Annotated in this window: 54 protein-coding genes and 1 tRNA gene (1 of these 55 cut by a window edge); 42 read left to right on the forward strand and 13 right to left on the reverse strand. The window is 65.5% G+C overall.

Annotation, left to right across the window (positions count from 1 at the left end; genetic code table 11):
* The 8 genes from ASD67_RS23670 to ASD67_RS10330 all read left to right on the forward strand — a co-directional run.
* Window positions 1-796 (forward strand): multicopper oxidase domain-containing protein (locus ASD67_RS23670; RefSeq protein ID WP_235535627.1); only part of this gene is annotated, 796 nt, incomplete at its 5' end.
* Window positions 793-1896: a copper resistance protein B gene (locus ASD67_RS10300; protein ID WP_056346540.1), complete on the forward strand. Its 1104-nt coding sequence runs from the start codon at window positions 793-795 to the stop codon at window positions 1894-1896. The genes ASD67_RS23670 and ASD67_RS10300, both read left to right, overlap by 4 nt.
* A gap of 289 nt (window positions 1897-2185) precedes the next feature.
* Window positions 2186-2551 (forward strand): DUF3703 domain-containing protein, encoded by a 366-nt coding sequence (locus ASD67_RS10305; RefSeq protein ID WP_235535628.1) that lies wholly within the window; start codon window positions 2186-2188, stop codon window positions 2549-2551.
* A 44-nt stretch (window positions 2552-2595) separates the two neighbouring features.
* A complete protein-coding gene (locus ASD67_RS10310) occupies window positions 2596-2934 on the forward strand; it encodes a hypothetical protein (protein WP_056346542.1) in 339 nt (112 codons plus the stop codon).
* Window positions 2935-3034: 100 nt separating this feature from the next.
* Window positions 3035-4198 (forward strand): TolC family protein, encoded by a 1164-nt coding sequence (locus ASD67_RS10315; protein WP_162248564.1) that lies wholly within the window; start codon window positions 3035-3037, stop codon window positions 4196-4198.
* Between the two features lie 12 nt (window positions 4199-4210).
* Window positions 4211-5383 carry an efflux RND transporter periplasmic adaptor subunit gene (locus tag ASD67_RS10320; RefSeq protein ID WP_056346546.1) on the forward strand — a complete coding sequence of 391 codons (1173 nt, stop codon included), beginning with the start codon at window positions 4211-4213 and terminating at the stop codon, window positions 5381-5383.
* Between the two features lies 1 nt (window position 5384).
* The gene (locus tag ASD67_RS10325) at window positions 5385-8648 is read left to right on the forward strand and encodes an efflux RND transporter permease subunit (RefSeq protein ID WP_056346548.1); all 3264 of its coding nucleotides are present in this window, start codon (window positions 5385-5387) and stop codon (window positions 8646-8648) included.
* Window positions 8649-8757: 109 nt separating this feature from the next.
* Complete coding sequence (locus ASD67_RS10330; protein WP_056346551.1) at window positions 8758-9348, forward strand: methylated-DNA--[protein]-cysteine S-methyltransferase; 591 nt, start codon at window positions 8758-8760, stop codon at window positions 9346-9348.
* Window positions 9349-9354: 6 nt separating this feature from the next.
* On the opposite strand, the gene ASD67_RS10335 is transcribed toward ASD67_RS10330, so the two are convergent.
* Window positions 9355-10938, reverse strand: coding sequence for a Na+/H+ antiporter (locus tag ASD67_RS10335; RefSeq protein WP_056346553.1), 1584 nt, complete (start codon window positions 10936-10938; stop codon window positions 9355-9357).
* A gap of 327 nt (window positions 10939-11265) precedes the next feature.
* On the opposite strand from ASD67_RS10335, the gene ASD67_RS10340 reads away from it, so the two are divergent.
* Genes ASD67_RS10340 through ASD67_RS10350 form a run of 3 tightly spaced genes read left to right on the forward strand, consistent with a single transcriptional unit; the run spans window position 11266 to window position 13585 of the window.
* Window positions 11266-12042 carry an SDR family NAD(P)-dependent oxidoreductase gene (locus ASD67_RS10340; RefSeq protein ID WP_056346555.1) on the forward strand — a complete coding sequence of 259 codons (777 nt, stop codon included), beginning with the start codon at window positions 11266-11268 and terminating at the stop codon, window positions 12040-12042.
* A complete protein-coding gene (locus ASD67_RS10345; RefSeq protein WP_056346556.1) occupies window positions 12039-12830 on the forward strand; it encodes an enoyl-CoA hydratase/isomerase family protein in 792 nt (263 codons plus the stop codon). The genes ASD67_RS10340 and ASD67_RS10345 overlap by 4 nt, the downstream gene beginning before the upstream one ends.
* A complete protein-coding gene (locus ASD67_RS10350; protein WP_056346558.1) occupies window positions 12827-13585 on the forward strand; it encodes an N-acyl homoserine lactonase family protein in 759 nt (252 codons plus the stop codon). The genes ASD67_RS10345 and ASD67_RS10350 overlap by 4 nt, the downstream gene beginning before the upstream one ends.
* Window positions 13586-13759: 174 nt before the next feature.
* Here ASD67_RS10350 and ASD67_RS10355 read toward each other — a convergent pair whose 3' ends face one another.
* Together ASD67_RS10355 and ASD67_RS10360 are read right to left on the reverse strand one after the other, a co-directional pair.
* Window positions 13760-14488 carry an enoyl-CoA hydratase/isomerase family protein gene (locus ASD67_RS10355; RefSeq protein WP_056346560.1) on the reverse strand — a complete coding sequence of 243 codons (729 nt, stop codon included), beginning with the start codon at window positions 14486-14488 and terminating at the stop codon, window positions 13760-13762.
* Complete coding sequence (locus ASD67_RS10360; protein ID WP_056346562.1) at window positions 14485-15330, reverse strand: FAS1-like dehydratase domain-containing protein; 846 nt, start codon at window positions 15328-15330, stop codon at window positions 14485-14487. The genes ASD67_RS10355 and ASD67_RS10360 overlap by 4 nt, the downstream gene beginning before the upstream one ends.
* Before the next feature lie 447 nt (window positions 15331-15777).
* Here ASD67_RS10360 and ASD67_RS10365 point away from each other — a divergent pair, with 447 nt between their 5' ends.
* From ASD67_RS10365 to ASD67_RS10400, 8 genes are all read left to right on the forward strand, one after another.
* A complete protein-coding gene (locus tag ASD67_RS10365; RefSeq protein WP_056347272.1) occupies window positions 15778-15867 on the forward strand; it encodes a potassium-transporting ATPase subunit F in 90 nt (29 codons plus the stop codon).
* 13 nt (window positions 15868-15880) lie between these two features.
* Window positions 15881-17584, forward strand: coding sequence for a potassium-transporting ATPase subunit KdpA (gene kdpA / locus ASD67_RS10370; RefSeq protein ID WP_056346564.1), 1704 nt, complete (start codon window positions 15881-15883; stop codon window positions 17582-17584).
* 12 nt (window positions 17585-17596) lie between these two features.
* A complete protein-coding gene (gene kdpB / locus ASD67_RS10375) occupies window positions 17597-19633 on the forward strand; it encodes a potassium-transporting ATPase subunit KdpB (protein WP_056346566.1) in 2037 nt (678 codons plus the stop codon).
* Between the two features lie 10 nt (window positions 19634-19643).
* Window positions 19644-20234 carry a potassium-transporting ATPase subunit KdpC gene (gene kdpC, locus ASD67_RS10380; RefSeq protein ID WP_056346568.1) on the forward strand — a complete coding sequence of 197 codons (591 nt, stop codon included), beginning with the start codon at window positions 19644-19646 and terminating at the stop codon, window positions 20232-20234.
* On the forward strand, window positions 20231-22903 hold the full coding sequence (locus ASD67_RS10385) for a sensor histidine kinase (RefSeq protein WP_056346570.1): 2673 nt from the start codon (window positions 20231-20233) through the stop codon (window positions 22901-22903). Before kdpC ends, ASD67_RS10385 begins: the two co-directional genes overlap by 4 nt.
* The gene (locus ASD67_RS10390; protein WP_056346572.1) at window positions 22900-23622 is read left to right on the forward strand and encodes a response regulator; all 723 of its coding nucleotides are present in this window, start codon (window positions 22900-22902) and stop codon (window positions 23620-23622) included. Before ASD67_RS10385 ends, ASD67_RS10390 begins: the two co-directional genes overlap by 4 nt.
* 122 nt (window positions 23623-23744) lie before the next feature.
* Window positions 23745-24077 carry a hypothetical protein gene (locus ASD67_RS10395; protein ID WP_056346574.1) on the forward strand — a complete coding sequence of 111 codons (333 nt, stop codon included), beginning with the start codon at window positions 23745-23747 and terminating at the stop codon, window positions 24075-24077.
* A 117-nt stretch (window positions 24078-24194) separates the two neighbouring features.
* A complete protein-coding gene (locus ASD67_RS10400) occupies window positions 24195-25013 on the forward strand; it encodes a TorF family putative porin (protein WP_056346576.1) in 819 nt (272 codons plus the stop codon).
* Between the two features lie 159 nt (window positions 25014-25172).
* Here ASD67_RS10400 and ASD67_RS10405 read toward each other — a convergent pair.
* Window positions 25173-25248 (reverse strand) — tRNA-Thr (locus ASD67_RS10405).
* A gap of 79 nt (window positions 25249-25327) precedes the next feature.
* A complete protein-coding gene (locus tag ASD67_RS10410) occupies window positions 25328-26200 on the reverse strand; it encodes a hypothetical protein (RefSeq protein ID WP_056346577.1) in 873 nt (290 codons plus the stop codon).
* 63 nt (window positions 26201-26263) lie between these two features.
* Here ASD67_RS10410 and ASD67_RS10415 point away from each other — a divergent pair, with 63 nt between their 5' ends.
* The 11 genes from ASD67_RS10415 to ASD67_RS10465 all read left to right on the forward strand — a co-directional run bounded on the left by ASD67_RS10415 (window position 26264) and on the right by ASD67_RS10465 (window position 36386).
* Window positions 26264-26842 (forward strand): NifU family protein, encoded by a 579-nt coding sequence (locus ASD67_RS10415; protein WP_056346579.1) that lies wholly within the window; start codon window positions 26264-26266, stop codon window positions 26840-26842.
* A 28-nt stretch (window positions 26843-26870) separates the two neighbouring features.
* Window positions 26871-27464 carry a malonic semialdehyde reductase gene (locus tag ASD67_RS10420; RefSeq protein ID WP_056346581.1) on the forward strand — a complete coding sequence of 198 codons (594 nt, stop codon included), beginning with the start codon at window positions 26871-26873 and terminating at the stop codon, window positions 27462-27464.
* Window positions 27439-28089, forward strand: a complete 651-nt coding sequence (tsaB, locus tag ASD67_RS10425) for a tRNA (adenosine(37)-N6)-threonylcarbamoyltransferase complex dimerization subunit type 1 TsaB (protein ID WP_082544949.1) — start codon at window positions 27439-27441, stop codon at window positions 28087-28089. The genes ASD67_RS10420 and tsaB overlap by 26 nt, the downstream gene beginning before the upstream one ends.
* Window positions 28086-28565, forward strand: a complete 480-nt coding sequence (locus tag ASD67_RS10430; RefSeq protein ID WP_056346583.1) for a GNAT family N-acetyltransferase — start codon at window positions 28086-28088, stop codon at window positions 28563-28565. Before tsaB ends, ASD67_RS10430 begins: the two co-directional genes overlap by 4 nt.
* Window positions 28566-28670: 105 nt before the next feature.
* Window positions 28671-29111 carry a MucR family transcriptional regulator gene (locus tag ASD67_RS10435; protein WP_056346584.1) on the forward strand — a complete coding sequence of 147 codons (441 nt, stop codon included), beginning with the start codon at window positions 28671-28673 and terminating at the stop codon, window positions 29109-29111.
* A 132-nt stretch (window positions 29112-29243) separates the two neighbouring features.
* The gene (locus tag ASD67_RS10440; RefSeq protein ID WP_056346586.1) at window positions 29244-29669 is read left to right on the forward strand and encodes a Fur family transcriptional regulator; all 426 of its coding nucleotides are present in this window, start codon (window positions 29244-29246) and stop codon (window positions 29667-29669) included.
* On the forward strand, window positions 29638-30435 hold the full coding sequence (locus ASD67_RS10445; RefSeq protein ID WP_235535629.1) for a lysophospholipid acyltransferase family protein: 798 nt from the start codon (window positions 29638-29640) through the stop codon (window positions 30433-30435). Before ASD67_RS10440 ends, ASD67_RS10445 begins: the two co-directional genes overlap by 32 nt.
* A 7-nt stretch (window positions 30436-30442) precedes the next feature.
* Window positions 30443-31780 carry a tRNA (N6-isopentenyl adenosine(37)-C2)-methylthiotransferase MiaB gene (gene miaB / locus ASD67_RS10450; protein WP_082545010.1) on the forward strand — a complete coding sequence of 446 codons (1338 nt, stop codon included), beginning with the start codon at window positions 30443-30445 and terminating at the stop codon, window positions 31778-31780.
* 131 nt (window positions 31781-31911) lie between these two features.
* Window positions 31912-32919, forward strand: a complete 1008-nt coding sequence (locus ASD67_RS10455) for a PhoH family protein (protein WP_056346590.1) — start codon at window positions 31912-31914, stop codon at window positions 32917-32919.
* A gap of 213 nt (window positions 32920-33132) precedes the next feature.
* Window positions 33133-35385, forward strand: coding sequence for a TonB-dependent hemoglobin/transferrin/lactoferrin family receptor (locus ASD67_RS10460; RefSeq protein ID WP_443028023.1), 2253 nt, complete (start codon window positions 33133-33135; stop codon window positions 35383-35385).
* Window positions 35386-35405: 20 nt separating this feature from the next.
* Window positions 35406-36386, forward strand: a complete 981-nt coding sequence (locus tag ASD67_RS10465; RefSeq protein ID WP_056346592.1) for a DUF6607 family protein — start codon at window positions 35406-35408, stop codon at window positions 36384-36386.
* A gap of 65 nt (window positions 36387-36451) precedes the next feature.
* Here the strand turns inward: ASD67_RS10465 and ASD67_RS10470 are convergent, their stop codons facing one another.
* Window positions 36452-36940, reverse strand: coding sequence for a hypothetical protein (locus ASD67_RS10470; protein ID WP_156377644.1), 489 nt, complete (start codon window positions 36938-36940; stop codon window positions 36452-36454).
* A gap of 2 nt (window positions 36941-36942) precedes the next feature.
* The gene (locus ASD67_RS10475; RefSeq protein ID WP_056346596.1) at window positions 36943-37323 is read right to left on the reverse strand and encodes a DoxX family protein; all 381 of its coding nucleotides are present in this window, start codon (window positions 37321-37323) and stop codon (window positions 36943-36945) included.
* Window positions 37324-37635: 312 nt separating this feature from the next.
* Between ASD67_RS10475 and ASD67_RS10480 the strand changes: the two genes are divergently transcribed.
* Together ASD67_RS10480 and ASD67_RS10485 are read left to right on the forward strand one after the other, a co-directional pair.
* Window positions 37636-38091 carry a carboxymuconolactone decarboxylase family protein gene (locus tag ASD67_RS10480; RefSeq protein WP_056347286.1) on the forward strand — a complete coding sequence of 152 codons (456 nt, stop codon included), beginning with the start codon at window positions 37636-37638 and terminating at the stop codon, window positions 38089-38091.
* Window positions 38091-38966: a sigma-70 family RNA polymerase sigma factor gene (locus ASD67_RS10485; protein WP_056346598.1), complete on the forward strand. Its 876-nt coding sequence runs from the start codon at window positions 38091-38093 to the stop codon at window positions 38964-38966. The genes ASD67_RS10480 and ASD67_RS10485 overlap by 1 nt, the downstream gene beginning before the upstream one ends.
* 36 nt (window positions 38967-39002) lie before the next feature.
* Here the strand turns inward: ASD67_RS10485 and ASD67_RS10490 are convergent, their stop codons facing one another.
* Window positions 39003-40169, reverse strand: a complete 1167-nt coding sequence (locus ASD67_RS10490; protein ID WP_056346600.1) for a serine hydrolase domain-containing protein — start codon at window positions 40167-40169, stop codon at window positions 39003-39005.
* A gap of 246 nt (window positions 40170-40415) precedes the next feature.
* On the opposite strand from ASD67_RS10490, the gene ybeY reads away from it, so the two are divergent.
* From ybeY to ASD67_RS10525, 7 genes are all read left to right on the forward strand, one after another.
* Entirely contained in the window at window positions 40416-40922 is a 507-nt protein-coding gene (gene ybeY, locus ASD67_RS10495) for an rRNA maturation RNase YbeY (protein ID WP_056346601.1), read from the forward strand.
* Between the two features lie 19 nt (window positions 40923-40941).
* Window positions 40942-41880: a hemolysin family protein gene (locus ASD67_RS10500; protein WP_056346603.1), complete on the forward strand. Its 939-nt coding sequence runs from the start codon at window positions 40942-40944 to the stop codon at window positions 41878-41880.
* A 38-nt stretch (window positions 41881-41918) separates the two neighbouring features.
* A complete protein-coding gene (locus tag ASD67_RS10505; protein ID WP_056346605.1) occupies window positions 41919-43073 on the forward strand; it encodes a glycosyltransferase family 4 protein in 1155 nt (384 codons plus the stop codon).
* A gap of 6 nt (window positions 43074-43079) precedes the next feature.
* A complete protein-coding gene (locus ASD67_RS10510) occupies window positions 43080-44399 on the forward strand; it encodes a replication-associated recombination protein A (RefSeq protein ID WP_200938005.1) in 1320 nt (439 codons plus the stop codon).
* 372 nt (window positions 44400-44771) lie between these two features.
* Complete coding sequence (locus ASD67_RS10515; RefSeq protein WP_056346608.1) at window positions 44772-45527, forward strand: hypothetical protein; 756 nt, start codon at window positions 44772-44774, stop codon at window positions 45525-45527.
* Between the two features lie 14 nt (window positions 45528-45541).
* The gene (locus ASD67_RS10520; protein WP_056346614.1) at window positions 45542-45895 is read left to right on the forward strand and encodes a hypothetical protein; all 354 of its coding nucleotides are present in this window, start codon (window positions 45542-45544) and stop codon (window positions 45893-45895) included.
* A 1-nt stretch (window position 45896) separates the two neighbouring features.
* A complete protein-coding gene (locus ASD67_RS10525) occupies window positions 45897-47294 on the forward strand; it encodes a serine hydrolase domain-containing protein (RefSeq protein ID WP_056346615.1) in 1398 nt (465 codons plus the stop codon).
* Here ASD67_RS10525 and ASD67_RS10530 read toward each other — a convergent pair.
* Complete coding sequence (locus ASD67_RS10530) at window positions 47291-47701, reverse strand: GFA family protein (protein WP_056346616.1); 411 nt, start codon at window positions 47699-47701, stop codon at window positions 47291-47293. The genes ASD67_RS10525 and ASD67_RS10530 overlap by 4 nt on opposite strands.
* 200 nt (window positions 47702-47901) lie before the next feature.
* Between ASD67_RS10530 and ASD67_RS10535 the strand changes: the two genes are divergently transcribed.
* The 3 genes from ASD67_RS10535 to ASD67_RS10545 all read left to right on the forward strand — a co-directional run bounded on the left by ASD67_RS10535 (window position 47902) and on the right by ASD67_RS10545 (window position 51727).
* Window positions 47902-49557 carry a hypothetical protein gene (locus ASD67_RS10535; protein WP_056346617.1) on the forward strand — a complete coding sequence of 552 codons (1656 nt, stop codon included), beginning with the start codon at window positions 47902-47904 and terminating at the stop codon, window positions 49555-49557.
* A 128-nt stretch (window positions 49558-49685) separates the two neighbouring features.
* Complete coding sequence (locus ASD67_RS23335) at window positions 49686-50780, forward strand: glycosyltransferase family 4 protein (RefSeq protein WP_056346621.1); 1095 nt, start codon at window positions 49686-49688, stop codon at window positions 50778-50780.
* On the forward strand, window positions 50777-51727 hold the full coding sequence (locus ASD67_RS10545) for a lysylphosphatidylglycerol synthase domain-containing protein (protein ID WP_056346623.1): 951 nt from the start codon (window positions 50777-50779) through the stop codon (window positions 51725-51727). Before ASD67_RS23335 ends, ASD67_RS10545 begins: the two co-directional genes overlap by 4 nt.
* Before the next feature lie 9 nt (window positions 51728-51736).
* Here ASD67_RS10545 and ASD67_RS10550 read toward each other — a convergent pair whose 3' ends face one another.
* The 4 genes from ASD67_RS10550 to ASD67_RS10565 form a co-directional block, all read right to left on the reverse strand.
* Window positions 51737-52732 (reverse strand): glycosyltransferase family 2 protein, encoded by a 996-nt coding sequence (locus ASD67_RS10550; protein ID WP_327197011.1) that lies wholly within the window; start codon window positions 52730-52732, stop codon window positions 51737-51739.
* A 139-nt stretch (window positions 52733-52871) separates the two neighbouring features.
* Window positions 52872-55166, reverse strand: coding sequence for a phosphoenolpyruvate--protein phosphotransferase (gene ptsP / locus ASD67_RS10555; RefSeq protein WP_056346625.1), 2295 nt, complete (start codon window positions 55164-55166; stop codon window positions 52872-52874).
* 69 nt (window positions 55167-55235) lie between these two features.
* Window positions 55236-56021, reverse strand: coding sequence for a hypothetical protein (locus ASD67_RS10560; protein ID WP_156377645.1), 786 nt, complete (start codon window positions 56019-56021; stop codon window positions 55236-55238).
* A 32-nt stretch (window positions 56022-56053) separates the two neighbouring features.
* Window positions 56054-56665, reverse strand: the 3' portion of a protein-coding gene (locus ASD67_RS10565; RefSeq protein ID WP_056346627.1) for an NAD(P)H-dependent flavin oxidoreductase. It continues 393 nt past the right edge of the window; 612 of the gene's 1005 nt are visible here — the last part of the coding sequence; the start codon falls outside the window, past its right edge; its stop codon occupies window positions 56054-56056.

Below are 56665 nucleotides of genomic sequence, written 5' to 3' on the forward strand. Positions count from 1 at the left end.
AGGCCTGGGCCGGGCCACCCTGGCGCCGCGTGCGGGCATGGTCGCCGCGGTGCCGCCGCTCCGCGCCCGTCCGCTCGCCACGATGAAGGACATGGGCATGGACATGGGCGGGGGCGGCGCCACCGGCAGCGATGCGGCGTGCGCACCCGAACATGCCGCGATGGGCCATTGTACTCCCGCGCCCGCCGACGGCGCGGCGCCGGACCACGCCGCCATGGGACATGGCGCCGGCGGCATGAAGCACAGCATGCGCGACTTCGACGTCGCGCCGCAGGTCAAGCGCGACCCGAGCGTCCAGTCGATCTCGCCGATGCCCGTCGATCGCATGGGCGAGCCGGGGCAGGGGCTGGAGGATGTCGGGCATCAGGTTTTGACCTATCACGACCTGATCGCGCTGGAGCGGAACCCCGACATTCGCGCGGCCTCGCGCTCGCTCGACATCCACCTGACCGGCAACATGGAACGCTTCATGTGGTCGTTCGACGGGGTGAAGATGTCCGACCATCACGAACCCATCCCCTTCATCGAGGGCGAGCGGGTGCGGATCAACCTGATCAACGATTCGATGATGAGCCACCCGATCCACCTGCACGGCCATTTCTTCGAGCTGGTGACGGGGAAGGGCGATCGCTCGCCGCGCAAGCATACGGTGCTGGTTCAGCCGGGCGGGACGGCGAGTTTCGATTTCACCGCCGACGCGCTCGGCGACTGGGCGTTCCACTGCCACCTCCTCTACCATATGCACGCCGGCATGATGCGCGTCGTCAGCGTCCGCCCGAAGGGAGAGGCCGCATGACCCGGCTCGCCCTGCTGCTTTCGGGCATCGCGCCGCTGGTTTTTGCCGTTCCGGCGGCGGCGCAGTCGATGGATCATTCGATGCATGGGTCGGCGGCGCCCGCACCGGCGACCAAACCCGCCGCCAAGGCGCCAGCCTGCCCGCCCGACCATGCCGCGATGGGTCATTGCACGCCCGATGCGGAAACGCCGCAGCCAAGCGAACCCGATGCGGAAATGCCCGACATGGGAACGATGGATCATGGCACGCCGGCGCCCTCCGATCCCGACTGTCCGCCCGAGCATGCGAGCATGGGGCACTGCACGCCGAAGGCGCCGGCGCCCGATGCGATGGGCGGTGCCAGCGGCACCGACCTGCCGCCCGGCGACGCGCCTGCGCCTTCGCCGCCGACCGACTGGTACGCCGATCGCATCTTTCCGGGCGGCGCGATGGAGCATTCGCGCCACGAGATGATGAAGGAGGGCGGCGACCAGAAGATCGCCTTCGTCAGCCTGAACCTTGCCGAATATCAGGCGCGCAAGGGGCGCGACGGCTTTCGCTGGGAGGGCGAGGGCTGGTACGGCGGCGACATCAACCGCCTGACGGTGAAGAGCGAAGGCGAGGCGGTGTTCGGCGAAGGCATCGAAAGCGGCGAGGTCCAGGCGCTCTACAGCCGCGCGATCGGTCCCTATTTCAACGCGCAGGCGGGTGTTCGCCAGGACTTTGGCCACGGCCCCGACCGGACCTATGCGACGATCGGTGTCGAGGGGCTTGCGCCCTATTGGTTCGAGGTCGAGGGGGCGCTGTTTCTGTCGAACAAGGGCGACCTGCTCGCCCGCCTCGAAGCCAGTTACGACCAGCGCCTGACCCAGAAGCTGATCCTCCAGCCCGCCGCCGAGGTCAATTTCGCGGCGCAGGATGTCCCCGAAAGCGGGATCGGTTCGGGGCTCTCCGACGTCGAACTCGGCCTGCGGCTCCGCTATGAGGTGGTCAAGGAATTCGCACCCTATGTCGGCGTCGAATGGGCGCGCAAGGTCGGCGACAGCGCCCGCTTCGCCCGCGCCGCAGGCGAGGATGCGAGCGGCGTCAGTTTCGTGATGGGGATCAAGGCCTGGTTCTGATGCGCGCGCCGCTGTTCCACGGATCGTCGCTTACCCCCAAATCTGTCCAACCGAGCAGCACGACGTCGAAGCGCCAGTGCGTTGCGCCGGGTTCGAACTGCGATCCGGTCGCGACCGTTTCGAGGAAAATATAGGCCGGGACGGCATCCGTTGCGGCACGCCGCTGCCAAGCTGGTCGTTCGATCCGGCTTGACCCTGTAGCAGCTACAGGGTGTAGGGAAGGCGCCGACTCGAACAACATCGGTGCAATATGATGCCAGACCATCGCTCCATCGGAGACTCAGGGGCCTTGCGTGCGACCAGCACCGCGGAGGGGCGGCACGGCGCATATCGCCAAGAGATCGATCATTTTCGGCGCGCACGCCGGGATCGCGATTGGGCCGCCTGCTGGCGGTATCTCGAGCGTGCGCATATCATCGCCCAGCCCCTGTTTCGGTTGCATCTGTCCTCGCATGCCGAGATGCTGAAGTTCGCCGTCGCGCGGGGCGATGCCCGCGAGATATTCGGGCAGTTGCTGCGCATCATGCTGGTCCCGCTCGGCGCTCTCACGGGCCAGTTGCCCGCCGGCAACACCGGCCGCGCCCGCGTCAGCGCGTTCGTGCCGATGACGGTGCCTGACGATTTGCAGCCCTATGTGCGACCGGGTGCGCGATGATCGTCAGCTTGCCTGTCTCTCACTCGACTGTTAGTTGGCGGGCGATGCAGAAGGCCCTGGTCCAGTTCCTGTTGCTCATCGCGGCGCTGATGGCGGGCATGGACACGCGTGCCATGGCGGATGACAATGTGGCGGCGTCGGGCATTGTCGGCCATCATCATGACTTTGTGGAACCGTCGGATGACGCGGTTCACGGCGACAATTCGCCGACCGAAAGCGGCGGCGAAGTGGTGCATCATCATCATTGTCCGACGGGCCTTGTCGCGGACGAAGGCCTGGCGTCCGCGTCGGGGCCGCACGCACGCGACGTGCATCTGCCGCGCCTCGCCGTGGCGCTCGCATCGCGCAGCATCGCGCCACCAACCCAACCTCCCGCCGCCTGATCACTGCTTCGCGCGGGCATTTCGCCCGCGCTCCACGCATTGATCGGGAGTATTTATGTCGAAATCATCGGGCATCCTGCTGTTTGCAGGGATGCTGGCTATGTCGGTTCAACCGGCATTGGCCGAACCTGTCTCGCTGTCCGACGCCTTGGTGCGCGGACAAGAGGCCTCACCGCGGATTGCCAGAGCCAAGGCCGAGCTGAAGGCGGCCGAAGGCCGCGCGACGCAGGCTGGCGTGCGTCCAAATCCCACCATATCCGCCGAAGTCGAGAATTTCAGCGGCACCGGACCCTATCGGACCTTTGGCCAGACCGAGACGACCGTCGCGGTTTCGCAGCCCTTCGAGCTTGGCGGCAAAAGGCGTGCCCGCAAGGCGGTCGCCGCCGCCGAGCGCGAATTGGCCCGAATCTCACTGCGCAGCGCCGAGGCCGACCTGTCCTACGACATCATCGTGGCGCATGCCGAACTCCGCGCGGCGGAAGACCGGGCGGTGCTGTCGCAAAGCGTTCTCGCGCGGGCGGTCGAACTGGCTCGGATCGCGGAAACCCTCGTCGATGTCGGGCGCGATCCGCCGCTGACCAAGCTGCGCGCCGATGCGCTGCTCGCCGAGGCGAAGGCCGAAAGCCTGAAGACGATGGCGCAGTTGATGTCGGCTCGCCAAAAACTGGCTTTGTTCATCGGCAGCGATGATCCCGAGCTGTCGGCCGTTCGGCAGGACATCCTTTCGCTTCCCGCTCTCGCAGCCGATGCGCAGAGCCTCGACGAGCGGCTTGCCGCCGCCGAGCGCGATGCCGCCTCCGCACGGGTCCGGCAGGCGCAGGCCGAGGGCGTTCCCGACATCACGGCGTCGGGCGGGGTGCGGAACTTTCGCGAAAGCAAGGACACGGCGTTTATCGTTGGTGTTTCGATCCCGCTGCCGGTGTTCAATCGCAATCGTGGCAATATCGATGCGGCGCGCGCCGAAGGCGAGGCCGCGGAGGCCCAGCTCGCACAGGCCCGCCTCGATACCCGCTTCTCGCGGCGCGATGCCGAGCTGATGCTCTCGGCCGCCAACGAACGGGTGTCGGCGCTGTCGGGGGTCGGCCTGTTTCAGGCGAGCGAAGCCGCGCGGGTCGCCGAGATCGGATACCAGCAGGGCAAGTTCACGCTCATCGAACTGATCGATGCCCAGGAGGCGCTGACCAGCGCCAATCTCAAACTCATCGAAGCCGAACTCGATCGCGCCCGCGCGCTTGCCGCGCTGGGCCGTGCGAACGCGCAATAGGGGATAAATACCATGCAAATCTTCGAAAACAAAAACCGCCTGATGGCCGCCGTCGCCGCCGGGGCGCTCGTTCTGGGTGGTGGCGGCATCCTGATCGGGCGTTCGATGACCAGGTCTCCGGCTGCAGCGCCGGCGACAGAGGCTGCCGAGGATGAAGGGGAAGACCATGCCGAAGGGCTGGTCCTGATGGACGAGGCGCGCGCCAAGGGGGCCGGCATCGTCACCGAGACGATCCAGGCCGGCGGTCTGGCCTCCGAGATATTGGCGCAGGGCGTCGTCGCATCGACCCCCGATGGCGAGGCGGTGCTGACGGCACGCGCCGACGGGGCGATCACTCGCATCCATCGCCGCCTTGGCGACGTCGTTCGCGCCGGTGAATCGGTGGCGGTGATGGAAAGCCGCGACGCGGCGGCCATCGCGTCCGAGCGGAGTTCCGCAACGGCGCGCCTGGCGCTCGCGCGATCGACCTATGCGCGCGAAAAGAAGCTGTTCGACGCCCGCATCACCGCAAAGCAGGACCTCGAGGCCGCCGCGGCAGCGCTGGCCGAAGCCGAAGCCGAGGCGCGGCGGTCGCAATCGGCTGCCGCCGCCGCCAAGGTGTCGGGCGATGGCCGCACCCTCGCGGTGACGAGCCTGATTTCGGGGCGGATCACCAAAGCGGACGCCAAGCTCGGCGCCTATGTGCTCGCCGGAACCGAATTGTTCCGGGTCTCCGATCCCAATCATATCCAGATCAACGCCTCGGTGCTCGCGGCCGACGCCCGCCGGATCAGGCCTGGCGATACGGCCGCCATCGAACTGCTCGGCGGTGAGATCGTCAAGGCTGTGGTGCGCTCGGCTACCCCGAGCCTCGACGCCGAGAGCAAGACGGCGACGATCGTCCTCATTCCCGAGGGCATCGGCGGACTGACCCCCGGGCAAGGCCTTCGCGCCCGGATCAAGCCGCAAGGCACAGCGGATGCCACGCTGATCGCGCTGCCCGAAGAAGCCGTGCAGACGGTCGAGGGACGCGAGGTCGTGTTCGTCAAAACCGCCAAGGGCTTCCAGGCGACGACGGTGGTCACCGGCAAGCGCGGCGGCGGACGCATCGAAATCGTCGACGGGGTGAAGCCGGGCGCGGTCATCGCGACCAGGGGCGCCTTCCTGCTCAAAGCCGAAATCGGCAAGGGCGAGGCGGAGCATTGAGATGATCGAAAAACTGCTCGATGCGTCGATACGCTTTCGCTGGGCTGTGGTTCTCCTCACCCTCATCATCTCGGCCTACGGTCTGACGCAGCTGCTCAAGCTGCCGATCGATGCCGTCCCCGACATCACCAACAAGCAGGTTCAGATCAACACCGTCGAACCCAATCTGGGGCCGCTCGACATCGAACGCCTCGTCACCTTCCCCGTTGAAACTGCGATGGCGGGAATCCCGGGACTGCAGAGCTCGCGCTCGATTTCGCGCAACGGGTTCAGCCAGGTCACGGTGATCTTCGAGGATAATACCGATCTCTATTTCGCCCGGCAGCAGGTGGCGGAACGGCTGGGCCAGGCCAAGGGCACCTTGCCCGACGGCGCCGAGCCGCAAATGGGTCCGGTCTCCACGGGTCTCGGCGAAGTGCTGATGTACACCGTCGACTTTGCGCCGACGGCCAATGCGAAAAATCCCAAGATCGCCGGAAAGCCGGGCTTCCAGCCCGACGGCTCCTATCGGACCCCGACGGGCGAAATTCTCGTCGATGACGTCGCCAAGCTTGGGTATCTGCGGACCGTCCAGGACTGGGTGATCCGCCCGCAGCTGCGCTCGGTATCGGGGGTCGCCGGTATCGATTCGATCGGCGGTTATGAAAAGCAGTTCGTCGTCCAGCCCGACGCGACCAAATTGGCGAGCTATGGCATTTCCTTCTCGGAACTCGCCGAAGCGCTCGAACGCGCCAATATCTCGGTCGGCGCGAACTTCGTCGAACGTGGCGGCGAGGCCTTCCTCGTGCGCGCCGATGGCCGCATTCGAACCCTCGACGAAATCTCCCGGGCGACCGTCGCGAGCCGCGGCGGGGTGCCCGTCATGGTTCGTGATGTCGCGACCGTGCAGATCGGCGGCGAACTGCGCACCGGATCGGCATCCGAAAACGGCAAGGAACTGGTCGTCGGCACCGTCCTGATGCTCGCGGGCGGCAACAGCCGGATCGTGGCCTCGGCGGCGGCCGAACGCCTCGAGGATGTTGCCAGGTCGATGCCCCCGGGGATCGTCGTCAAGCCGGTGCTCGACCGCTCGCAACTCGTCGACGCGACGATCGGCACGGTCGAAAAGAACCTTGCCGAAGGCGCGTTGCTCGTCGCGGCGGTGTTGTTCTGGCTGCTCGGAAACTTCCGCGCCGCGGTCATCGCCACCTTGGTCATCCCGATTTCGTTCCTGATCATGGGAACGGGAATGAACATCACCGGGACGTCCGGCAATCTCATGAGCCTCGGCGCGCTCGATTTCGGGCTGATCGTCGACGGCTCGATCATCATCATCGAAAATTGTCTCAGGCGATTGGCCGAGCGACAGCATCATGAAGGACGATTGCTCTCGTTGAGCGAGCGGTTGCATGAGGTGTTCGAAGCCTCGCGCGAAATGGTGAAGCCGACGATCTACGGCCAGGCGATCATTTTCCTCGTGTTCGTGCCGCTGCTCACCTTTACCGGGATCGAGGGCAAGACCTTCTCGCCGATGGCGATCACGGTGTTGCTGGCTTTGGGCGGCGCGTTCATCGCATCGCTGACCTTCGTCCCCGCGATGGTCGCGCTGCTTCTTCGCGGCAAGGTCGCCGAGAAGGAAGTCCGTGCGATCGCTTGGGTCAAGGAGCGTTACGAACCTGTGCTGGGGCGCGTCATCGCGCGCCCCTGGCCGTGGATCGGTGCGGGCGGCGGGACGTTCGCGGCGGCTATCCTTATGTTCGGGATGCTCGGAAGCGAGTTCATTCCGGTGCTCGGCGAGGGGAATCTTGCGATGCAGGCGCTCCGCATTCCCTCGACATCCTTGAACAAGTCGCAGGACATGCAGCTTCAGGTCGAAAAAGCAGTGTCGGCATTGCCCGAGGTTGCCTTCATCTATTCGAAAACGGGCACGGCAGAGGTTGCCAGCGATCCGATGCCGCCGAACGCGTCGGATACCTTCATCATCCTGAAGCCGCGGGGCGACTGGCCCGACGGCGTCCGTACGAAGGATGATGTGATCGAGCGGGTCGAGAAGAAGCTCGAACCTTTGGTCGGCAACGCCTTCGAAATCAGCCAGCCGATCCAGCTGCGTTTCAACGAGCTGATCGCCGGGGTGCGCGGCGATATCGCGATCAAGCTCTATGGCGACGATCTCGACGAGATGGGCCGCGCGGCGCAGCAGGTGGCGGCGATCCTGAACACCGTGCCGGGCGCCGCCGACGTCAAAGTCGAACAGACCGCAGGCTTCCCGGTGCTCGATGTTCAGTTCGATCGCGATGCCATCGCCCGATACGGCCTGACGCTTCGGGATGTCAGCGATACGGTCGCGGCGGCGCTCGGCGGGCGCGAAGCCGGGATCGTGTTCGAAGGTGACCGGCGTTTCGATATCGTCGTCCGGCTCGACCGGGCGACGCGCGACGATCTCGATGCGGTGGGGGCGCTCCCCGTGCTGCTGCCGGGCGAGGGTGGCGCGCGGGCATCGGTGCCGCTCAGCGAACTCGCCAAGTTCAGCTTCTCCGAGGGGCTCAACCAGGTCAGCCGCGAAAACGGCAAACGGCGCGTCGTCGTACAGGCCAACGTCCGCGGCAACGACCTCGGATCTTTCGTGGCCGAAGCGCAGGACAAGGTGAACGCGCAGGTGAAACTTCCCACCGGCAGCTTCATCGAATGGGGCGGGCAGTTCGAGAATCTGCAAGCCGCATCGGCGCGCCTGTCGATCGTCATTCCGATCATCTTTGCCGCGATCTTCGGCATATTGTTCATGGCCTTGGGCGGCGTGCGGCAGGCGGTCGCGGTCTATTCGGCGATTCCGCTCGCCTTGGCAGGCGGGGTGTTTGCGCTCCTGCTCACGGGGTTACCCTTCTCGGTATCGGCCGCGGTGGGCTTCATCGTGCTTTCGGGCGTGACGGTGCTGAACGGCCTCGTTGTGATGACGAGCATCAACCAGCGCATCGACGAAGGAAAACCGGTCGACGTCGCGATTGGCGAAGGCGTCATGGAGCGGGTTCGCGCCGTACTGATGACCGGGATCGTTCCGGCCATCGGCTTCGTTCCGATGGCGCTGGCCACCGGCACCGGGGCCGAGGTCCAGAAGCCGCTCGCGATCGTCGTGATCGGCGGTTTGATCACCTCGACACTGTTGACCTTGTTCGTCTTGCCCGCAATCAGCCATTTGCTGCTTCGCGGGCGAACGCGGGGGCATGTGGCGGGCGACTATGCCGACGTCACGGCGCTCGGCGAGCGGGCCATCGCCGCTGACCAGAAGTAGGGCGGAATCCTGCCGCACAGCCGGCCGGTACACACCGGCGGGCTGTGCGGCTCCGATGGGGAAGCCGCCATTGCATTCGCGAAACGGTCCGGTGATATACGGCCGGACCATGACGAAGCGGGTTCACTATCATCTGTTCGAGACCGCCGCGGGCTTCGCCGCGATCGGCTGGAACGACAAAGGGATTTCCAGCGTGCGGTTGCCTGCGGCGAGTGCGCACGAGGCGGAGCGTTCGCTGGTGCGCCGGTTTTCGATGGCGCTGCCGACCGAACCGCCGCCGGCGGTGCGGTCGGTGGTCGATGCCGTGGTGCGCTATTTTGCGGGCGAAAGGGTCGACTTCGCGGCGGTCCCGGTCGACATGGGCGAACAGTCGCTCTTTTTCGAGCAGGTCTACGCCTTCGTCCGCAACCTTGGATGGGGGGAGGCGACGACCTATGGCGCGGTCGCGAAGGCTCTCGGTGCAGGTCCCGAATTTGCGCGAGACGTCGGCCAGGCGATGGCGAACAACCCGGTTCCGCTGATCGTGCCGTGCCACCGTGTGACCGGCGCCGGTGGCAAGATCGGGGGTTTTTCAGCCCCTGGAGGATCGACGTCGAAAGCGCATATGCTCGCACTCGAAGGGGTCTCGATCGAAGCGGGCCCAACGCCCCGAAAGGCCGCGCCGGGCAAGACCGACACCCAGGCCGGTTTCGACTTCTAACCCACTCTAGTCGCCGCGCTGGAGCGTCATCGCCAGTTCCTCGACGTCGAGGTCGCGCTCCAGTTCGTGGAGGACCTCGTCCTCGATCAATCCGGCGCGGTGGATGCGGATCAGCTCGGCGCGGCCCGCCGCGATGGCCTGAAGCAGCACGTCGAAATGCGCCCGCAGGCCGTCCATCGTCGTGCTGGCATCGGCTTCGTAGCGCTCCATGAAATTCATCCGCTTGCGATGTTCCTCGAGCATCATCGGATGGATGAGGGTGCCGTCCCCGTCATAGGCGAGTTTCTCGATCACCGCGAAGCGCGCGCGTGCCATCGCGGCTTCGGCGGCGGGCAAGGCCATCTTGGCGGGCGGATCGACATCGACCGGTTTGACGCGGCGAATCAGCATGCCGAGGCTCGATCCCTGGACGACCACCGTCACGAAGATCACCGCGAAGGCGCAGATCAGCATCAGGTCGCGGCCCGGCATCGCCATCGGCAGCGTCAGCGGCACCGCCAGCGTCACGACGCCGCGCATCCCGGCCCAGCTCAGCACCGTCGCCTGCCGCCAGCCGAGCGGTCGCGCGCGTTCGAGGCCCACCCGGCGCGCGGCTTCCAGCACTGCCTCCGACGCGAAGATCCAGACGAAGCGCGCGACGGTGACGGTCAGGACGACGCCGACCATCATGGTCACCCAGCTGCCCGGGATCGCGCCGATCCCGCCGATCCGCTCGATCGCGTCGCGCAGCGAAAAGCCGATCAGGATGAACACCAGCGCTTCGAGGACGAAGACCATGATCTGCCATCCCGAATTGGCGCGCAGGCGGACCGCGGCGGGCAGGATCTCATGCTGGTACCAGCCCATGGCGAGCCCCGCGGTGACCGTCGCGATCACGCCCGAGACATGGACGGTCTCGCCCGCGATATAGGCCGCCCAGCAGAGCAGGATCGTGATCAGCATGATCAGCATCGGATCGCTGAAGCGCTTCGCAAGGATGATCCAGCCCTTGGCGACCACGGCACCGACGACCACGCCGCCGAGTGCGACGAAGGCGAAGCTCTGCACGGCGTCGCCGGCGTCGAAAACCCCGCTGAGCGTCGCCGCGACCGCGAAGCGGAAGAGGATCAGGCCGGTCGCATCGTTGAGCAGGCTTTCGCCTTCGAGCAGCGCTTCGAGCCGGCGGGGAAGGTGGACGCCCTTCAGCACCGCCCGCGCCGACACGGCATCGGGCGGCGAGACGATGGCGCCAAGCGCGAAACAGGCGGCCCAAGGCAGTTCGGGTAGAATCCAGTGCGCGACCACGCCGACGACGAGGGTGGTGAAGACGACCGCACCCACCGCGAGCGACAGGATGCCGGGCAGATGGCGCCGGAAGCGCCCGAGCGCGGTGTAATAGGCGCCGTCCATCAGCAGCGGCGGCAGGAACAGCACGAGCGCGAGTTCGGGGTCGAGCGAAATATGCGGCAAGCCCGGAATGAAGGCCAGCGCACCGCCGCCCACAAGCAATGCCGTTGCCGGCGGCCAGCGGAGCTTGAGCGCCAGCCAGTGCAGCACGATGACGAGGGCCAGGAGAGCGAGGACAAGTTCGAAGGCTTCGACGGCATGCATCGTTTCAGCTCCGATGCCCGGCGATGCCGAAAGAAGATGTCATGCCGAGCCCCCACATTTTTTGGCCAGATACGGCACCACTTCTGACGCCGTTTGTCGCCGCGATCAATGCTCTGGCGTGAAAGGGGGCAAAGAGGAATCTTTATCCCCCGTCCGCCGCGCTTGGCAGCCGCGACGGGGGAAAGGTTGTGTGTGCACAAGGGGAACATTAGGGGAACAAATAAACTCTGTCAACTCCCCATGTCGTTACGGCGGCCATTGGTTCGACTGGTTGACGTAAACGTCAATTGGCGCCAAGGCCGGATCGTTCAACGAAAGGGAGAGACGATGGCGGAGCAACCCAAGTTCGACCTGACGGGCCGCGTCGCGCTCGTCACCGGGGCCTCGTCGGGGCTGGGTGCGGGTTTCGCGAGGGTGCTCGCCGCGTCGGGCGCGAAGGTCGTGCTCGCCGCGCGCCGCGCCGACAAGCTCGCCGAGCAAGTCGCGGCGATCGAGGCTGCGGGCGGGCAGGCGATAGCGGTGTCGATGGACGTCACGGACGAAGCGTCGACTATTGCCGCCTATGATGCCGCAGAGGCGGCGTTCGGCACGGTCGACACGATCGTGGCCAATGCCGGGGTCGCCACCGAGAAGATGGCCTTCGGGCTGTCGGTCGACGACGTCGATTTCCTGCTCGCGGCCAATGTCCGCGGCGTCTTCCTGACCGCGACCGAGGGCGCCAAGCGGCTCGACAAGGCGGGGGCCCGCGAGAAGCAGCATGGTCGCATCGTCCTGATCGGATCGATCACCGCCGAGAAGGTGTTCCCCGCGACCTCGGTCTATGGCGCGACCAAGGCGGCGGTGCGCCACCTCGGCAAGGCGCTGGCGCGCGAATGGGCGCGGCGCGGAATCAGCGTCAATGTCATCCAACCGGGCTATTTCGAATCCGAAATGACCGCTGAACTGTTCGACAGCGATGTCGGCGCGCAGATGGTGAAGAGCTTTCCGCGCCAGCGCATGCGTCCCGCTACCGACCTTCATACGCCGTTGCTCATGCTCTGCTCCGACGCGGCACTCGGCATTACCGGCAGCGTGATCACCGTCGACGACGGGCAGACGCTGTGAGCGGCGAACTGCTGATCGAGACGCGCGGGGCCGTCGAGATTGCGACGCTCAACCGGCCCGATCGGCTGAACGCGCTCAGCGAAGGGCTGGTCGACGAACTCAACTCCTATTTCGGCGGCCTCGCCGATCGCAAGGAGGTGCGCGTCGTCATCCTGCGTGGGGCTGGGCGTGGTTTCTGTGCTGGGCTCGACATCCAGGAGGATCGGACGACCGACGAGACGCCGGTGCTGCGCACGCTGCGCACCCAGACGAGCATCGGCAATATCTATCGCAAGATGCGCGCCTGTCCGCAGCCGATCATCGCACTCGGCCATGGCGCAGCAGCGGGCGGCGGGCTGTCGCTGCTGCTCGCCTCGGACGTGCGCTATGGGACGCCCAGCTTCCGTTGCAACGCCGCCTATATCCGTATCGGGCTTGGCGGCTGCGACATGGCGTCGAGCTATTTTCTGCCGCGCCTCGTCGGGGCGAGTCTGGCGTCGGAGATGATCCTGACCGGGCGCTTTATCGACGCCGAGCGGGCTTTGCGCGCCGGGCTGATCAGCGAGATCGTCGAGGAAGAGGCGCTGCTCGACCGCGGGCTCGCGCTCGCCGACGAGATGCTCGCGACCGCGCCCTGGGGGCTGCGGCTGTCGAAACAGGCGCTCAACCTCAACATCGACGCGCAGAGCCTCGACGCGGCGATGGCGATCGAGGATCGGCAGCAGGTGATCCTCTCGGCGACCGAGGATCATAAGGAAGCGCTCGCCGCTTTCCTTGGCAAGCGGCCCCCGGAATATAGCGAACGGTGACCGGCACGCTCACCCTTTATGCCTTCAACACCGGCTGGTTCCAGTGCCGCCCGGGCTATTTCATCGAGGGCGAGGAGGGCGACTATCTGAAAGGGCCGGTGCCCTCCTACCTGATCGACCATCCGAAGGGGCGCGCGCTGTTCGATACGGGCATGGGGGTACGCTATCGCCGCACGCTCGAGACCGCGCTGCCGCCGAACAAATTCGGGCTGCAGTTTTTCGAGGGGCAGGAGATCGCGGCGCGGCTGAAAAGTATCGACGTCGATCCTGCGAGCATCGACTGGGTGATCAACTCGCATCTCCACATCGACCATTGCGGCGGCAATGCCAGCCTGCCCAATGCGACGATGATCGTGCAGTCGCACGAACTGGCGGCGGCGCAGGCAACCGAGGAGGCGGGGCTGTACGAGGCGCTCGATTATGCCACCGGCCAGCCGGTGAAGGCGATCGACGGCGAGTTCGACCTGTTCGGCGACGGCAGCGTGCGGATCGTGCCGACCTATGGCCATACGCCGGGGCATCAGAGCGTGATCGTCAAACTGCCGAGCGGACGCGAGGTGCTGCTCGCGGCGGACTGTTGCTACACAGAACGCAACCTCGACCTGATGGTGCTGCAAAAGGCCGTGGTCGACCGCGAGGCGGGGCTGCGAACGATGGCGTTTTTGCAGCAGCAGCGGGCGGCGGGGACGCAGATCCTGTTCGGCCACGACGGGCGCCAATGGGCGAGCGTCGAGGAGGGCAAGGCGATCGGGTAGGGCCGGCGGGTTTCGACCCAAGGCTGGTAAGCCTTCTGCGAATCCCGTTCATGTCGAGCGAAGTCGAGATACCCATCAGCAGCGCGCCTTTAGGGTGTCTCGACTTCGCTCGACACGAACGGACATAGGGGACGGCTTGGAAACCACCTCGGAGCGGTTTCGGCGCCAAACCTCCTAAAACTGCTTCGCCACCCGTTCGGCGAAATCGGGCGCCACTCCGGCGCTGTTGAACACCTCATGCGCCAGTCCGGCAGCCAGCGGCAAATCCGCCTGTTCGCGATAGAGCTTCTTGTACGCAAAGACGCTGTGCCGCGATTGGCCGGCAATCGCCTCGGCCAGCGTCCGCGTCGTCGCCTCCAGATCGGCATCGGCGACGCAATGATTGGCGAGGCCGATGCGCGCGGCCTCGGCGCCGCTCACCGGCAGGCCGGTGAAGCTCATCTCGCGCGCCTTCCAGGCGCCGACCCGGCGGGGGAGGCGCTGGCTCATGCCCCAGATCGGTACCAGCCCGAATTTGCCGTGCGTATCGGCGAAATGCGCGCTTTCGCCCGCGACGATGATGTCGCCGGCGAGCGCGAGTTCGAGGCCGCCGGTGAAGCAGCCACCCTGCACCGCGACGATCAGGGGTTGCGGCAGATCGGCGAGCTTGGTGACGATCGATGCCTGATAATGCGGACGGGGCGCTTGCAGCCCGCGTTCTTTGAGGTCGTTGCCCGCGCAGAACACCGGGCCGTCGGCGCGCAATACCACCGCGCCGACCGCATCGCCCGCGGCGGCAATCGCGTCGGCATGGGCGTCGAGTTCGCCCCACAGCGCAAGGTTGAGCGCGTTGCGCTTTGTCGCGCGGTTGAGCGTCAGGGTCGCGACGCCGTCCCTGTCCTCGCGCAAGACCAGTTCGTTCATGCCTTCGCCTCCGCCGCCATGATGGTTCGTCCATCGGACCCGATCGCCGCCATTTCCCAGCCGCCATCCTTCGCGCGCCCGACGAGGTGCATCGGCTCACCGACAAAGGCCGGTGCCTGCGCGCGCATCGTGAACGCCGCCAGTGCGTTGGCACCCAGTTCGCGCTGGGCGAGGTCGAGCAGCAAGGTCGCGGTCAGCGGTCCGTGGACGACGAGGCCGCGATAGCCTTCCTCATCGCGGGCATAGGGCAGGTCGTAATGGATGCGGTGGCTGTTGAAGGTCAGCGCCGAATAGCGGAACAGCATCGCCTCGCTGGGCACCAGGTCGCGCCGCCATGTCCAGGCTGACAGATCGGGCGCGTCCGTCGATACTGGGGCTGGCGCGGGGGCCGCGACCGGTGCGGGCGCGCGGAAGACGATCGTCTGGCGCTCGCTTACCGCGAGCACGCCATCGGCGCGCGTTTCATGCTCGACCTCGGCAAAAACGAGCTGGCCGGTCGCGCCGTTCTTCTCCTTGATCGCCGCGAGCGTCGAGGTCCGCGCGATCGCCGCACCGGCGGCGATCGGGGCATGGAAGCGCACGTCGCTCGCGGCCCACATGCGGCGTGGCAGCGGGATCGGCGGCATGAAACTGTCGGGACTGTCCGCGCGCAGCGGGTGGCCGTCGGGGCCGAGCGTCGCGGTCGGCGCGTCGGGCAGGCACAGGCACCAATGGATCGCCTGCGCAGCGACGTCGCCGATCTCGTCGCTGTCGATCGTCGCGCGGAACCGCGCGAGCGCCGAGGGCGTCAGCACATCCTGCTGCGCGATCCGGCGCCCGATCCATGCCGTCCAGTCCGCCATTCAAACCTCCCTGCCGCCCCGCGGTGCGGTTGCGGTAGGGCGTAATGCGGGGATCGAGAAGTCAAAAAGAGGTCGCCCGCGCGGTGCGCAATCGTTCATCGTGGCATCGACGACAAAGAAGCGATGGTTTTCAACCGGTGCTCTTGCCACCCGCGTGGTCCGAAGATGGGGGATGACGCGGCGAACCGAGTCCCGCGTGCGCCGCAGCCCGAAAAACGGAGAAATCATACGAGAATACTATGCGAGCCGGCCTTTCGGTCTCTCGCATTAAAACGTGCGACTCTCCTATTTGACGGTCCGCAGACGACTCGTGCCACGCCCCGTGGCCAGCGCCATGCTGGAGCAAACCCATGCAGGACCTTCTCTGGATCGGCCTCATCCTCTGTCTGGTCGCGGCAAGCCTTGGCTATGCCCGCCTGTGCGACGACGCGTGAAGGACGGATGGCGATGACACTCGACCTCTGGCTCGCGGGCGCCACCGCGCTCGGTCTTCTTTTTTATCTCGTGGCCGTGCTCGCACGGCCCGAACGCTTCTAAGGGAGGCGCACCCATGACCTTTCAGGGATGGTTTCTCATCGTCGCGTTCGTCGCGATCCTGCTCCTGCTCTGCAAGCCCGTGGGCCAATGGCTCTTCGCGCTCTACGAGGGGCGACGGACGCCCCTGCACCGCATATTCGGGCCGGTCGAAACCGGCTTTTACCGCCTGTCGGGTATCGACCCGAACGAAGAGCAGGGGTGGCGGCGCTACGCGATCCATATGCTGATCTTCAATGCGACGCTGCTGCTCTTCACCTATGCGATCCTGCGCCTGCAGGGCGTGCTGCCGCTCAATCCGCTCGGACATGACGGCACGAGCGCGGATCTCGCGTTCAACACGGCGATCAGTTTCACCGCCAACACCAACTGGCAGAGCTATGGCGGCGAGTCGACGATGTCGAACCTCAGCCAGATGCTTGGCCTTACCATTCACAATTTCCTCTCGGCTGCGACGGGGATTGCGCTCGCTTTCGCGTTGTTTCGCGGCTTCGCGAGGCGCGAGATGAAAACGATCGGCAATTTCTGGGCCGATATGACGCGCGTGACGCTCTACCTGCTGCTGCCGCTCTGCGTTGCCATCGCGATCTTCTACATCGCGAGCGGCGTGCCACAGACACTGGCGGGTTCGGTCGACGTGACGACGCTCGAGGGCGCGAAGCAGACGCTCGCGCTGGGGCCGGTCGCCAGCCAGGAAGCGATCAAGATGCTCGGCACCAACGGCGGCGGCTTCTTCAACGCCAACAGCGCGCATCCGTTCGAGAACCCGACCGCACTAACCAACCTCGTCCAGATGCTCTCGATCTTCGCGATCGGGGTCGGGCTGACCTGGACCTTCGGCCGCGCCGTGGGCAACCAGCGTCAGGGCTGGGCGATCCTCGCCGCGATGATGACGCTGTTCGTTGCTGGCACCGCCATCACCTATTGGCAGGAAGCCGCCGGCAACCCGATCCTTCACCAGCTTGGCGCCGCCGGCGGCAATATGGAAGGCAAGGAGATTCGCTTCGGCATCGCGGCCTCGTCGCTCTTCTCGGTCGTCACCACCGCGGCGTCGTGCGGCGCGGTCAATGCGATGCACGACAGCTTCACCGCGCTCGGCGGGATGATCCCGCTGTTCAACATGCAGCTTGGCGAAGTCGTCATCGGCGGCGTTGGCGCGGGCATCTATGGCTTCCTGCTCTTTGCGATCCTCGCGATCTTCGTCGCGGGTCTGATGGTCGGGCGTACCCCCGAATATGTCGGCAAGAAGATCGAGGCGCGCGAGGTCAAGCTCGCGGTGCTCGCGATCGCGGTGCTGCCGCTGATCATACTCGGCTTCACCGCGATCGCGTCGGTCACCGAGGCGGGGCTGGCCGGGCCGCTCAACAAGGGACCGCATGGTTTCTCGGAGATCCTCTACGCCTTCACCAGCGCGGTCGCGAATAACGGGTCGGCCTTTGCGGGCCTCACCGCCAACACGCCTTTCTATAATGGCATGCTGGGCGTCGCGATGTGGATCGGCCGTTTCTTCATCATCATCCCCATGCTGGCCATCGCGGGCGGCCTGGCGGCGAAGAAATATACGCCCGAATCGGCGGGCAGCTTCCCCACCACGGGGCCGCTGTGGACGGGCTTGCTGATCGGCATCGTGCTGATCGTCGGCGGCCTGACCTTCCTGCCCAGCCTCGCGCTCGGTCCCATCGCCGATCATCTCGCGATGATCAACGGCCAGCTCTTTTAAGGATCCATGCAAATGGCTCGGTCCGTACAAAAATCATTGTTCACGGCAGACCTGATCGTTCCCGCGATCGGCGACGCCTTCCGCAAACTCAATCCCCGGGAACTCATCGGCAACCCGGTGATGTTCACGACCGCCGTCGTGGCGACCTTGCTGACGCTGTTGCTGGTCGTCGGCCAGGACGGCCTTGCCACCGGCTTCAAGCTGCAGCTCGTCATCTGGCTCTGGCTGACAGTGTTGTTCGGCACCTTTGCCGAAGCGCTCGCCGAAGGGCGCGGCAAGGCGCAGGCGGCTTCGCTGCGCGCCACGAAGGCCGAACTGACCGCCAAGAAGCTGAAGGGCACCGGAAAGGCGTTTGAAAATGTTCCCGCCAGCGCACTCCGGGTCGGCGACATCGTACTCGTCGAGACCGGCGACCTGATCCCGTCGGACGGCGAAGTCGTCGGCGGTGTCGCGTCGGTCAATGAAGCGGCGATCACCGGCGAAAGTGCGCCGGTGATCCGCGAGGCGGGCGGCGACCGCTCGGCGGTCACCGCCGGCACGCGCGTGATCTCCGACGAGATCCGCGTTCAGGTGACGGTCAATCCGGGGCAGGGCTTCCTCGACCGGATGATCGCGCTCGTCGAGGGCGCCGAGCGGCAGAAGACCCCGAACGAAATTGCGCTGACCCTGCTGCTCGTCGGCCTCACGATCATCTTCCTGATCGCGGTCGGCACGATCCCGGCTTTTGCGAACTATGCGGGCGGCAGCATTCCGGTCGCAATCCTCGCGGCGCTGTTGATAACCCTCATCCCGACGACGATCGCGGCGCTTCTCTCGGCGATCGGCATCGCGGGCATGGATCGCCTCGTGCGGTTCAACGTGCTCGCCAAGTCGGGCCGCGCGGTCGAAGCCGCCGGCGACATCGATGTGCTGCTGCTCGACAAGACCGGCACGATCACCGTCGGCGACCGGCAGGCGACCGAGTTCCGTCCGGTGGGTGGCAAGTCGATGGCCTTCCTCGCCGAGGCGGCGTTGCTCGCCAGCCTCGCCGACGAAACCCCCGAAGGTCGCTCGATCGCCGCACTGGCGCGCGAGAAATTCGGCCAGGCGGTGACCGAACTGCCCGAAGGCGCGGAGATCATCCCGTTCACTGCGCAGACGCGCATCTCGGGGATCAAGCTTGGCGATAGCGTGATCGAGAAAGGCGCCGTGGATTCGGTCCTCAAGGCAAATCCCGGTGCAGGGGCAACCGCCGCTGCGACCGAATTGCGCCGTATCACCGACGAAATCGCGCGCGCCGGCGGCACCCCGCTTGCGGTCGCGAAGGACGGCCAGTTGCTCGGCGCGATCTTCCTCAAGGATATCGTCAAGGCGGGTATCCGCGAACGCTTCGGCGAGCTGCGCGCGATGGGCATCCGCACCGTGATGATCACCGGCGACAATCCGCTCACCGCCGCGGCGATCGCCGCCGAGGCCGGGGTCGACGATTTTCTCGCGCAGGCGACGCCCGAGGACAAGCTCGAGCTGATCCGCAAGGAACAGCAGGGCGGGCGTCTCGTCGCGATGTGCGGCGACGGCACCAACGACGCCCCGGCGCTCGCGCAGGCCGACGTCGGGGTCGCGATGAACACCGGCACGCAGGCGGCGCGCGAGGCGGGCAATATGGTCGATCTCGACAGCGATCCGACCAAGCTGATCGAGGTTGTCGGGCTCGGCAAGCAATTGCTGATGACGCGCGGCGCGCTGACGACCTTCTCGGTCGCGAACGATGTCGCCAAATATTTCGCGATCATCCCGGCGATGTTCATCGTGCTCTATCCGGGCCTCGGCGTGCTCAACGTCATGGGGCTGACCAGTCCCGAGAGCGCGATCCTGTCGGCGATCATCTTCAACGCGCTGATCATCCCGCTGCTCGTGCCGCTCGCGCTGAAAGGCGTCACCTACCGCCCGATGGGCGCCGGGCCGCTGCTAGCCCGCAATCTCGCCGTCTACGGCCTCGGCGGCCTCGCGGCACCTTTTGTCGGCATCAAGCTGATCGACCTCGCGGTCGGCGGCCTGGGTCTCGTCTGAGGATATGACAATGAACAAGGATTTCATCACCTCGCTGCGTCCGGCGCTCGTTATGACGCTGCTCTTCGCGCTGCTCCTCGGGCTCGCTTATCCGCTGGCGCTCACCGGCATCGGGCAGGCGCTCTTCCCCCATCAGGCGAACGGCAGCCTCGTGGAAGAAAAGGGCCGCGTGGTTGGCTCGACCGTTGTCGGCCAGGCCTTCACGTCGGAGCGCTATTTCAACACGCGGCCTTCGGCGGCGGGTGACGGCTATGACGGTCTGGCATCGTCGGGGTCGAACCTCGGGCCGACGTCGCAGGCGCTCGTCGAACGGGTCAAGGGCGATGTCGAGAAACTGAAGGCCGCCGAACCCGGCAAGGCCGTTCCGTCCGACATGGTGACCGCATCGGGATCGGGCCTCGATCCCGACATCACTCCCGAGGCTGCTCTCTATCAGGTCGATCGGGTGGCGCGGGCCCGCGGACTCACACCGGATGCCGTCCGCGGGCTGGTCGAACAGAGCGTCGACAAGCCGCTCCTCGGCATTCTCGGCGAGCCGCGCGTGAACGTGTTCAAGCTCAATCGACGACTCGATGCATTTGGCGCTAAACCCGCCGCGTGACAGAGAAGGATCGACCATCACCAGAGGCCTTCCTGCGCCAGGCGGCGCAGGAAGGCCGTGGCCGTCTGAAGGTGTTTCTCGGCGCCGCGCCCGGCGTCGGCAAGACGTGGGAGATGCTCACCGACGGGCGGCAACGGCGCGAGGCCGGGGTCGATGTCGTGATCGGCGTGGTCGAGACCCACGGCCGCCGCGAGACCGAGGCGCTGGTCCACGGCCATGAGATCATCCCGCGCCGCGACGTCGATCATCAGGGACATAGCCTTGGTGAAATGGACATCGACGCGATCCTCGAACGCCGTCCGGGACTGGTGCTGGTCGATGAACTTGCCCATTCGAACGCGCCGGGCAGCCGGCATCCGAAGCGTTACCAGGATGTCGAGGAACTGCTTGATGCCGGCATCGACGTCTATTCGACGATCAACATCCAGCACGTCGAGAGCCTGAACGACGTCGTCGCGTCCTTCACCCGCGTTCGTGTCCGCGAGACGGTGCCCGACTCGATCCTCGAAAATGCCGAGATCGAGGTGGTCGATATTCCACCCGACGAGCTGATCGAGCGGCTGCGCGACGGCAAGGTCTATATTCCGCAGGAGGCGAGCCGCGCGCTCACCCATTTCTTCTCCAAGTCCAACCTGACTGCGCTGCGCGAATTGGCGCTCCGCCGCGCGGCGCAGGCGGTCGACGCGCAGATGCTCGAACATGTCCGCGCCAATGCGCTGGCGGGCAGCTTCGCGGTCGGCGAACGGATCGTCGTTGCGGTCAGTGAACTGCCCGTCGCCGCCGAACTCGTCCGCGCGGGCAAGCGGCTCGCCGACGCGCTGCGGGCGCCGTGGACTGCGGTCTATATCGAGACGCGGCGAAGCCAGGCGATGTCGGATGACGATCGGCGGCAGCTTGCCGACACGCTCGCGCTCGCCTCGCGGCTCGGTGCCTCAACCGCCACCGTGCCGGCGGCGAGCGTCGTGGAAGGGCTGCGCGCCTTTGCCGGCGAGGCACGGGCGACCCAGATCGTCATCGGCAAGTCGAGCCGCCCCTGGTGGTTCGAAATGCGCCATGGCTCGGTCGTCGACCAGCTCGTCCGGACGATCGACGATGTCGCCATCCATGTGCTGCCCGGCGAGCCTGCCGCGCGATCCGGACAACAGCGTGGTCGCATCACCGTTCCCGGGCGCTGGGGGCGACCGGCGGACTATATCTGGTCGCTGATCATGGTCGCCGCGATGACGGCGCTGGGCCGGCTGCTCCTCGCGGCGATCGACCTCGGCAACGTCGCCTTGCTCTATCTGGTGCCGGTCATGTTCGCCGCCGCGACGTTCGGCGTGCGCGCCGGCCTGTTCGCGGGCCTTGCATCGAGCCTTGCCTATAATTTCTTTTTCCTGCCGCCGACCGGCACGCTCACCGTCAACAATCCGGAAAATGTCGTCAGCATTCTCGTGCTGCTCGGCGTCGCGGTGGTCACCAGCCAGTTCGCGGCGCGGGTGCGCGCGCAGGCCGATCTGGCGCAGTGGAGCGCGCGCCAGAATGCGGCGCTCGCCAGTTTCTCGCGGCAGCTGACCGCCGCGCCCGACCAGGACACGCTGATGCACGCGATCTGCGCCGAGGTCGGGCGTCTGCTCGACGTCCGCACGGCGCTGCTGTTGCCGTCCGCCGACGGGCCGACGTTGCGCGCCGCGGTGCCGCCCGAAGACCGGCTCGAGCAGATCGAACGCGCCGCGGCGCAATGGGCGATGGACAATGAACAGCCGGCCGGGCGCGGGTCGTCGACGCTCACCGCGTCGGACTGGCTGTTCCATCCGCTGCGCACGACGCGCGGTGTGCTCGGCGTCCTCGGCATGACCCGTGACGATGCGCGCGAACCCATCCGGTCCGATCAGGTGCCGCTGCTGATGAGCCTGCTCGACCAGGCGTCGATCGCGCTCGACCGCATGGCGCTCGAAGAAGCGTCGCTTCATGCGCGGCAGGTCGACGAGCGCGACCGTTTGCGTTCGGCCCTGCTGTCCTCGGTCAGCCACGATCTCAGGACACCGCTCACGACGATCCTCTCGGCGGCGCAGGAAATGCAGCGCCACCCGTCGCCGCAACTGGCCGAAACCATCGAGACCGAAGCGCGCCGCCTCAACCGCTTCGTGTCGAACCTGCTCGACATGGCGCGCGTCGAAGCGGGTGCGTTGCCGTTGAAGGTCGAGGCGACCGAACTGTTCGACGCCGCGGCGAGTGCGGCGCATGACACACGGGCGTCGCTGGCGGGCCATGAGGTGAAGATCGATATTTCGCCCAATATTCCGCTGGTCCGCGTCGATCCGGTGCTGCTCCACCATTGCCTGATCAACCTGCTCGACAATGCGGGACGCTACGCCGATCCCGATACGCCGATCGTCATTCGGGCGCGGCGCATGGCGGATGCGATCCTGTTGTCGGTCATCGACCAGGGACCGGGCATCGCGCCCGGGAATGAGAAGCGCGTCTTCGAAACCTTCACCCGCCTCGAAGGAAGCGACCGCGCGAAGCACGGCACCGGGCTTGGCCTCGCCATCGTCAAGGGCTTTGCCGAGGCGATGGGGCTGTCGGTCGAGGCGGGCAACAATGCCGAGCCGCATGGCGCCTGCTTCACCATCCGCATTCCCGACGCGCTGATCATCACGCATCCGATCGACAAGGACATATCATGAAAGTGCGTCACAAGGTCTTGATCGTCGATGACGAGTTCCACATTCGCCGCCTGATCCACGCGGCGCTGGCGCGGGCCGACTATGCGATCGTTGAGGCGGAAAATGCGCGCGAGGCGATCGAACGTCTGCGTGAAGAGCGTCCCGACATTACGCTGCTCGATCTCGGGCTGCCCGACCGCGACGGGCTCGAGCTGATTCCGCTCTTCAAGCAGCAGTCCGATACGACCCTGATCGTCGTGTCTGCGCGCGATGCGACCGAAGAGAAGGTCGCGGCGCTCGATCTTGGCGCCGACGATTATCTGACCAAACCCTTCGACACCGACGAACTGCTGGCGCGCGTGCGTGTCGCTTTGCGCAACCGCCTGACCCGTGACGGCGGGAATCTGACCCTGTCGGTGGGTGATGTGACGATGGACCTGATCGCGCGGACGGTGACCAAGGCGGGCAAGGAGGTGCATCTGACGCCCAAGGAATATGCCGTGCTCGCGCAACTCGCGCGGTTCCCCGGCCGGGTCATAACGCACAACCAGATCATGAACGAGGTCTGGCCGACCGAGCATGAGCATCATGTCGAATATCTCCGCGTTCTCGTCCGGACCTTGCGCCAGAAGCTCGAAGCCGATCCGCAGCAGCCGCAGATCATCTGCAACGAACTCGGCATCGGCTATCGCCTGCGCCTCGGCGATCCTCTTGCGGAGGAGGGGGCGTCGGCGCGCTGAGTGGGAGGCGGCGAGCTGTCGGGCTGCGACTATATGCAATCTCTACGCCGCACGGCGTTTCCCGATCTCGATTTTCTACGCGCCGATGCGTAATTGGACGGCCTCCCATTGGAGGCTTGGACATGAAGAAATGGCATGAAACCCTTGCTGCCAACCTCGGCTTACGCGTCGGTGGCCTCGCATTGCTCGCGGTAAGTTGGTCGGTCGCGGTCCGGCTGCACCAGATGGCGCTCACCGCCTCGGCGCGCGATGCGACGTCGTTGATGATGCTCCTCTCCGCGATCGCCTTCCTCTGCGGCAGTGCGGGCAGTGCGCTCCTCTTCGTTGGCCCGGGGCTTTGGGAAACTGTCGAAGTTTCCGAGCGCTGGAGGCGTCCGCCCGCGCCTGACTTCGAAGCGCCGAAGATATTCGAACAGCTGTTCGCGCCCAGCGATCGAAACCGGCCGGTCGCGTAGCAAAAACACTATGCGGTCGGGCGGTTCTCGCTCTCGATTTCCAACGCCGCGCCGATCTAGTTGAGCATCCTCGCGAGCTTCCGCCATGTCCGGCCGAGGCGCTTTCAAGAGGAAGATATGAAAAGCATCATCTCGGTCGCCGTTCTTGCGGCAGCACTGTCTCCCGCTGCCGCATGGGCGCAGGAAGAAGAAAAACCGGCCGTCACCATTTCGGGTTCGGCAACGATCGCCTCGGACTATCGTTTCCGCGGCGTGTCGCAAACCGACAAGGAAATGGCGGTGCAGGGCGGCCTCACGGTGACGCATGAGAGCGGCCTCTATGCCGGCGTCTGGGCCTCCAATCTCTCGGGCTGGGGCACCTTTGGCGGCGCGAACATGGAACTCGACCTGATCGGCGGATACAAGGCGTCGATTGCGGACAATATGACGCTCGACATGGGCCTCGTCTGGTACATGTATCCGGGCGGCGCCGATGACTCGGATTTCGCCGAACCCTATGTCAAGCTGACGGGCACCACCGGGCCGGCGACGCTGACGGCGGGCGCGGCCTATGCGCCCAAGCAATATGCGCTCGCGAATGTTTCCGCCGCGCCGAACAGCCGCGGCCAGAGCGAGGACAATCTCTATCTGTGGGGTGATGGTGCGTTGGCGATCGCCGGAACGCCGCTGACGGCGAAGGCGCATATCGGTTATTCGGACGGCAACCCCGGCCTCGGCCCCAACGGCACGAGCGTCGCGCCGACCGGTCGCTATTGGGACTGGTCGCTTGGCGTCGACGCGGTCTGGCGCAATCTGACGCTCAATCTTTCCTATGTGGACACGGATATCAGCAGGGCGGAGGCCGCGCGTCTTCAGCCCAATTTCAGCAAGGGACTCGACGGCAGCGGTTCCATCGCCGACGCGACGGTCGTGGCAAGCGTCACGGCCTCCTTCTGAGGGCAGGCCGATCCGGACGGCGCGTTGCCGTCCGGACCAATCTCGTGGCGAGGCTCGGCGCGCACGCATGTCATGCGCTATGCAGGGATCGCCCGCGTCATTCGCCACGGTCAGAGTGGGAAAACGGACGGCGTCTTGGGCCGATGGCGAGAGACTGTGTGGTGCCGGCTGTCAGACTCGAACTGACGACCTACCGCTTACAAGGCGGTTGCTCTACCAACTGAGCTAAGCCGGCGCGCCGTTTGCGGCCCTAGGCATTTTTCGGTCGGATGGAAATATCCGGCGTCGAGAAAATGCGAAAAGCGAAAAACGCGTCAAACTATGCCGAAGGTCCAGCCTTCGGTGCGTGCGAGTGTGTCGGTGAGCGGGGCAGGCGCCCAGCGTGCGGGGTCGTGCGCGATCGCGCGCAGCCAAGCGGCGGTCAGCAGTGCGTCGCTCGCATGGTCGCCGATCGGGCCGATATGCCGGACGGGCGGCGATCCCAGTTCGGCCAGCGCGGCGTCGAGCGCGGCGCCGTCGCGGATCTTGCTGCGGCCTGCGGGCACGCCCGCGGCGCGGGCGGCGAGGCCAGTGTAGATTTCGACCAGCAGCGGTCCCGCCGGCGGTACCGGATCGAGCGGCCACAGCGGCATGCGGCCGCTGAGGCGGTGGAGCAGGCGCATGCCCGCAAGGCTTGCCTTGCCGACCTGCGCCGCGCCGACGAGGTTGAAATTGCTCACGCTCGCCGCTTGCCTTGTGGCGCGCTGGTGCTGCTCGACGACACGCAGCCGCCCGGCACCGGCTTCGAAGAGGTCGCCGACGTCGCCGCGGCCGTGGCGGAAATGCCGCCGCGCTTGCGGATGCACGAGGAAACCGCCGACCTCATAATGCGGATCGGCGGCGGTGAGACGTTCGACCAGCGCCCACAGCGACGGCAGGTCGGCGGGGCTCTCTGGCCATTCGGGGAAATAGGCCTCGCGATCGGCGAAGGCGAAGGCGGCCGAAAAGTCGAAACCGATCAGCATGTCGATGCCCGACGCGGCGACGCCTTCGAGCCAATCCAGCATCTCGGCCCGCGACCAGATATGGCCGGGCCGCACCAGTGCGGGCGCCGCCGTGCCGCTGGCGACCGCCAGCGCGATGCCGCGCTGCCGCGCGCCGCGCGCGCCCGACCAGTCGATCGCGGCGAAATGGGAGAAATGGCGCATTTTTCGACCCTACAGCATCTTTGTCGGCTTGCACAAAGCCCGATCGCGTCCCACATGCCCCCCATGCTGATCGAAACCGAATCGACGCCCAACCCCGCGACGCTCAAATTCCTGCCCGGCCAGGCGGTGATGGACGCGGGCACCCGGGACTTCGCGAGCCCCGAGGAAGCCGAAGCCTCGCCGCTCGCCGCCGCGCTGTTCGCGCTCGGCGACGTCACCGGCGTCTTTTTCGGCCGCGACTTCGTCTCGGTCACCGCGGCGCCCGGCGTCAGCTGGAGCGACCTCAAGCCCGACGTCCTCGGCATCGTGATGGACCATTTCCTCGGCCAGATGCCGCTGTTCAATCCCGGCTCTGCTGCGGGGATCAGCGTTCCGGGTGAGGATGAGGCGAGCTTCGCCGACGATCCCGCCGACGCCGACATCATCGACCAGATCAAGGAATTGATCGAGACGCGGGTCCGCCCGGCGGTTGCCAACGACGGCGGCGACATCGTCTATCGCGGGTTCGACAAGGGCAATGTGTATCTGAAGATGCAGGGCGCGTGCGCCGGCTGTCCGTCGTCGAGCGCGACGCTGAAGAACGGCATCGAATCGCTCCTTAAGCACTATGTTCCCGAAGTGACGACCGTCCACGCCGTTTGACCCGTCCCGAAATCAGGAGAATGATCCGATGAGCGAGCCGCTTTCCGATACTGCCCTCGACCAGCTGTTCCGCACCGCGCGCACCTATAATGGCTATGTCGACAAACCGGTGTTGGACGACCAGCTGCACGCGATCTGGGATCTGGTGAAATTCGGCCCGACCAGCGCCAACTGCCTGCCGGCACGGATCATCTGGTGCACCAGCACCGAAGCGAAGGAAAAGCTCGCGGCGCTCGCGCTGCCCGCCAATGGCGACAAGATCCGCAGCGCCCCGGTCACCGCGATCATCGGCATGGATCTCGAATTCTACGAAAACCTGCCCGAGCTTTTTCCGCACGCTGACGCGAAAAGCTGGTTCAACACCAATGCCGAACTGGCGCACGCGACCGCGTTCCGCAATTCGAGCCTGCAGGGCGCCTATTTCATCCTCGCCGCGCGCGCGCTCGGGCTCGACACCGGGCCGATGTCGGGTTTCGCCAACGACGCCGTCGACGCCGCCTTCTTCGCCGACCAGCCGAGCGTGCGCAGCAATTTCATCTCGACGCTTGGTTACGGCGACCCCGCGACCATTTTCGAGCGCAGCCCGCGCCCTGGCTTTGACCGCTTCAATCGCATCGCCTGACGGCCTGCGCCGGCTCGTCATCGATAGTGCCAGCGAGGCCTGCTCGGTCGCGCTGTTCGACGGCGCGCGCCTGCGCGATTTTCGCCACGACATCATCGGCCGCGGCCATGCCGAACGGCTGGTGCCGCTGATCGCCGAACTGGCGGACGGCGGGCGCGCCGACGCGATCCTCGTCGGTTGCGGCCCCGGCAGCTTCGCCGGCGTGCGCATCGGTGTCGCCGCGGCGCGCGCGCTGGCGCTCGGCTGGCGGGTGCCGGCCTTCGGTTTTTCGACCCTCGCGCTCGTCGCGGCTGCTGCTGCCGACGAGATTGCGGCGGCGGACGGCGCGCTCGTCGTGATGGAGGGCGGGCACGGTCAATGGTTCGTCCAGCCCTTCGCCGCCGACCTGTCGCCGTGCGCCGACCTGTGTTCGCTGCTGCCCGACGAAGCGGTGCGGCGCGACGACGCGCTGGTCGTCGGCAACCGCGCCGAGGCGTTCGTCGCGCTGCGCGGCGCGGGGACCGCCTTGCCGATACTGCCCGACGCGCGTGCCTATCCGCGACTGCCCGCCGCCGCGACCTTCGCCGACCCCAGCCCCCATTATGGCCGGGCGCCCGATGCCAAGCCGATGGCGGCGCGCGTATGAGCGAATTCCGCCTTGCGACCGCCCGCGTCGCCGACCTCGCCGCGGTCATGCGCGTGATGGATGCCGCCTTCGATCCGGCTTTTGGCGAGGCATGGAGCCGCGCGCAGTTGCTCACCCTCTTCGCGCTGCCGTCGGCGCGTGTCTGCCTCGCGTGGGACGGCGAGCAGCCATGCGGTTTTTCGGCGGCGCGCATCGCGGGTCCTGAGAGCGAGTTGTTGTTGCTCGCGGTCGATCCGGCGTGGCGCGGCCGCGGAATCGGCGCCGCGTTAATATCCGATTGGCAAGCCTGGGGCCGCGGCGAAGGTGCCGAGGACTATTTCCTCGAAATGCGCGCTGACAACGACGCCGTTCATCTCTATGAGCGCAGCGGGTTTTCGGAGTGCGGTCGGCGCAAGGACTATTATCGAGGCGGTGACGGGATGATCCGCGACGCGATTACCATGCGTCATTCATCCGGAACCGGTCTAACTAGGTGATAGACCTTGCGGAAATGCTGCCAGAATGGCAGTATCTCGGCCGGATGAAGAACAGCTCCAATATTCGTCGTCCATCTTCTGGGTATATAAAAAAGGAACCGTCCCATGTCGGATCAAACCGATACCAGTGAAATGCTGGTCACGCTGACTGCTGACATCGTTGCTGCCCATGTCAGCAACAACAGTGTCGCGATTTCAGATCTTTCGGCGCTCATCAACAACGTCCACGCCGCCCTCTCCGGCCTCGGTACGCAGCCCGTCGAAGAAGAGAAGCTGGTACCGGCGGTGTCGATCCGCACCTCGGTGAAGCCCGATTACATAACCTGTCTCGAGGACGGCAAGAAGCTCAAGATGCTCCGTCGCCACCTGATGACCCATTATGGCATGACCCCCGACGACTATCGCGCCAAATGGGGTCTGCCCGCCGACTATCCGATGGTCGCCCCGAATTACGCTGAAAAGCGTCGCGCGCTGGCCAAGGAAATCGGCCTCGGCACCAAGGGCCGCGGCGGCGGGCGCAAGCCCAAGGCCAAGAAAGCGGCTTGACGCGTTTCGAACTTTGGCCCGTCAGGGCAGATGGGGGCGGTGCTGCAAGGCGCCGCCCTTGTTCTATGCGCAGGCCGTGCCTATACAGAATATAAGAACAAAGAACGGCTGCAGATTGCAGGAAAGGCCCGCATGTCCGGTACCATCGACCTCGAAGCCCTGTGCCACGAAAAGGGCCTGCGCATCACCGAGCAGCGCCGCATCATCGCGCGCGTGATCTCCGACAGCGAGGATCATCCCGACGTCGAAACGCTCTATGAGCGCGCGTCGAAGGTCGACAGCGGCATTTCGATTGCCACCGTCTATCGCACCGTTCGCCTGTTCGAAGAGGCCGGCATCCTCGACCGCCACGATTTCGGCGACGGCCGCTCGCGCTACGAAGCGGCGCCCGAGGCGCATCATGATCATCTGATCGACGTCGAAACCGGCCGGGTGATCGAATTCGTCGATCCCGAGCTCGAGGCGTTGCAGAAGGTTATCGCCGAACGCCTCGGCTTCCGCCTCGTCGACCATCGCATGGAGCTCTATGGTGTCGCCCTCGATCGCAAGCGCGACTAGACCCGCACGGGTCACCTGGCGTTCGATCGTCCGCCTCACCGCGATGGTGCTGGCGCTGCTGTTCCTGATCGTTCCGCATCTTTGTTACCGCGCCGTCGGCCGCCCGTCGCCGATGGTGATGGCGTTCCTCAACGCCGTCGGTTGGATCGCGGGGCTACGCGTCCGCACGACGGGCACGCGGCTGCGGCGCAACGTGTTGTTCGCGTCCAACCATGTCAGCTGGCTCGACATCCTCGCGCTTGGCGGCGCCGCACGCTCGGCCTTTGTGTCGAAGGCCGAGGTCGAGGGCGTGCCGCTCGTCGGCTGGCTCGCCGACCAGAACCATACGATCTACGTGCAGCGCGAGGCGAAGCGCGAAATCCACAATCAGGCGAACGACCTGCGCAATGCGCTGGCGCGCGGCCGCCCGGTGACCTTGTTCCCGGAGGGCACGACCGGCCCCGGCGACGGGCTGCTGCCGTTCCGGGCCTCGCTGTTTCAGGCGGTCATCCCGACCCCGCCGAACCTGCAGATCCAGCCGGTCTTCATGGATTATGGCGCGGAATCGAACGACATCGCCTGGCTCGACCCCGAATCCGGGCTCGACAATTTCAAACGGCTGATCGCGCGCGCAAAGCCGATCCATCTCACCATCCATTATCTCGACCCGCTGCCCGACAGCGTAACGCATGATCGCAAGGCGATCAGCGAAGCCGCGCGCGCGGCGATCTCGCGCGAAATGGCCGAGACGGCCAAGCCTTCCGCCCGTGCGATGCATCGCCTATAGCGCGCCGATGAAATCCGACTCTCCCAAGACCTTTCACATCAAATCCTTCGGTTGCCAGATGAACGTCTATGACGGCGAGCGCATGGCCGAAATGCTCGGCGCGCGCGGGATGACCGCCGCCGCCGACGGCGCCGACGCCGATCTGGTCGTGCTCAACACCTGCCACATTCGCGAAAAGGCGGCCGAAAAGGTCTATTCGGACATCGGCCGGTTGAAGCGCGAGGGCGGCAGCCGTCCGACGATCGCGGTCGCCGGCTGCGTTGCGCAGGCCGAGGGCGCCGAAATCGCGCGTCGTGCACCGACCGTCGACGTCGTCGTCGGGCCGCAAGCCTATCACCGGCTGCCCGACCTGCTCGACCGCGCCGCGCGCGGCGAGAAAGCGGTCGACCTCGACATGCCCGCGATGTCGAAATTCGACGCCTTGCCCAAACGCGGCGCGGGTCAGCGCCCGACCGCCTTCCTCACCGTGCAGGAAGGCTGCGACAAATTCTGCACCTATTGCGTCGTGCCCTATACCCGCGGCGCCGAGATCAGCCGCCCCTATGCCGACCTGATCGCCGAGGCCCGCGCGCTCGTCGAGGGCGGCGCCCGCGAGATCACCCTGCTCGGCCAGAACGTCAACGCGTGGGACGGCGAGGATGATCGCGGCCGCTCCGTCGGCCTCGACGGGCTGATCCGCGACCTCGCGCGCGTCGACGGGCTCGAACGCATCCGCTACACCACCAGCCACCCCAACGACATGACCGAGGGGCTGATCGCCGCGCATGGCGAAATCCCGCAGCTCATGCCCTATCTCCACCTGCCGGTGCAGGCGGGCAGCGACCGCATCCTCGCCGCGATGAACCGCAGCCACAGCGTCGACAGCTATTTGCGCGTCATCGAACGCGTCCGCGCGGTGCGCCCCGACATCGCGATCTCGGGCGACTTCATCGTCGGTTTCCCCGGCGAGAGCGAGGCGGATTTTCAGGCGACGCTCGATCTGATCCACGCGACACGCTACGCGATGGCGTACAGCTTCAAATATTCGCGCCGCCCGGGCACCCCCGCCGCAACGATGGGCGATCAGATTGCCGATGAGGTGATGCACGATCGCCTCCACCGGCTGCAGGCGCTGCTCAACGAACAGCAGCACGCGTTCAACGCGGCGACGGTCGGCAAGGCGACGCGCCTGCTGCTCGAACGCAAGGGCAAGCTCGCCGGCCAGCTGATCGGCAAGACGCCCTGGCTGCAATCGGCGCATGTCATCGCGCCGGGACTCGCGATCGGCGACATGGTCGATGTGCGCATCGCCGCGGCCGGGCCGAACAGCCTCACCGCCGAATTGCTCGTCGAAGAGGTCGCCTAGTGCGGCGCGGGGAGGCGGTGTCGCTTTTTGGCAACGCTGCTCGCTCCTTTCGTCTTGTTCTCCTCCATCGGAGTGGACTCCGGTCTTGGCGGGAGTAGAGTCATGTCGTTGATCGAAGGAGCCTTGCCCACGTGTCGAAACGCCCGCTGACCGCCGCCTCCCCCGCCGAACCCGGCGACCGCGTCCGACTGACGGCGGAATTCGAGCGAACACAGCTTTTGGGCATTCTCTTTGGCGAATTCGATCGCAATCTTGTCGGAATAGAAAACCGGCTCGGGGTCTATATCTCGGCGCGCGGCAACCGCGTGCAGATCGAGGGCGAGGCCGAGGCCGCGGCGCGTGCCCGCGACGTCCTCGTCGACCTCTACAGCCGCATCGAACAGGGGCAGGAAGTCGACGCCGGTATGGTCGATGGCGTGATCGCGATGTCGGCGCAGCCGACGCTCGACGGTATCATCCGCCACGAGATCAACGAAGCGCCGCCGATCATGATCCGCACGCGCAAAAAGACGATCGTCCCGCGCGCGCCATCGCAAATCCCCTATATGCAGGCGCTGGCGCGCGAAGACATCATCTTCGCGCTTGGCCCGGCGGGGACCGGTAAGACCTATCTCGCGGTCGCGCAGGCGGTCGCCCAGTTGATCACCGGCAGTGTCCAGCGCCTGATCCTGTCGCGCCCCGCGGTCGAGGCGGGCGAAAAGCTCGGCTTCCTGCCCGGCGACATGAAGGAAAAGGTCGATCCCTATCTGCGCCCGCTCTACGACGCGCTCCACGATTGCCTGCCCGCCGAACAGGTTGAGCGCCGCATTGCGAGCGGCGAGATCGAGATCGCGCCGCTCGCCTTCATGCGCGGGCGGACGCTTGCCGACGCCTTCATCATCCTCGACGAGGCGCAGAACACGACGATCCCGCAGATGAAGATGTTCCTGACCCGTTTCGGCATGAACAGCCGCATGGTGATCTGCGGCGATCCGAAGCAGGTCGATCTGCCGATCCCCGCCAGCTCGGGCCTCGCCGACGCCGTCTCGCGCCTCGAAGGAGTCGAGGGCATCAACGTCAGCTATTTCACCAGCGCCGACGTCGTCCGCCACCCGATCGTCGGGCGCATCGTCGATGCCTATGAAGGGCCGGGGGCCTAACTCTTAAATATCCTCCCTGTCGCGCAGCGATGGGAAGGGCCGCTTGCGAAGCAAGGGGTGGGGGCGGCGGCGACGGCACCGCCAATGGCCCGCCTTCCCCGTTCGTTCGTCGGCCTTTTTCAATAACGAGTCGCAATAGCATATTGACCCCCTGAATTTGCACGCCTAGACGACCGCTATTGCGAGTCAGTCGCATAAATCAGGGGAAGAAAATTGACCATCCAGCGTTCGCCGTCCGTCTCCCGTCTCGCCGCCGGTACCGCGCTGGGCATCGCGCTCGCCGCGACCGCGACGCCCGCCATGGCGCAGGATAATGACGGTGAATATTGGGCCGCGCGCAAGAACCAGATCGTCGTCACCGCGACGCGGACCGAGAAGAGTGTTGAGGATGTGCCGCTGACCATTTCGTTGATCACCGAAGAGCAGATCGCGAACGAACTGGCGACCGACATCCGCGACCTCATCCGCTTCGAACCCGGGGTCAGCGTCCAGCGCCAGCCCGCGCGCTTCGGCGCTGCGCTCGGCGCCACCGGCCGCGCCGGCAACGACAGCTTCAACATCCGCGGCATCGGCGGCAACCGCGTGCTGATCCAGGTCGACGGCGTGCGCGTCCCCGACGGTTTCAGCTTCGGCGCGCAGGCGGCGGGGCGCGGCGATTATGTCGACCTCGGCCTCGTCAAGTCGGTCGAAATCCTGCGGGGTCCCTCGTCGGCGCTTTACGGCAGCGACGGCCTTGCCGGTGCGGTCAGCTTCGTCACCAGCGACCCCGCCGACTTCCTGCCCGGCGGCAAGTCGGTCGGCGGCCTCGTGCGCGGCGCCTATAGCAGCGCCGACGACGAGTTCAGCGAAACCGCGATCCTCGCGGGGCGCAGCGGCGACTGGTCGGTGATGGCCGCCTATACGCGCCGCGACTGGCAGGAACTCGACAACAAGGGCAGTGTCGGCGGTTTCGGCAGCCTGCGCACCGAGCCCAATCCGCAGGACGGCCGCTCGAACGCCGCGCTGGCGCGGATCGTCTATGATCCCGCCAGCGGCCACAAGCTGCGCCTGACCGGCGAATATCTCGACACCCACCTCTACACCAACGGCCTCACCGGGCGCAGCACCACCGTCGACCGCCTCGAAGGCTTCGACAGCGGCGAACGCAAGCGCGTCTCGCTCGACTGGAGCTGGGAAGGCGAGGGGCTGATCGATTTTGCCCGCGTCGCGCTCTATTGGCAGGACGGCGAGGATAATCAATACACCGAGGAAGACCGCACCCCCGCCGCCGACCGCACCCGCCTCAACACCTTCGAAAACCGCGTCATCGGCGCCGCCGCCGATGCCCGCGCCGATTTCAATACGGGCGCGATCACGCATCGCATCGTTTTCGGCGGCGACATCAGCAAGACGCGGCAGCGCGGCCTGCGCGACGGCACCGTGCCTCCGGCGGGCGAGGTGTTCCCGACCCGCGCCTTCCCGACCACCGATTTCACCCGCGCCGGGCTGTTCGTCGGCGACGAGATCGGCATCGCCGGCGGCGCGTTGACGCTTTATCCGGCGTTGCGCTTCGACTGGTACGACCTGTCGCCCCGCACCGATCCGCTACTCCCGACCTTCGCGGGCGCCGGACAGGATGGTTCGCGCGTTTCGCCGAAATTCGGCGCGGTCTGGAAAGTCACCGACCAGGTGCGGCTATTCGCCAATTATGCGACCGGCTTCAAGGCGCCCGAACCGGGGCAGGTGAACCAGTTCTTCGAAAATCTCGCCTTCGGCTATACCTCGGCTCCGAACCCCGACCTCGGCCCCGAACGCAGCGAAAGCTTCGAGGGCGGGCTGCGCTTTTCCAGCGACCATGTCAGCCTCGACCTGACGGGCTTCACGTCGCGCTATAAGGATTTCATCAGCCAGGAAGTGGTGAGCGGCAGCTTCACCCCCGCCGACCCCGCCGTCTATCAATTCGTGAATCTCGATCGTGTCCGGGTCAAGGGGGCCGAGGCACGGTTCGAGGGGCGAGCGTCGTCCGGCCTCTATACGACGCTCGCCCTATCCTATGCGACGGGCGATGTGATCGAACCCAATGGCGCGCGCAGCCCGTTGTCGACGATCGACCCGCTCAAGCTCGTCGCCGGCGTCGGCTATCGCGAGCGCACCGGGCGCTTCGGTGGCCAGATCATCATGACCCACAGCGCGCGCAAGGAAGCGTCGCGGGCCGACGGCGTCTGCACCCCGCAATGCTATCGTCCCGACGCCTTTACCATCCTCGACGCAACCGCCTTCGTGCGGCTGATGGACGGGCTGACGCTGCGCGCCGGCGTCTTCAACATCCTCGACAAGAAATACAGCTGGTGGAGCGACGTGCGCGGACTCGCGCTGGTGTCGTCGGTGCCCGCGACGGTCCCCGCGACCTACGTCACGCCGGCCACCGCCGATGCCTATACCCAGCCGGGCCGCAACGCGAGCGTGTCGCTGAGCTTCCGCTTCTGACCACAAGAAGGACTGCACCGATGAAGAAAACATATCGTTCGCTCGCCGCCGGCCTGTTGCTGCTCTCCGCCGCGCTGCCGGTCGCGGCGCTCGCCCACCCGCCGATCGCCGCCGACGCCGCCGCAGCGAATTTCGAACAGGACCGCGCCGATATCCTCGCGATGGCGGGCAATTACCGCGTCAGCTTCAACATGCAGGAATCGACGCGCTGGGACCCGAATTACGAGGTGCTCGAGCCGAAGCGTTCGGGCGGCAACGAGGTCGTCCGCGTGATTGAGGACACGGGGCGCAAGATCGTGCTCCAGCACATGCTCGTCATCACCGGCGACGACGACAAGAGCATGATCATCAAGCATTGGCGCCAGGACTGGGAATATGAACCCGCCAGGGTGCTCGTCTATTCGGACCGCAACACATGGACGTGGGAAGACGTCCCCGAAAAGATGCGCACCGGCCGCTGGTCGCAGACGGTCTATCAGGTCGACGACAGCCCGCGCTATGCCGGCTGGGGTCAGTATGAAACGCAGGGCGGCGTCCGCCGCTGGCGCTCGAACTGGACCTGGCGCCCGCTCGCCCGCCGCGATGCCGTGCGCAATCCGGTCTATGATCGCTATCTCTCGATCAACCGCCACCAGCCCTCGCCCGACGGCTGGGTCCATTGGCAGGATAACACCAAGATGGGGATCAAGGACGGCAAGCTGGTGCCGATCGTCCAGGAATATGTCCTCAACACCTATATCAAATACGACCAATATGACGTGAAGGCCGCCGACGACTATTGGGCCGCCACAAAGGGTTATTGGGCCGCGGTGCGCGCCGAATGGGACCGCGTCGCCGCCACCAAGGGCGGCATCGCGATCCAGGAGGAAGCACAGACCGGCACCGTGATCAGCGGCCGCCTGCTCGATATGGCGAACGAGATCCAGGACAAGACGCTGACGACCGCGAAGGCGATCGAAGAAGCGAAGAAACTGATCGAGACGAACACTCGCAAGCTTTGACGACCTTCACCATGTGAAGCCCGCACCTCAAGGGGCGGTCCGAAAGGGCCGCCCCATTTTTCAATCTATCGATCGGTGCGCGTCAGGGCTGGGCCTTTTCCAACCACCGGATTGGGTTCACCCTTCGGGCAAAATCCATAGTCCGCCGGATCGAAGCGCTGGAATCGCGATGGCCAGCCGGGCAGGCATTCGAAGCTGGCGGTGTCTTCGCCATCGACGATGGCCAATGACAGGCCATGAATTCGCGCTTCCCCGATCAGGCAATTGAGCCGCGCGCGCGGTGTCTTCTCGAGATTGACGAACGCCGATCCCGCATGATCGGGAATGGCCAGATCGAGGGTAAATGCGTCGATGCCGCAATGCCGGATCAGCCTCGCGCTGGTCGGGCCATCTTCGGGTTCGTGGTCCGAACTCAGCAAATGGTCGATGTCGTCGTCGGCGATGCGCAGATAAGTCGGTTCGGTCCTTGGCGCGATCCAGACTGCCGCGACGGCGACGCCGGCCAGAGCCAGCATCGCCCCAATCGCGATTCCGACCAGCAAAGGTCGACGCACGCCTATTTCTTCATCGCCCCGTCAGCGCTCCAGATGCCCGCACCGCGCGCCGCGATGAACAGGAACAGGAAGCAGTAGAGCACAATGGTCTCGCCGCCGTTGGCGATGGGGAAGGGGCCTTGCGTGCCATGCGCGACCCAGTAACCGACCGCCGACATGCCGCTCGCGATGAAGGCGGCGGGACGGGTGAGCACGCCGATGACGATCAGGGTGCCCGCGACCAGTTCGATCGCGCCCGCCGCGGTCAGCATCGGGTTGAGCGGCATCGGGAAAGGCGCCGGGAAGTTCAGGAATTTCTGCACGCCATGCGCCAGGAACAACAGGCCCGCGACGATGCGCAGCAGCGCATAGGCCTGTTCGGTGAAGCCATCGAGAAATTTCATGATCGCGTACCCCTCGCTTGTTGAATGAGGGGCGGATGCTAGTTCAGCTTTCGCTTCCGTCAAAGCGCCATTCTCGCAACCCAGCGTTTCCGATCCTCCCCGTCGCGCAGCGATGGGGAGGTGGCAGCGCGAAGCGCTGACGGAGGGGCTGTGACGCAACCGCTGCGGCCCCTCCACCATCCTTCGGATGGTCCCCCTCCCCATGGCTTCGCGACAGGGAGGATTATGACGACGCAAATTTTTTCGTACCCCATGTCACATCGACCAACGCTGTCTCGTCAAACCTGCACCACCCCAGCAAGGAGACAGATGATGACCAAGGTAACCGACCCCTTCGCCGCCGCGCCGCAATTGATGAAACAGTGGATGGGGCTTTCGCTCGCCGTGCAGGACAGCCTCGAGCCGAGCCTGATCGAACTGGTGAAGATCCGCTCGTCGATCCTCAACGGTTGCGCCAACTGCATCAACATGCACACCACCGAAGCCCGCGCCAAGGGCGAAACCGAGCAGCGCATCTACCTGCTGTCGGCCTGGCACGAAGCCCCGGTCTATACGCCCCGCGAACGCGCCGCGCTCGCCTGGACCGACGCCTTGACCACGGTCGCGCAGGGGCACACACAGAAAGCGGTCAAGGATGAACTCGAAGCGCATTTCACGCCGGAGGAACAGGTGAAGCTGACCCTGATGATCAACGTCATCAACGGCTGGAACCGCCTCGCGGTCGGCTTCGATCTCTGGTACGACATGCCCGCGGCGAAGGCGGCCTGATGCCCGCCGGGGGCATCCATGACGCCAACGATGCGGCGGACGCGGCGGCCGGTTTCGACCCGCTGCGTCCGCTCCTCACCCGCGTCGCCTATCGCATGCTCGGCTCGGTCGCCGATGCCGAGGATGTGGTGCAGGATGCCTTCCTCCGCTGGCTCGGCACCGACCGCAGCGAAGTGCGCGAACCCGCCGCCTTCCTGCGGCGCACCGTCACCCGCCTCTGCCTCGACCAGATCAAGTCGGCGAAGAACCGGCGCGAGACCTATATCGGCCCCTGGCTCCCCGACCCGCTGGTCGAAGAAGAGGAAGAGGACGACGTCACGCTGCCGCTGATGCTCGCGCTCGAACGCCTGTCGCCGCTCGAACGCGCCGCCTTCCTGCTCCACGATGTTTTCGGGGTGGGGTTCGACGAAGTCGCGAAGACGATCGACCGCGATCCCGCTGCGACGCGCCAGCTCGCGGCCCGCGCCCGCACCCATGTCCGCGACGCCCGCCCGCGCTACAAGCTGGAAAAGGAGCAGGGGCTAGAGATCGCCAATGCCTTTTTCGCCGCGTCGCGCAGCGGCGACATGGGGGCATTGGGCGCGTTGCTCGCCGCCGATGTCGGCATGTGGGCCGACGGCGGCGGCAAGCGCCCCGCCGCGATGGGGCCGGTTCTGGGCCATGATATCGTGATGAAGCTGCACCGCAGCCTCGCGGTGCTGTTCGGAAAATATGGCTCGACCCTGGTCCACACCGGCACGATCAACGGCCTGCCGGGTTTCGTGACGCGCGAGGCCGATGGCGAGTTCCAGACCACCGCGCTGGAGATCGAGGATGGCAAGGTCACCGCCATCTATGTGATGCGCAACCCCGACAAGCTGAAGCATATGCATTGAATGGCGGCCTTCCTCTCGTTGAGGGAGGTGCCGGTGTCACTGTTCGGCGGCGAGCCCGGGGATATAGTGCGAAGCAATCTTGTCGACGAACTTCTCCGGCGAAGCGCCCATCAGGTTCGTCAGGACCACAACGCTCAGGTCGTCCTCGGGATAAATGAACACGGTGGCGCGCGCTCCGCCAGTGAGGGCAAGTGCGGGATGCTCAGCGCGCCGCACCGATGGCCAACCCAAGCCATAGCCATTGATGAAAGCGTTGAAGCCGCGATAGCTGCCATCTTTTTGCGGCTGTGGTTTCCAGAGCTCCTCAAGGCTGCTCTTGTTGACCAGTTGCAATTTCTGGATCGCAATAACCCATTTCGCCAAATCAATGGCCGTGGATTGGATGCCACCGATCGGGAGCAATTGCGCGGACGTCCATGCCTCCTGACGCACAAACGCGGTTTCACTGCGATCAGCGCCGACCGTTCTCATCCCGTCAAACTTCAGCGTCAAATGCGTATAGAGTTCAGCCAGGTCGGGGTTGGTCGAGACAGGATAGGCAAAGCGTGTCTGCTTCATGCCCACTTTATTAATCTGCCGATCGCGCACGAAATCAGAAAAGGATTTCCCTGAGAGCTTCGCTATGATTTTCCCCATCGCGACATAGTTGGTCTGGCTATATCGATATCCCGCTCCCGGCGGAAAGGTCAGGGGATTTTGCTGCACCCTTGCCCAGGAGGCATCCGGGTCAACGAGGCCGTCAATCGGCCGGGTATTGTCATCCACAATTTCGGGCAGCCCGGATGTATGGGTGAGAGCTTGCCGAACGGTGACACCGCTCCATGCTTCCGGAAGTTTTTCGAGATAGGTTGAGATTGGCGCATCAAGATCAAGCTTGCCCGCTTCGACAAGCTGCATTGCCGCAACACCGGTAACGGCCTTGCTGATCGAATTGATGCGGAAAATGGTTTTGTTCGTGACGGGGGCTGATGTTTCCCTGTTGGCCAGACCATAGGCACCCGTGAAAACGATCTTGCCATCCTGCACGATCGCCAATTGCAGTCCGGGAATGTCACGCGCGGTCATCTCGCTTTGGACCAGTTGTTCGATCGCGGCTGTCTTGTTGTCTGCTTCGGTGACCGGCGTCGTGCGGGCGTTTGCGCTGTTGGCAAGGCCGCTCATGGCCGCAATCAGACCGATTGCGGCGGAAATTTTGTTCAGCATCTTTTTTGGCGATCCAAAGCTGGAGGAATGTATCGGCTGCTAGTGTGTATTGCCATATCCATACACCGTCGCAGCGGTCAAGGGTGACGGCCGGGCAACTTTTTCGCTGTCCTACATCGCACCGTCGTTATAGCGTCCAGCGATGATCCATATCGACCTTCGATCCCCTTCGTCCGACGCCCGGAAAATGCGATTCCAGAGTGAAGTTTCTCGGTTTTCCGTCATAATCTCGCTGCGGGAATTTTCATGCTGACCGTCGAAACCCATGCCGCGACGCCGTGGCCCGACGCCTTCGATTGGGAGGCGCGCGCGGCCGACGCCGTCGCCGCCGCGCTCGCGCTCACGCCGCATGCCGGCCTTGCCGACGCCGCGCCGCTCGTCGAAGTCGCGGTGCGCCTCACCGACGATGCCGAGGTACACCAGCTCAACCGCGATTTTCGTGGCAAGGACAAGCCGACCAACGTGCTGTCCTTTCCGCAGGTGCAGGACGACCTGCTCGAAAGCCTGGCGAACAGCGACGACGGCGAAATCCTGCTCGGCGACATCGTGCTGGCGCGCGAAACCTGCGCCCGCGAGGCCGAAGAGAAGGGGATTTCGCTGGAGGATCATGCGACGCATCTGATCGTCCACGGCGCGCTCCACCTCGTCGGTTACGACCATATGGACGATGCCAGCGCCGGCGCGATGGAGGCGCTCGAAGTGAAAGCGCTTGCATCGCTGGGCCTCGCCAATCCATATGCGGATGAGATTTAACAGGGAAACACGACACATCATGCCCGACGACCAGGGGTCTTCGAACCGATCGGAAGAGGACAGTAGTAGACCCGGCCTGTTGGCCGGACTGAAGACATTGCTGTTCGGCGGCGACAAGGAGCCGTCGCTGCGCGAGCAGATCGAAGAGGTCATCGACGAGGCCGAGGAAGAAGGGCAGGAGCGGCGCGGCAGCAGCGTCGTCGGCGACCTTTCGCCGATCGAGCGCAAGATGCTCCGCAATCTCCTGCATTTCGGCGAGCAGACCGTCGATGACGTCGCGGTGCCGCGCGGCGAGATCATCGCGATCGACGAAAGCGCCAGCTTTGAAGCGGTCGTCGCGCTGTTCGCCGAAGCCGGGCACAGCCGCCTGCCGGTCTACCGCGAAAATCTCGACGAGGTCGTCGGCATGATTCACATCAAGGACGTCTTCGCGGTGCTGGCGGAAAAGCGCGCGCCGCCGCCCTTGCTCGACCTGATCCGCCAGCCGCTGTACGTGCCGCAATCGATGGGCGTGCTCGACCTGCTCGCCGATATGCGCGCGCAGCGCACCCATCTCGCCATCGTGATCGACGAATATTCGGGCACCGAAGGTCTTGTCACCATCGAGGACCTGGTCGAGGAAATCGTCGGCGAGATCGAGGACGAGCATGACGACGAGCCGGTGCTGCTGTTCACGCCGGGCGAAAACGGCTGCTGGGACGCCGATGCGCGCGCCGAACTCGACGATATCGGCGAAGCGATCGATCCGCGCCTCGCCGAGATCGAGGAAGATGTCGACACGTTGGGCGGCCTGTCGGCGGTGCTCGCGGGGCATGTGCCCGAGGTCGGCGAAATCCTTGTCCATCCGAGCGGCTGGCGGATCGAGGTGACCGAGGCCGACGAACGTCGCGTCCATCGCCTGCGCCTGCATCCGCCGGTGGTGGTCGAACTCGAGGCGCCGTCGGAGACCGGCGACTAAGATTGCCTTTGCCTGCCGAGACGATTAGCGGAGGCGGGATGGAAATTTCCGATCTCCGCATCGCGCTGTTCAGCGGCAATTACAACATGACCGTCGATGGCGCCAACAAGGCGCTCAACCGGCTCGTCGGCTATCTGCTCAGTCAGGGCGCGGCGGTGCGCGTCTATTCGCCGACCGTCGCCAATCCCGATTTCGAGCCGACCGGCGACCTGGTCAGCGTGCCGTCGATGGCGATCCCGAACCGCCCCGAATATCGGATTCCGCTCCATTTTTCGGGCCGGGTGCGCGAGGATCTCGCAGCGTTCGCGCCGAACATCATGCATATTTCCAGCCCCGACCGCGTCTGCCGTCAGGCCGCGGCCTGGGCGCGCCGCCGCCGTCTGCCGGTCGCCTGTTCGGTGCACACCCGCTTCGAAACCTATTTCCGCTATTACAACCTCTCGTTCATCGAACCGGTGATCGTCGCCTGGCTGCGCAAGCTCTACCGCAAATGCGATGCGCTGATCGCGCCGTCCGAAAGCTTCGCGCAGGTGCTGCGCGAGCAACGGATGAATTACGACATCGGCATCTGGACACGCGGGGTCGAGCGCGACGTGTTCAACCCCGGGCGACGCGACAACAGCTGGCGGCAAAGCTGGGGCATCGCCGACGATGTCCCCGTCGTCGCCTTCCTCGGCCGGCTGGTGATGGAAAAGGGGCTCGACGTCTTCGCCGACGCGATCGACCAGCTCAACCGCCGCAAGGTCCGCCACGAGGTGGTGGTGATCGGCGAGGGCCCCGCCGGCGACTGGTTCGAATCGCGCCTGCCCGACGCCAAATTCGTGGGGTTTCAGGGCGGTCAGGACCTCGCCCGCGCGCTCGCCTCGTGCGACGTCTTCTTCAATCCCTCGGTCACCGAAACCTTCGGCAATGTCACGCTGGAGGCGATGGCGTGCGGCCTGCCGGTGGTGGCGGCGCGCGCGACGGGCAGCGCGAGCATCGTCAAGCATGGCGTGACGGGTTATCTCGTGTCGCCGGGACTGATCACCGGCTTCGCCGACCATCTGCAGCATTATTGCCAGGATATCGGCCTGCGCGCCCGGCACGGCGCGGCGGCACTCGCCGAGAGCCATCAATATCAGTGGGACGCGATCAACCAGACCGTCGCCGACACCTATGTCCGGCTGATCCGGCAGAAACAGCGGCGGAGATAGGCGGCGGTGGCCGACGACCTGTTCGGTGACGATGCGCCGCCGCGCGCCGCAGGGAGCCCGTCCGGCACGGCACCGCTCGCCGAACGGCTGCGTCCCAGGACCCTGTCCGAAGTCGTCGGGCAGGAACATCTGACGGGGTCCGACGGCGCGATCGGGCGGATGGTCGCCGCGGGCCAATTGTCGTCGATCATCCTGTGGGGTCCCCCGGGCACCGGCAAGACGACGATCGCGCGGCTGCTGGCGGAAGCGGTCGGCATGCGGTTCGCCCCGCTGTCGGCGGTCTTCTCGGGCGTCGCCGACCTCAAGAAGGTCTTCGCCGATGCCGAAAAGATGGCGGCGGCGGGCAAGCGCACCCTGCTGTTCGTGGACGAAATCCATCGCTTCAACCGGGCGCAGCAGGACGGTTTCCTGCCCTATGTCGAGCGCGGCACGGTGGTGCTCGTCGGCGCGACGACCGAGAACCCCAGCTTTGCCCTGAACGCCGCGCTGCTCAGCCGCGCGCAGGTGCTCGTGCTCCATCGTCTCGACCAGGCGGCGATGGCGACCCTGCTCGGCCGTGCCGAGGCCGAGGTCGGCAAGCCTTTGCCGCTGACCGAGGCGGCGCGCGAGGCGCTGACCGCCAGCGCTGATGGCGACGGGCGTTTCCTGCTCAATCAGGTCGAGACATTGTTCGCGGCGGGCATCGCCGAGCCGCTCGACCTGGCGGCGCTCGCGCAGCTGCTCCACCGCCGCATGCCGGTTTACGACAAGGACCGCGACGGCCATTACAATCTGATCAGCGCGCTCCACAAGGCGCTGCGCGGGTCCGACCCGCAGGCCGCGCTTTATTATATGGCGCGCATGCTCGTCGCGGGCGAGGAGCCGCTCTATGTGCTGCGCCGCCTCGTGCGCTTCGCGAGCGAGGATGTGGGCCTCGCCGACCCGCAGGCGCTGGTGCAATGCCTCGCCGCGAAGGACGCGTACCAGTTTCTCGGCTCGCCCGAAGGCGAACTCGCGGTCGTGCAGGCGTGCCTCTATCTTGCCACCGCGCCCAAATCGAACGCGGCCTATGCCGCGCAGAAGGCCGCCTTCGCCTCGGCGCGCGACACCGGCAGCCTCGCGCCGCCCGCGAACATCCTCAACGCGCCGACCAAGCTGATGAAGGACTTGGGGTACGGCGCGGGTTATGAATATGACCATGATGCCGAGGGCGGCTTTTCGGGCGCCGACTATTGGCCCGAGGAGATAGGGCCGCAGACCTATTACCGCCCGACCGACCGCGGTTTCGAAAAGCGCATCGCCGAGCGGCTGGCTTGGTGGGACGAACAAAGGAAGGCGCGGGGGTGAGGACGGCTTTAGCAGCCCCAATGTTGGTCATCCCCGCGAAAGCGGGGACCCAGAGCGTCCTTAGGCTGACCCCACACTGGCTTCCCGCTTTCGCGGGAATGACAAGCTAAGGGAGTGACCGCTACCGTCCGCTCGTCCCCGCAAAAACCGCTTTCCTAATAAATCCCGGCATGATCTACCCTGTGGGATGACGGTGCCGCTTATCCCGAACCGCTTGCTGCTGGCCACCTCGGTCCACACCGGTCTTAAAGCGACAAAGGAGACATTTCGGACGCGTGCTTGCGTATCCTTTGTCTCCTTAAGGCGCGCTTGCCTCGGTCGCTGCTTCGCCTTAGCCATCGCATCGGGTCGCACCATGTCCGGGAAACAGCCATGTCTTTGACCCTCGCGTTCGCGTCCCTCACCACTCCCGTCATCTCGTGCCCGAGCGGGAGCATCGAAAGTGAATGCAGCCGCGCCAACGTCGCACAGAAGATTGCGCTCGCGCCCGACCGCGTGGCGAAGATCGCCGACACCTGCCTCTATGATTATGGCGGTCGCTGCGGCGTCGAGGCGAGCGGGCGGATCGACGTGCCCGAACGCGGCGGCACCTTGTTGTGGCAGAAACTCTCGCTCGCCCCGCGCGATGGTCCGGGCGCGTGGATGGTCGTACTGATCGCGCGCGATGCGGCGGGCAAGACGGCGCTTGCTGGCTTCGCCGAAAGCTCGGGCTCGATCGGTACTCCCGATCTCGTGTCGAGCAATGGCGAGCGGAGCCTCGTCCATGTCACCGGGACGCTGGCGGGCAGCGGCGGCGGCAACGCCGATGCGCTGTTCGCGGGGGAGGGCGCGGCGGCGACCTGGCACCAGATCGATATCGGCGGCTGGTACGACGAAGGCGGCAAGTTGCTCCCCAAGGGCTATTGGCTGCGCGGCCCCGCCGACTTCCGCTTCGACGAGATGTTCGCGATCGTCCCGGTCGCGCGCGACGGCGACGGCAATTGCTGTCCGCGCGGCGGGCAGGCGCTGTTCGACTATTCGATTGTCGGCGATCGGCTGGTTGTCGATGGCATGCGGTTCCAGCCGATGCAGCCGGTCGGGGACGCGGTGGAGCAGGTCGTGGTGCGCCCCAAGCCGCCAAGATACTGAGAGGCGGAGCCGACATGACACCGAAGTTCGACAGCTGGGCCGATGTCGTCGCCTTTGCCTGCGCGCTCCCCGATGTCGAAATGCTGCCTTTCTATGGTACGCCCTGTCCCAAGCTCAACGGCAAGGCGCTCGCCGCACCGGGGCGCGAGGCGGGCAGCTTCGCGGCGATGTGCCAACCCGACGAAAAGGACATCCTGCTTGAAACCGATCCCGACACCTTCTGGCAAACCCCGCATTACGAGGGTTGGCACGCGCTGCTCGTCCGCTTCGAATCGGACGATCCCGAACGTATCGCCGATGTCCTCCGCCGCGCTTGGTGGGACCGCGCCAAAAGGCCGCAGCGCCAGGCCTTTGGCGCGCGGCCCTGAGATGGTACGGCGGCTTGGTCTCGGCCTGCTCATCGCGGCGACCGCGATCCCGGCGCACGCGGCGGAACCCAACGCCGAGATCAACCGCGCCTGGGCGGCGGGTTATCGTGCCGGGGCCACTTGTTCGGCGCTGTGGAACGGCGCGGGCAAGGCGCTCGCCGATATCGAGCGCGACGAACTCACCAATATCTACCCCGAGATCGAACCCGATATGCGCCTGCAGAAGGCCGATATCGACGACAAGGCGAAGCGCGTCAGCGTGCGCTACCGAGAGGACATGCCGCCGCGCATCGCCGAATGGGACGGCGCACAGGGCTGTGTGACCTTGCCGATCGGCGCGGTGCCGGGCGAGCGGAGCGGCTATCGTCCCGGTCGGCCGAACCTCGACGACCAGCCATGGCCGCTCGGCGATCACGACGCGCTGGCGCCGCGGCCGCGCAACGCGACACCTTATGAGTTGGCGACGATGGATATGGAGCGCTTCGGCGGGCGCACCAGTTCGCTCCTGATCGTCAAGGGCGGCAAGATCGCGGTCGAATGGTATCAGCAGGGGCACGGCCTCCACACCGCGCAGCGCACCTTCTCGGTCGCCAAGTCGATGGCGGCGACACTCATCGGCCATGGCGTGCTGAACGGCGACATCGACGTGACAAGGCCCGCGATGATCGCCGACTGGCAGACGCCGGGCGATCCGCGCGCCGCGATCACCACCGAGCAATTGATGCGCATGGCGAGCGGGCTGACCAGCGACACCGCGGGCAACCGCAGCGACGCCATTTACATGGGCGGCGCGTCGGTGCGGCAGTGGACGGTGCAATGGTCGCTGCTCAACCCGCCGGGCAGCGTCTATCGCTATGCCAACAACGATACGTTGCTCGCGGTCCAGTCGCTCAAGGCCGCGCAGCAGAAGGCCGAAGACGAAAAGAACAAACGCTCGGCGGTGATCCGCCGCGACCTGCACCTCGACCCTGCCGCCTTCTTCGACCGGCTCGGCATGACGCGCACCTTCGCCGAGCATGACAAGGACGGCGATTATATCCTGTCGAGCCAGGTATCGACCACCGCGCGCGATCTCGCGCGGCTCGGCCTGCTCTACCAGAATGACGGGATGTGGGCCGGCAAGCGGGTTTTGCCCGAAAATTGGCGCCGCTTCGTCACGACGCCGAGCGGACCGCAGCCGACCGGCGACTTCGGCTATGGTGCCGGCTTCTGGCTCTTCAACAAGTCCGACGGCATTCCCGCCGACGCCTTCGGCGCGTTCGGCAATCGCGGCCAATATATGGTCGTCATCCCTTCGCGCGGGCTGGTGATCGTGCGCCAGGGGTATGATGACGGCAAGGTGCGGCTCGACATCGCCGCGCTGGTCCGAGCGATCGTCGAGGCTGACGGCAGGCGCTAACCCGGATAGCGCTCGAAGGTCGGCAGATCGCCGAGCGTTTCCATCCAGCCGATGCGCTCGGCGGTCTGGATCTGCACCTGTGCGGGGATCAGGTCGGGGTCGTCGAGCGTTGCGGACTGGACGTCGATCTGGCCCGGGAACACCGCGTCGCTGGTGTAGAAAAGGCCGGTGCCGCAGGTCCCGCAGAAATGGCGACGGCCATGGTCGGATGAGGCATAGATTTTCGGCGTGCCGGTGACTTCCAGCTCGTCCTGCCCGACAAGCGCCCAGCCGACGAGCGGCGCGCCGGCGTGGCGGCGGCAGTCCTGGCAGTTGCACAGCGCGTGGTGGACGACGGTGGTCGGCATCGAATAGCGGATGGCGCCGCAATGGCACTGGCCGGTGGCGCGGGTGGGGGTCTCGCTCATCTGTCTCTCCTGTCGAATCGATATACAGAACATAACGGAAACATTTTTGGAGTCCAGTTGCGGCACCCATGTCGTGGTTAACAGCAAATTAGGGGTTTCTATGCTGTTGTCGGCGAATGGGGACAATCGAACGAGCAGACGCGGAAAGGGGCGTGCCGGACTCGGCGAGGGCGGCCGTCTTTCATCGAGCAGGCCGTCCTTTGGCGCTGCTCCTCGCCTATGCCCTGCTGCTCTGTGCGTTCTATTCGGGTGACGCGAATCTCAGCCTGTTCTATCTGCACCGACAGGATCTGCCGCTGCTTCTGACGGGTCTCGGTCTGCTCGCGATCTGCTGCTGGCGGGTGGCGCCGCGTCCTGCGGCGTGGACTGCGGACTGGCGGCTGGCCTTGCTGATCGGAACCGGATTGGCGCTGATTTCCTGGGCGGGCCACAGCTGGATTCTCTCCGGCTATGACCTGAGCCGCGACGAACAGATGGCGTCGTTCGACACGGCGGTGTTCGCCAACGGATCGCTGGCCGCGCCATTGCCGGGCATGTGGCGCGACCACGCGCCCGCGTTGAACACGATGTTCATGTATGCTGCCGATCCCCGGGCCGCGTGGGTGTCGGATTATCTGCCGCTGAACGCTGCGCTTCGCGCCTTGGTCGGCCTCGTCGTCGCGCCCGCGATAACCGGACCGCTGATGACGCTGCTCGGGGCTCTGGCCTTGTGGGGCTGCGCGCGGCGCATCTGGCCGGACAGCCGTGAGACCGCAGTTGTCGCGTTGCTGCTCTACGCGGGTTCGGCGCAAGTCGTCGTCACCGGCATGACGGCTTATGCGATGCCAGCGCATCTTGCATTGAATCTCTGCTGGCTGTGGCTCTTTCTCCGTCGCCGCCGATGGGCGGATATGGCAGCGCTGGCGGTCGGCTTTGCGGCGGTCGGACTGCACCAGCCGATCATGCATCCGATGTTCGCGGCGCCGGTACTTTTCCTCCTCCTGCTGGAAAAGGACTGGCGCCGCGCCGCGCTCTATTTCGTCGGCTATGCCGCAATCGGGCTTTTCTGGCTGTGGTGGCCTCACTGGATTTCGACGCTGGTACAGGTCGACGGTGCGATGCAACAGGTGCGCGATTCCGGTTATGCGGTGCGGTTGATGAATGCGCTGGCGGCGGGCGACGGGATGCGAATGGCGAATATGATCGCCAATCTAGCCCGCTTTGCCGCTTGGAATCATCTGCTGCTGATCCCGTTGCTGATTGCCGGCTTTCTGGCCGCGCGCCGAGATCGGTTGGCGGGAGCACTGGCGGGGGGGCTGATCCTGACGCTTGTCACCATGACCGTCATCCTTCCTTATCAGGGCCATGGTTTTGGATATCGCTATCTTCACGGCCAGATCGGCAATTGCATCCTGCTCGCCGTTTTCGGGTGGCAGGCGATTGGCGCGGAGACAGGCCGATGGCGCACGCTGCTGCGCCGCACCACCTGCGCCGGCGCGCTGATTCTGTTGCCGTTGCAATTATGGTTCGCGCATGGCTTCTATGCGCCGGCCGCCGCCGCATCGGCGCGTATCGACCGCAGTGGAACGGATTATGCGGTGATTGGGGAGTCAGATGTGCCGTTTTCTGCGGATTTGGTGATCAATCCTCCCCGTCTGGACGGGCGCCCGATACGCCTGTTGCGTGGTGGCCTGAATCCGGAACTCGTAGGGATGCTCTGTGCGCGTGGATCCACGGTCGCGATGGTCGAACCGACGCTTTTGAAGCCGGTCGTGGACTATTATGGTTTCGGAAAACTGCCGGATGCAGAGGAGGCGAGCAGGGACGCGGCGGCGCGACTGCGTGTTGCCGGCTGCACGGTGACGCATCTGCGATGACCGGGGCGCCTTCCCTGGATTCTCGGCTTGCCCGCAATCCTTCGCCCGGGGATGAGCGGGCCGTCGGCGTGGTCGGCGGTCGGCGGATCGCTCTCGTCAGTGCCTATTATCCCGCACATGGAGGGGGCATGGAACTCGCCTGCGCCGAACTCGCGGACGCTTTGCGGCGCGCAGGTATGCGTGTCGAGTGGCTTGCGCAAGCAGAGGGCATGGTTCCGGATCAGCCGGGCATCGACCATATACCCTTGGCCGGGACCGACTTCATCTACGCGCTCAGCGGCGTTCCCGCGCCGCTGCCGATGCCATGGACGCTGCCGACGATCGCGCGCGCGGTCCGGCGCGCTGACGTCGTCATCATCGCGGAGGCCAATTTCGCGCTCAGCGTGGTCGCGTTTGTCGTGGCGAAATGGCATCGAAAGCCGATTTTCCTGGTCCAGCACGTGGGCGAACCATCGACGGTGTCGAAAATGGCCCGGGCCGTCATGCGAGCGGGCGAAGCACTGGCAGTGCGCCCGATGGTGCGCACCGCGGAGGCTGTGGTCTACGTCAGCCCCGTCGTCGCGCGGCATTTCGACGGAGTCCGTACGCGCCCTGAGAGCGAGACTATCGGTCATGGTCTCGACCTCGGCCTATTTCGTCCTTCGGCTGGCGCGGACGAACGGGACGCCGATCGCGCGGCTTTGACACCCGGGCAAAATGGCAAGATTGCCGCCGTCGTCGGGCGCCTGACTGAAAGCAAGGGCATTATGGTGGTCGCGGAGATGGCCCGGCGGCGTCCGGACTGGACCTTTGCCATTGCGGGGACCGGCCCGGTCGACCCGGCCCGATGGGAACTGGGCAATGTAAGGATATTGGGGCAACTCGACCGGGCAGAGGTGGCGCGGCTTTACCGAGCGAGCGACACGCTGGTTCTTCCCAGCCCCTCGGAAAGCTTCTCGCTCGTGGTGCGCGAAGCGCTGGCATCGGGCTGTGGCGTCCTTTGCTCCGAACAGATATTGGAAACCGATGCTGGACTTGCACCTTTCATCGTGACCGAAGAGGTCGATTTGCGCGACGTGGCGGGCACGGCTCAGCATTTCGCCGCTGCGCTAGACCGGACGCCGACCGCGTCGGCGGATGAGGCGCGCGCCTATGTTGCGCAGCAATGCTCCCCGGATTTTTTGTTCAGTCGCTATCTGCGACTGATCGAAAGGCTGGCGGGCAATTGCGGACATCGTGCATGACGCGACGCACCCGCTTTATCCTCATCATTTCTTCCATCGCCTTGGCTGGGCTTGCGATGGCGCTGTGGGTGCGGAGCTTCGGTGTGTCGGGCGCCGAGTTTCAGACGCTTTTTGATCATCTCATTCTATGGCCCGTCGTGCCGCTCCTTGCTCTGGTGGTCGGCCATGTCGCCTTGTCGTCGTGGCGCTGGTCGCTGATAGAAGAGGTGCTTTCCGGCGTTCGCCCGCGGTTCGGCCCGGCCTTCGCAACAGGTGCCTTCGCGCAGGGACTGGGAACGTTCCTGCCGTCTCCGCTCGTCAACGTCGCCTGTCGCGGACTCGCAAATCGCCTTAGCGGGACGAGTGGTCTTCGGGGCGCACTGTCGGGTGGCATCGATCAGGTCGCCGATTTCGCGGTGGTGCTGCTGCTGGCGATACCGGCCATCGCGGCGTTCGTTCACCGTGATATCCTGATATATCTATGGGGCTGCGCGTTGATGGTGCCGCTCGGACTGGGCATGATATTCTTGTTGCCGACCGCGATCAGGTGGTTTCGTCCGCCGGCTTTTCTCCGCCGCGTGCATGACGCCGCGTCACGGTTCGACCGAGTGACCCTGTGCAAACTCTATGGCATTTCGCTTGCGCGGTTCATCAGTCTCACGCTGATGAATATCGCCGTTCACGCTGCAATCGGTACCGTGACGATTGCGGCCATTCTTGTAGGTGTGCCACTGGTGGCGTTGGCGACGTCCGTCGCGATGCTCCCTGGCGCCTTTGGCATTTCCGAATGGAGTTTCTCGGTCATTTTCGCGGGTTTCTCGATCGGAGCGGCCGATATTGTCCTGTTCGTGCTCGCCAACCGCATCCTGCTGACCGGTACATCGCTGGCGGTTGCCGCAGCGACGCTGTCGATCAAGGCGTCCGGCTGGCTCGTCGGACCGTCGCGCCGGCAGCGTCCCGATCGCTGAGCGTTTTGTTCAACCCTGGTTTTTCAGACGCGCCTCTATGCCTGGCAGTTCAAGATACCGAAGCAGCTTCGCTTCCTTGCGGCCGCGCGTCACCGTGTCGAGGATCAGGCCGGAGAACAGGCTGAGGAAGCCGAGGATCATCGTCCCCGTTGCAAGGATCGCGGTGGGCAGGCGCGGCACGGTGCCGCTACGCATATATTCCGCGATCACCGGATAACCGAATATCAGCGAGGCCGTCATCATCGCCAGCGCCACGATACCGAACAGGAAGAATGGCCGCTCCTGTTTGAGCAGGGTGACGATCGTCCACAGGATGCGGAAGCCGTCGGACACCGTCTGCAGCTTGCTTTCGGATCCCTCGATGCGATCCTTGAACCGCGTTGGCATCTCGGCGACCGGCATCGCCAGTTGCAGCGCGTGGATCGTCAGTTCGGTCTCGATCTCGAAACCCTGCGACATCAGGGGAAAGGACTTCACGAACCGCCGCGAAAAAATGCGGTAACCGCTGAGCATATCGCTGAAGCCGCCGCCGAACATGGTGCGGACGAGCGAGGTCAGCATCCAGTTGCCGAAGCGGTGCGCCGGACGATAGGCCGTGCCGCTGGTATCGACACGGGTGCCGACGACCATGTCGAGCCCATTGTCGACCAGTTCGGCGACAAGCGACGACACCGCCGACGCGTCATAGGTCTCGTCGGCGTCGCACATGATATAGATGTCGGCGTCGATGTCCGCGAACATGCGACGGACGACAAAGCCCTTTCCCTGGCGCTTTTCCGAGCGGACGACCGCCCCGGCGCTCTGCGCCACCGCGACGGAATCGTCGCGGCTGTTGTTGTCATAGACGTAGATGGTCGCATCGGGCAGCGCGGCGCGGAATCTCTCGATCACCGTTCGCAGCACCAGTCCCTCATTGTAACAGGGAAGCAGTACTGCGACCCGTATCGCCTCGTCGTTCCCGGGAACGTCGTTCGCCGCATCGAACTGGCCCACGCGCATGAACATATGCCGGAAAATCCCTGTCTAGCCCCACCGAATTCCTTTCCGGGAGCTAGACACAATTGGTTAACAAGCCCTTAGAAGAAAGCCGGAAGGTTGGATTTTTGGCGCCGTGGCGGGCGGGCGCGCCGCCGCCTCGCGGATGTCAGTCGCCGAGGTCGACCTGATGCGCCTTGGCCCAATCGGCATATTGGGCGCGGGGCGTCGATGTCGGCTGGGCGAGGATCGCAGGGATGTCGCGCCGCAATGCGGCAAGGTCGAGCGAGCGGATCATCGCCTTGACCGGCCCCACGCCAGCCGGGGTGATCGACAGCCGCTCGATGCCGATGCCGAGCAGCGCCATTGCTTCAAGCGGGCGTCCGCCCATTTCGCCGCACACGCCCAGCGTGACCTTCGATCCCGCAACGGTCTTCACGACGCGTGACAGGAAGCGCATCACCGTTGGCGACAGCCAGTCGTACCGCTCGGCGAGGCGCGGGTGGGCACGGTCGGCGGCGAACAGGAACTGGGTGAGGTCGTTGGTGCCGATCGACAGGAAGTCGAGGTGCGGCAGCATGAGGTCCAGTGTTTCCGCCAGTCCCGGCACTTCGAGCATCGCGCCATAACGGATCGCGACGGGCAATTTCTTGTTGTGGCTGGCGAGCCATGCGCGCTGGCCGACGAACAGCGCCCGCGCCGCTTCATATTCCCATGGCTCGGACACCATCGGGAACATGACGTTGAGCGTCCGCCCCGCCGCCGCTTCCATTAGCGCGCGCGCCTGAACCTTGAGCAGGCCTTCGCGTTCAAGCGCGAGGCGCAGCGCGCGCCAGCCCATCGCCGGATTTTCTTCGAGCACCGTGTCGGTGTTCATATAGGGCAGCGCCTTGTCGCCGCCGATGTCGACGGTGCGAAAGATCACCGGCCGGTCGCCCGCCGCGTCGAGCACGTCGCGATAGAGGCGCTGCTGACGCTCGCGTTGCGGCATCGTCGCCGACACCAGGAACTGGAACTCGGTGCGGAACAGCCCGATACCGCGCGCCCCGGTCAGATCGAGCGCCGCAATATCCTCGCGTAGCCCCGCGTTGATCATCAGTTCGATCGACACGCCGTCCTTGGTCACCGCCGGCAGGTCGCGCAGCGCCGCAAGATTGGCGCGGCGCTTCTGCGAAACCTCCAGCTTGGCGTCGAAAGCGTCGTCTGTCGACGGGCTGGGACGGACGTGCACCGTCCCATCGGCCGCGTCGAGCAACAGCATGTCGCCGTCGCGGATGACGGTGCGGACATCGCGCACGCGCCCAATGACCGGCACCCCCATCGCGCGCGCGACGATAATGACATGCGCTGTCAGCGACCCTTCCTCGAGCACCACGCCCTTCAGACGGCGGCGATCATATTCGAGCAGTTCGGCAGGGCCGAGGTTGCGCGCGATCAGGATCGAATCCTGCCGCAACCCCATCTGCGCCGCCGTGCCGAGCTGGCCCGAAACGATCCGTATCAGCCGATTGGAGAGGTCCTCCAGGTCGTGCATCCGGTCGCGCAGCAGCGGATCGTCGATCTGGCGCATCCGCATGCGGGTGCGTTGCTGGACGCGCTCGATCGCCGCCTCGGCGGTCAGGCCGCTGTCGATCGCTTCGTTGATCCGCCGCGACCAGCCCTCGTCATAGGCGAACATCTTGTACATCTCGAGCACTTCGTCATGCTCGCCGCCGACGCCGAATTCGGCCTGGCTCGCCATGCGGTCGATCTGTTCGCGCATCTTGTCGAAGGCCGCGTAAACTCTGTGACGTTCGGCTTCGGTATCCTCGGCGACGGTATGCTCGATGACGACGCGCGGCTGGTGGAACACCGCGACGCCGCGGCCCATGCCATCGACGAGTTTCTGGCCGGTCAGCCGCTGGCTCGACTGGTCGGCCTCGGCAGCGTCGATCCGTGCGGTGGTGTCGACCAGGTCAGCGTTGGCGATCAGTTCGGACAGCACCATCGCGACGGTCTGCAGCGTCTCGATCTCGATATCGTCATAGCGGCGCGGGTCGCTGTGCTGGACGCAGAGGACACCGACCGCACGCTCGCGGCGGATGATCGGCACCCCGGCAAAGCTATGGAACAATTCTTCGCCGGTTTCGGGGCGATAGGAGAAGTCGGGATGCGCCGCCGCTTCGTCGAGGTTGAGCGTCTCGATCTGTTCGGCGATCGTGCCGACCAGACCTTCGCCAAGACCGAGGCGCGTGACATGCACCGCCTCCTGCTTCAACCCGCGCGTCGCATAAAGTTCGAGCGCACCCTCGCGCAGCAGATAAATCGAGCAGACCTCGCTATCAAGGCATTCGCCGATGATACCGACGACCTGGTTGAGCTTGCCCTGCGCGTGGGTGCGCGCGGCCATCACCTCGTGCAGCCGCGTCAGGATCGTGCGCGCCGACTGGGCGGCGGTCGAGGGCGGGGGCGGGGCGTTTGTCATGTCCCGACGGTGCTAACAGATGCCGTGCCCCGACGCCAAGGGCGTGCGTGAATATTTACTGTTCGCCGCCTAGTTGCCCGGATTGGTCCCGGGCGTCCTGGGCGTCGTCGGACTATAAGCGGCGCCCGGCGCGGTCGTCGTCGTCGGGCCATAGATCACGCTCGGGTTTGTCGTCAGCGGGGCAGGTGCGCTCATGATCGGCGGCGGGGGCGCATATTTGGCGTCCCATTCCATGACGTCGAGCTGGTATTTCGCATAGGCTTCATAGAAATCGACGAAGGGCTGGTCGAGCCGCGCAAGATGGGCTGGTGCCTGCGCGACGACGTCGGCGGGGGGCGTCGTCGACACGATCTGCGCGACCTCGTTGGCGCGCGCGCAGAAGGCGCGCTGGGCAGGCGGCTGCGCGAAATAGTTGAACAACTGGGTCGACAGGCGATCACGCTCCTTGATGCCGTTCGTTTTGTTCGCCTTGCCGAGTTCGGTGATGACGGTCTTTTCAGTCGCCTTGATCGCTTTGCCATGCGACTTGATGATATTGTTGTAGGCTGAAACCAGAGTGGCTTCCTCCAGCCCGCGGCAGCCGATCGCGGCGACGTTCAGCGCGATCTTCATCTGCCAGAAGGCGCGGTCGCCGGTGACGTTGCTGTTCGCGGTCACGAAGCGTCCGTCGATCGCGCGACCGGGCAGGATCTGGGTCAGCGAGGCATTGCCGGGCGGCAGCGGACGCGGCGGTACGATGATCACGACCGGCGGCGGAGGGGGCGGGGGAGGCGGCGGCGGCGGCGGCGGCGGCTTGGTGCAGCCCGCGATGCTCGCAAGCAGTCCGACGACGATAATCTTCCGCAACAAAGTCATGCTCCACTCCCCAGCCGCCAAATCATGCGGCATCAACCCCGGGCCTGCAAGGCGGCTTCGGCCTGCTGCACCAGCGACGCGATGATTTCCCCCACGGTCTCTTCGACGGTTACCATACCGACAGATTGCCCTGCCATTAACGAACCGTTTTCGACGTCGCCGTCGATCACCGCGCGGCGCAGCGCGCCAGCCCAATAATGTTCGATCTGCAGTTGTGCCTCCAGCATGTCGACGCTGCCGCCGTCGAGCAGATTGGCGACTTCGCGCTGCTTGGCAGTGAATTCCTCGGTGCCAGCATTTTTCAGCGCACGCACCGGGATGACAGGCAAGCGCGGATCGATCTGGACGCTGGCGACGGCGTCACGCGCCGAAGCGCGGATGAAGGCCTTTTTGAAATTGGGGTGCGCGATGCTTTCGGTCGCGCAGACGAAGCGAGTGCCGAGTTGGACGCCCGAAGCGCCCATCTCCAGATAGCCCGCGATCGCCTCGCCGCGGCCGATGCCGCCGGCGACGAAGATCGGCACCTCGTCCGCGAGCGCGGGCAGGATTTCCTGCGCCAGCACGCTCGTCGACACGGGGCCGATATGTCCACCGGCTTCCATGCCCTCGATCACCAGCGCGTCCACGCCGGAACGGACCAGCTT

Origin of the sequence: Sphingopyxis sp. Root1497, from assembly GCF_001427085.1 — a bacterium.
Lineage (GTDB): Bacteria > Pseudomonadota > Alphaproteobacteria > Sphingomonadales > Sphingomonadaceae > Sphingopyxis.

Excerpts from the sequence above, each read along its gene's own strand:
- ASD67_RS10300 (WP_056346540.1), top strand. The coding sequence starts at position 793 with ATGACCCGGCTCGCCCTGCTGCTTTCGGGCATCGCGCCGCTGGTTTTT.
- ASD67_RS10310 (WP_056346542.1), top strand. The coding sequence starts at position 2,596 with ATGCAGAAGGCCCTGGTCCAGTTCCTGTTGCTCATCGCGGCGCTGATG.
- ASD67_RS10315 (WP_162248564.1), top strand. The coding sequence starts at position 3,035 with ATGTCGGTTCAACCGGCATTGGCCGAACCTGTCTCGCTGTCCGACGCC.
- ASD67_RS10320 (WP_056346546.1), top strand. The coding sequence starts at position 4,211 with ATGCAAATCTTCGAAAACAAAAACCGCCTGATGGCCGCCGTCGCCGCC.
- ASD67_RS10325 (WP_056346548.1), top strand. The coding sequence starts at position 5,385 with ATGATCGAAAAACTGCTCGATGCGTCGATACGCTTTCGCTGGGCTGTG.
- ASD67_RS10330 (WP_056346551.1), top strand. The coding sequence starts at position 8,758 with ATGACGAAGCGGGTTCACTATCATCTGTTCGAGACCGCCGCGGGCTTC.
- ASD67_RS10335 (WP_056346553.1), bottom strand. The coding sequence starts at position 10,938 with ATGCATGCCGTCGAAGCCTTCGAACTTGTCCTCGCTCTCCTGGCCCTC.
- ASD67_RS10340 (WP_056346555.1), top strand. The coding sequence starts at position 11,266 with ATGGCGGAGCAACCCAAGTTCGACCTGACGGGCCGCGTCGCGCTCGTC.
- ASD67_RS10355 (WP_056346560.1), bottom strand. The coding sequence starts at position 14,488 with ATGAACGAACTGGTCTTGCGCGAGGACAGGGACGGCGTCGCGACCCTG.
- ASD67_RS10360 (WP_056346562.1), bottom strand. The coding sequence starts at position 15,330 with ATGGCGGACTGGACGGCATGGATCGGGCGCCGGATCGCGCAGCAGGAT.
- ASD67_RS10365 (WP_056347272.1), top strand. The coding sequence starts at position 15,778 with ATGACACTCGACCTCTGGCTCGCGGGCGCCACCGCGCTCGGTCTTCTT.
- kdpA (WP_056346564.1), top strand. The coding sequence starts at position 15,881 with ATGACCTTTCAGGGATGGTTTCTCATCGTCGCGTTCGTCGCGATCCTG.
- kdpB (WP_056346566.1), top strand. The coding sequence starts at position 17,597 with ATGGCTCGGTCCGTACAAAAATCATTGTTCACGGCAGACCTGATCGTT.
- kdpC (WP_056346568.1), top strand. The coding sequence starts at position 19,644 with ATGAACAAGGATTTCATCACCTCGCTGCGTCCGGCGCTCGTTATGACG.
- ASD67_RS10390 (WP_056346572.1), top strand. The coding sequence starts at position 22,900 with ATGAAAGTGCGTCACAAGGTCTTGATCGTCGATGACGAGTTCCACATT.
- ASD67_RS10395 (WP_056346574.1), top strand. The coding sequence starts at position 23,745 with ATGAAGAAATGGCATGAAACCCTTGCTGCCAACCTCGGCTTACGCGTC.
- ASD67_RS10400 (WP_056346576.1), top strand. The coding sequence starts at position 24,195 with ATGAAAAGCATCATCTCGGTCGCCGTTCTTGCGGCAGCACTGTCTCCC.
- ASD67_RS10410 (WP_056346577.1), bottom strand. The coding sequence starts at position 26,200 with ATGCGCCATTTCTCCCATTTCGCCGCGATCGACTGGTCGGGCGCGCGC.
- ASD67_RS10415 (WP_056346579.1), top strand. The coding sequence starts at position 26,264 with ATGCTGATCGAAACCGAATCGACGCCCAACCCCGCGACGCTCAAATTC.
- ASD67_RS10420 (WP_056346581.1), top strand. The coding sequence starts at position 26,871 with ATGAGCGAGCCGCTTTCCGATACTGCCCTCGACCAGCTGTTCCGCACC.
- ASD67_RS10430 (WP_056346583.1), top strand. The coding sequence starts at position 28,086 with ATGAGCGAATTCCGCCTTGCGACCGCCCGCGTCGCCGACCTCGCCGCG.
- ASD67_RS10435 (WP_056346584.1), top strand. The coding sequence starts at position 28,671 with ATGTCGGATCAAACCGATACCAGTGAAATGCTGGTCACGCTGACTGCT.
- ASD67_RS10440 (WP_056346586.1), top strand. The coding sequence starts at position 29,244 with ATGTCCGGTACCATCGACCTCGAAGCCCTGTGCCACGAAAAGGGCCTG.
- ASD67_RS10445 (WP_235535629.1), top strand. The coding sequence starts at position 29,638 with ATGGTGTCGCCCTCGATCGCAAGCGCGACTAGACCCGCACGGGTCACC.
- miaB (WP_082545010.1), top strand. The coding sequence starts at position 30,443 with ATGAAATCCGACTCTCCCAAGACCTTTCACATCAAATCCTTCGGTTGC.
- ASD67_RS10465 (WP_056346592.1), top strand. The coding sequence starts at position 35,406 with ATGAAGAAAACATATCGTTCGCTCGCCGCCGGCCTGTTGCTGCTCTCC.
- ASD67_RS10475 (WP_056346596.1), bottom strand. The coding sequence starts at position 37,323 with ATGAAATTTCTCGATGGCTTCACCGAACAGGCCTATGCGCTGCTGCGC.
- ASD67_RS10480 (WP_056347286.1), top strand. The coding sequence starts at position 37,636 with ATGACCAAGGTAACCGACCCCTTCGCCGCCGCGCCGCAATTGATGAAA.
- ASD67_RS10485 (WP_056346598.1), top strand. The coding sequence starts at position 38,091 with ATGCCCGCCGGGGGCATCCATGACGCCAACGATGCGGCGGACGCGGCG.
- ASD67_RS10490 (WP_056346600.1), bottom strand. The coding sequence starts at position 40,169 with ATGCTGAACAAAATTTCCGCCGCAATCGGTCTGATTGCGGCCATGAGC.
- ybeY (WP_056346601.1), top strand. The coding sequence starts at position 40,416 with ATGCTGACCGTCGAAACCCATGCCGCGACGCCGTGGCCCGACGCCTTC.
- ASD67_RS10500 (WP_056346603.1), top strand. The coding sequence starts at position 40,942 with ATGCCCGACGACCAGGGGTCTTCGAACCGATCGGAAGAGGACAGTAGT.
- ASD67_RS10505 (WP_056346605.1), top strand. The coding sequence starts at position 41,919 with ATGGAAATTTCCGATCTCCGCATCGCGCTGTTCAGCGGCAATTACAAC.
- ASD67_RS10515 (WP_056346608.1), top strand. The coding sequence starts at position 44,772 with ATGTCTTTGACCCTCGCGTTCGCGTCCCTCACCACTCCCGTCATCTCG.
- ASD67_RS10520 (WP_056346614.1), top strand. The coding sequence starts at position 45,542 with ATGACACCGAAGTTCGACAGCTGGGCCGATGTCGTCGCCTTTGCCTGC.
- ASD67_RS10525 (WP_056346615.1), top strand. The coding sequence starts at position 45,897 with ATGGTACGGCGGCTTGGTCTCGGCCTGCTCATCGCGGCGACCGCGATC.
- ASD67_RS10530 (WP_056346616.1), bottom strand. The coding sequence starts at position 47,701 with ATGAGCGAGACCCCCACCCGCGCCACCGGCCAGTGCCATTGCGGCGCC.
- ASD67_RS23335 (WP_056346621.1), top strand. The coding sequence starts at position 49,686 with ATGGAACTCGCCTGCGCCGAACTCGCGGACGCTTTGCGGCGCGCAGGT.
- ASD67_RS10545 (WP_056346623.1), top strand. The coding sequence starts at position 50,777 with ATGACGCGACGCACCCGCTTTATCCTCATCATTTCTTCCATCGCCTTG.
- ASD67_RS10550 (WP_327197011.1), bottom strand. The coding sequence starts at position 52,732 with ATGTTCATGCGCGTGGGCCAGTTCGATGCGGCGAACGACGTTCCCGGG.
- ptsP (WP_056346625.1), bottom strand. The coding sequence starts at position 55,166 with ATGACAAACGCCCCGCCCCCGCCCTCGACCGCCGCCCAGTCGGCGCGC.
- ASD67_RS10560 (WP_156377645.1), bottom strand. The coding sequence starts at position 56,021 with ATGACTTTGTTGCGGAAGATTATCGTCGTCGGACTGCTTGCGAGCATC.